We start from the raw sequence: 56,449 nt of genomic DNA on the forward strand, positions 1-56,449 counted from the left end.
GGAGGAGCCGACCGGGGACCGCCGCCCGCGCGCCCGCGGACCGCGCCAGTGGCGCTGCAGGGCGAGCACGCGGACGACGAAGATCGCGGCGGCGACCCCCGCGCCCAGCGCCGGGCCGTCGGCGTCGAACGTCGAGGCGACGCCGACGACGAGCGCCCCGACCACCGCCGGCACCGCGTAGAGCTCGGAGTCCGCCCGGAACAGCGCCGGGGTCTCACGGGCGAGGACGTCGCGGAGCACGCCGCCGCCCACGGCGGTCGTGACCCCGAGCAGGGCGGCCGCCACGGGCGCGAGGCCGTGGTCGAGCGCCTTCTCGGTCCCCGCGACGCAGAAGAGCCCCAGGCCCGCGGCGTCGAAGACGAGCAGCGGCCTGCTCAGCCGCGCGAGCCAGGGGTGGGCGACGGAGGTGACCGCAGCCGCCGCCAGGGCCACGACCAGGTACTGCCACCTGCTGAACGCCGGAGGCGGCGTGTCGCCGAGCACGAGGTCCCGGACGATCCCACCGCCCAGCGCGGTGACCACCGCCAGGATCGCGATGCCCACGACGTCGTAGTCGCGGCTGATCGCCATCAGGGCGCCGGAGACCGCGAAGGCGAAGACGCCGATCAGGTCGAGGATCTGCATGTCGTCACCGACCTCCTGGCGGGTCCCGGTTGGTCAGGCCCGGCGCAGCGAGCTGCGGGACCAGCAGTTCCTGCGGGCTCAGCTGCTCGCGGGCCTCCGGGGTGCGCGGCCTGCTCTGCTCGCCCGCGGCGCGCAGCTCTCGGCGGGCCCGGTCGCCCCAGGCAGCGGCCCCCAGGGCGTCGGCTGGTCCGCGGCGCTGCCGGTGCGCGCGGGACTTTCGGGCAGAGGTCGGATCCGGAAGCCCCCGGCTCGGATGCGGTGGGGGGCGCCGGCCGCACATCCGGTGGATCACTGCCCCTTCTCGTCCCGCCCGAGGGGGTGCCGCCGTCGGGCGGCCCGGATACTTGCGGCCGAGAGGAGGCGGTCGTCGCCGTCGCGATGCTGCCGTCGCTCCGCGGCCAGCTGGCGGACGGCGATGAGCGAGGCCGGCTCCCTGCTCTGCGATGTCGTGGTCGGGTCGTCCCGGTCCGAGGTCATGTCGGGAACGCTCGCCGCGCGCCGGGGCACGCACATCCGTCAGATGACCGGTCGTCGGCCTGCGTACCCGGCACGCGAGGGCCGCCCCAGCACAGCCTTCGCCGTGGCTGGTCCAGCTGCGCTCGTCACCGGCCACCACGTCGAGAGCCGGCGTCGGGATCGCCACGAGGCCACGCCGCAGCCGGCCCCAGCGGCCGACCGGGAACCGCACCGAGCCCGGTCACATGACGGATGCGGAGCCCGCCCGCCCGGGTCGAGCATCGTCTCCCTCACCTCGTCCGACGGACCTCTCCGGTCCGCGGACCCCGACGGATTCGAGGAGGCCCCGCCATGGGCACGATCCCCACGGGTGACCGGGACACGCAGGGGGGCGTTTCTCCTGGCCCGCGGCGGTCGGCGCATCGCGCACGACCGGCGGGGCCACGGCCGCTCGACCTGGTCCGGCGACGTCCGGCACAGCCTGCCGAGCGCCGAGGAGTGACCGCCGGACCCCGGTCGTCACGGGGCGATGACGAGTTCGGTGATGCGGTCGCCGTCCATCGTGAAACGGTAGCCGAGATCGACGACGCCACCCGGGAAGTCGCCCTCCAGGTGGTTGACGGCGATCCAGTGCGCGCTGTCGACGCGCTGCGCACCGACGAGCGCGGTGGTGTACGTGAACTCGGCTCCGGCCTTGGTCAGGAAGCCGCGGATCTCCTCGGTCCCGCGGTAGGTGATGCCTTCGTCGACCACCACGGCGGTGGGCGTGAAGGCGCGCAGCGCGGCATCCGCGTCGCGGGCGTCGTGCGCGGCGAGGTAGCCGCGGATCGGAGCCGGGAGCTGGTCGGGCTGGATGCTGGTCGGTGTGGTCATGTCCCGACGGTGCGGCTTCCCGGACCGGGAGGGTCAAGCGCTGGACTCTCCCCCGGGGAGAGGGTGCACAGTGCACGCGTGCTGGCGATCGGTGAGTTCTCCCGGCTGACCCACCTGAGCGTGCGCACCCTGCGCCGGTACCACGACGCAGGCCTGCTGGAGCCGGCGACGGTGGACCCCGCGAGCGGCTACCGGTACTACACCGCGGACCAGATCCCGACCGCACAGGTCATCCACCGCCTGCGCGAGCTCGACGTCCCCCTGACCGACGTCCAGCGGATCCTGCGCTCCCCCGATCCGCGCACCCGCGCCCGCTTGATCGCCGACCACCTGGAGCGACTCGAGTCCGAGCTCGACCGGACCCGGGCCGCGGTGGCGTCGCTGCGCCGGCTGCTGCGTCCGGCGCCGGCCCCGCTGCAGGTGGAGTTGCGCTCGGTCGCGGCCACGACGGTGGCCGCCGTGGAGGACGAGGTGGCGCACGACGAGGTCCTCGCCTGGTACGCCGGGGCCATGGCCGAGCTGGACGCAGCGGTCGAGGGGCCGACCGGTGCCCCGGGCACCCTGAGCGACAACTCCCTGTTCGAGAGCGGCCGCGGCCACGTGCTCGTGTACCTGCCGACCCCTCACCCCCCGCACCGGGGCCGGGTGCACCCGGTGACCCTGCCGGCCGTCGAGCTCGCCGTGACCACCCACGTCGGCCCGCACGACGACATCGACGTCACCTACGGCGAACTGGGCGCCTGGGTGGTGGCCAACGCTCTGGCGGTGGCCGGGCCGGTGCGGGAGAGCTACCTGGTCGGCCCGCGCGACACGGCCGACCCGTCCGCGTGGCAGACGGAGATCGGCTGGCCGGTCTTCCGCGTGGCGCCGCGCTGATAGTCGCTGCCCATCCCTGATCCACGTTCCACGAGAGGCCTGCCCCATGCCGGGCATCCGGACACCAGACCAGCGGCTCCGCGTCTTCGTGAGCTCGACCCTGGGCGAGCTGGCGGCCGAGCGCCGAGCCGTCTCCCGCGCCATCGCTGCGCTGCGGCTCACCTCCGTGATGTTCGAGGCGGGCGCGCACGTGCGCCCGCCCGGCGAGGTGTACCGGGCCTACCTGGCGCAGAGCGACGTCTTCCTCGGCATCTACTGGGAGCGGTACGGCGAGCTCGTCCCGGGCCTGGACGTCTCCGGTCTGGAGGAGGAGTTCGAGCTCTCCCGTGGGATGCCGCGGCTGCTGTACCTGAAGACACCCGCTCCCGACCGCGATCCGCGCCTGGCACAGCTGGTCCGCCGGATCCAGCAGGAGGCGACCTACCGTCCGTTCCGGACCCCCGCCGAACTGGGCCGGCTGGTCCGTGACGACCTCGCCCAGCTGCTGAGCGAGCGGTTCACCGCCGCGGCGACGTCACCGGCTGCTCCGGTGGCGCCGGCCACGCGGTCAGGAGGCGCCGTCCCCCGGTCCCTCCTGACCCCCGACCCCCTCCCGGTCAGCACGACGTCGCTCGTCGGCCGGCAGCAGGCCGTCGAGGAGGTCGCGGACCTGCTCTCCCGTCCCGGCCGACGGTGGGTCACCCTCACCGGCCCGGGCGGGATCGGCAAGACCCGCCTGGCGCTGGCCACCGCCGAGCAGCTGCGCGAACGGTTCGACGCCGGCACCGTCTTCGTCCCGCTCGCGGAGCTGACCGACCCCGCCGCCGTCGTGGGGCGCATCGGCTGGGCACTGGGCGCCGACCTCGCCGGTGCGACCTCGCCGGTACCCGCCCTGGCCGACCTCCTCGGAAGCGACCGGTGGCTGCTCGTCCTCGACAACCTGGAGCGCCTGGTCGCAGCCGGCCCGGAACTGGCCGAGCTGCTGACCCGATGCCCCCGCCTCGCGGTGCTCGCGACCAGCCGGACCGTCCTGGGGGTGCAGGCCGAGCAGGCGTACCCGGTTCCCCCGCTGCCGGTCCCGGAGGCGGCGGACCTGCCGCACCTGGCGGAGAACCCGGCGGTCCGGCTGTTCCTGGAGCGCGCCCGGGCGGTACGCCCGGACTTCGAGCTGACCGCGGAAGGCGCCCCGGCCGTCGTGGAGATCTGCCGCCGTCTGGAGGGCCTGCCCCTGGCCATCGAACTGGCCGCCGCCCGCATGCGGCTGCTCGACCCGGTCACCGTGCTGAGCCGGCTCTCCCGTTCCCTCGACACGCTGGGTACGGGCACGGCCGATCTCCCGAAGCGGCAGCGCACTCTCCGCGCGGCGGTGGAGTGGAGCATCGGCATGCTCGACGACGCCGAGCGGTCACTGCTCGAGGTGCTGGCGGTCTTCGCCGACGGCTGGACCCTCGCGGCCGCTGCCCACGTCGCCGGCCTCGACGAGGACCGGGCGCTGGACCTGACCGAGAGCCTGGCCCGCCACAGTCTCATCCACGTCGCCGCGAGGCCGACGGGGCCGAGACCCCGGATGCTGCACCCCGTGCGCGCCTTCGTCGCCGAACGGCTGGCGGCGCGTCCCGACGTCGACGAGGTGCGTCGCCGCCACGCCGAGCACTACCGCGAGCTCGCCGAGAGCGCCGATCGGCCGCTGCGCGGCTTCCGCCAGCGGGCGTGCGCCGAGATCCTCGTCCGGGAGAGCGACAACATCGCGACCGCGGTGCGCTGGCACCTCGCCCACGATCCGGCACCGCTCCCCCGCCTGTTCCGGGTTCTGTGGCCGTTCCGGGTCCTCTGGCCGTTCCTGGGCCTCGGGGACATGATCATCGGTGAGGCGCGCTCCTGGCTGGCCGAGCTGCTGCCGACCGAGGACGCCCTGCCGGCAGTGCCGCGCGCGGAGCTGTTGAGCACGGCCCTGCTCTCCGCCCTGGAGGTCGGAGACACGACGGCCGTCCGGGCGACCAGCGAGCGGCTGGCCGCGCTGCTCGGCGAGGTCGAGGACCCGTACCTGTCCGCCGTGTCGCCCCTGCTCCTCTCCTGGGCCGCGACGCTCGTCCGCGACCTGGACGGCGCCCGGCGGGGGTTGCGCACTGCCCTCGACCGGCTGCGCGCTCTCGACGAGCCGATGTGGACAGGGTTGGCGCTCGTGACCGCCGGATCCGTGGAGGCCGCCCTCGGCGATGCCGACGACGCCCAGGAGCTCGTCGCCGAGGCGCACGACCTGGCGGGTCGCTTCGACACCCCGTGGCTGGCTGCCGTCTCGCGGGTGGTCCTGGCCGGGCTCGCGACGGGCCGGGGCCACCTCGAGGAGGCCCGCGCCCTTCTGTCCGACGCGCTCGACCTCAGCGTGTCCGGGCAGAGCACGCACTGCCTCTGCCTGGCGCTGGCGGGTGCTTCCGCGTTGTCCCTCGCCGACGGGGACGCCGAGCGGGCCGGGCTGCTCGCCGGTGCGACCGACGGCCTGCGCCGTCGCGCAGGGCTGCGGGTGTACGCGTCGATGCGCGGGGACGGCGACCTGGCGGACGCCGTGCGCGCGGCAGCCGGATCTGCGCGGTTCGACGAGCTGTTCGCCGCGGGCGGCCGACTGGCCCTGGCGGAGGTGCTGGACCTCGCCCGCGACTACCTGCGTCCGGGCAGGTGACGCTCAGCCAACCGGTCGGAGCCGTGCGCGCATGTAGCGCGCGTCGCCCCTCGGACACAGGACCACTGGTTCACGCCAGCGCCGAACGTATCGGGCGCGCACGTCATGGGCGCCCTGCCTCGTCGTGTGCGGTGGTCACCGTTCGTCAGGATGTCCAGGCCGTCATCATCGCGCGGTACACGTGGCCTCACGTCCTCCGATCCGAGGTCCGCGGCGCCTCGACGGCTGAGCGGTGGGCCGCGCGTCCAACCGGAAGCCGACGACCAAGGTGTGCTCTGCGCCAACCGCGAGCGGCGCCAACGGCCTGGCCCGCGCTCGGCGGGAAGTCATCGCGAATCTGGACGCATCCGTGGGCGCACATGGCGTGTCGCCCTTCGGCATCCGGCCCACGTCACGGTGCCCCAGGACGGGCTGACCGATGACCGATCGTCGATGAACACCCGCGCGCGCACGAAGCGTGGCGGCCGGGTGCGGCGACCATGAGGGCGTCCTCATCGTGCCCGCACCCGTCAGCCGAGCAGGCGGAGGACGAGCTCCGGTCGCCGGTTGGCCTGCGCCAGCATCGCCGCCCCGGCCTGGGCGAGGATCTGGCTACGGCTGAGCGAGATCGTCTCCACGGCCATGTCCGCATCCCGGATGCGTGACTCCGCGGCCGCGGCGCTCTCACCCGCCACGCTCAGCGCTCGGACGGTGTGCTCGAGCCGGTTCTCGTAGGCCCCGAGCTCGGCGCGGATCTCGGAGACCCGCCCGATGGCGCCGTCGACGGCTCGGATGACGGCGGCCATCCCGCCGTACACGTAGTACCGGGGGCTGAGCTCCTCCGCGTCGCCGACGGTCGAGCCGGGGCCGGGCGTGGCACCGGTGCTCGTCAGCCCCGTCGGTGTGGCGGTGAAGGCCCCGAAGTCCGGTCCGAGGGCCGCCTGCGCCGCGGCGTTGAGGGCGTCGAGGTACTCCTGCGCCGTCTCCGCACCGGTGTAGTCGACCGAGGAGAGCGAGAACGCCTGCCCGTCGTACCTCACCACGCCGGTCAGCGCGCGGAAGCTGGCCTGGTACTCCCCGGTGGCGTACTCGCCACCGACCAGCGTGAGCCTGCCGGCCGCCGGCGTCCCCTCCTCGTCCGAGACGGCCGGGGTGCCGGTCGACTGGACGCCGACCCAACCGTTCCCCCACTCGCCGGTCTCCGGATGCTGGTAGCGGGTGACGTGGGCCGTCGACAGACCCAGGTCGGTGGCGTCCATCCCTTGGCCCGGGGCCCCGAAGGTGATCCGCAGGGTGTCGCCCGGGGATGCGCCGACCTGCAGAAGGTGGTCGTAGTCGCCGTCGAGCAGCACCGTGCCGTTGAACGCGGTGGTGCGCGCGATGCGGTCGATGCCGGCCTTCAGCTGTTCGAACTCCGCCCCGATCGCCCGCGTCGGGAGCTCGCCCATGACTGCCGTGCTGGCCCCCTGCACCGCCAGGTCGCGCATGCGCTGCAACATCGCCGAGACCTCGGTCAGGGCGCCTTCTGCCGTCCGCACCACGCTGATGCCGTCCTGCGCGTTGCGCACCGCGTGCGCCGTACCGCGGGACTGGGCGCGCAGCCCCTCTGAGATGCCCAAGCCGGCCGCGTCGTCCGCGGCGCTGGTGATGCGCAGTCCGGAGGACAGCCGGCGGAGGCTCGTCGTCACGCCGTCGTCGGCCTGCCGGAGCAACCGGGATGCGTTGAGCGCGGCCACGTTCGTGGAGATCCGCATGGCTGCCCACCCCCTCCCGACGCGTCCCTCCGCGACGACGACGGAGCGGACGCAGTGATCATCGGCGGGGCGCGCGGGGTGTTGATCCGAACCAACGTTCCATCGCGACCACCGACGGGCCCGTAGTGCTCTCGTGCCCGGGTCCGGCTACGCCGCCGCGCGGGCACGCTCGACCGCGGCCCGGCGTCGTCGGGCACGAGGTCAGCGTTGACGTCCCGCGCCCCGTGCCGTGCGCCGGTGCTGGGCAGACGGACGTCGCCGCGACCCCGACGTCCGCCTGCACGGCGACCAGGACGGGGTGCCGCGCCCCGCAGGCACACGGCGATCTGCCGAACGGCACTGTGGCCAGCGCATTCTCCCCTCGCGCACGACGCAGCAACTGGTTGACGGCCCCGGGGCACCCTGCCAAGTTCGGCGCCACTCGCCGGGTCGTACCGGCGGCCGAGCTCCTCGACTCGCTAGAGGAGAAGATGAAACGTCTCGCGTGTGCAGCGGTCACCGCCGGTCTGGCGACCACGACGCTGATGATCAGTCCCGCCGCTGCCGCTCCGCCGGGCACGGCGCCGGTTCCGGTGGCGCGGCACCTGGACAACCCCCGACAGCTGGACATGACGGAGAACGGGATCCTCGTCATCGCGGAGTCCGGAACCGGCGGCGACGACTGTGCCGTCGTGGACGGGGACGAGGTGTGCGTCGGCACCACCGGGGCGGTCAGCATCGTGCGGCACCCGGGCAAGGCCGTCGGGGTCACCGCGGAGCGTGTGGTGACCGGGCTGCTGTCCGAGGCCGGTCCGTCCGGGATCGCCGCGACCGGTAACGACGCAGCGAGCGCGCGCTCCCTCGGTCAGATCTACATCGCAAAGGACGTCGATGTCCCGGACGGCATCACCGGGCTGCCGGAGGAGCAGGAGGGCAAGCTGCTGCGCGCGACGGCGGGCCGGCCGGCCTCGGTCGTCGCCGACATCCGTGCCTTCGAGGCGGCGCACGACCCGGACGGCCAGGGGGTCGAGTCGAACCCGTACGCGGTGCTCGACATCGGCGACCGGGTGCTGGTGGCCGACGCCGCCGGCAACGACATCCTCGCCGTGGACAGGCGCGGCAGGATCAGCGTGTTCGCCGTCCTGCCCACCATCACCGGTGGCGCCTGTGACACCCGGCCCAACCAGGACGGCAGCTTCTCCTGCGACCCGGTTCCGACATCGCTCACCTTCAGCCGGGACGGGGACATCATCGTGGGGGGCCTCGGGTCGCTGGTTCCGGAGGCCGGCCGGGTCTGGGAGCTGGACCGGCGGACCGGGTCGATCCAGCAGACCTGGACCGGCTTCACGGGCGTCACCGGTGCCGCACAGGACCCGGCAGGCAACCTGTACGTCAGCGAGCTGCGCGGCGGCGATGCCGGGACCGGCCAGGTGGTCCTGGTGCCGAGGACCGGCGCACGGGCCACGCTGCCCGCGCCTTCGCCGGCGGGCGTGGTCGCCGACCGGCTCGGGAACGTGTTCGTGGCGGTGAACTCGCTCTCCCCCGGCACGGGAACCGGTGCCCCGGACAGCGACGGGCAGGTCTGGCGGCTGACCAAGCGGTCGTTCTAGCGAACCCGGCCGAAGACGTCGATCCAGGCGTGTGACGGCACGGATCGACTGATCCTGTTCGGCGAGGACCTCCGGACGTGGACCGGAGCCGGCGACGGCATCCACCCACGACCGGAGGTCCTCGTGTCCCACGCCACCGACCGAGACGCGGCTGGGCGCTCGTCGACGTCGTCGGCCCGGACCGGCACGGCCACCTGCTGGCGGCCCTCGAGTCTCGTCGATCGGCCCCCCTCGTCCGCAGGCCGGCACGCCAGCCCACGAGCGAGCCCGGCGGTTGCGCCGGCGACCGCCCTCTCCCCCCGGCCCGGTCCGGCTGCGATGCTGGTGCCGACGGCCCGGCCGGTGTACCTGTCGCCCCGACGGGTAAGCGCGCCGGACGAGGGTGGCGCATGAGGACGGCGGCCGCCCGCCGCACCTCACGAGTGGACCTGATGAACGGCAACGCCACACACCGATTCAGCAACACCGCGATCCTCACCGTGCAGACGGTGGACGCGACCCAGATCGTCACGTCGGCCGAGTTCGACGAACGGCTGGGTGACACCTACCAGCGCGTCGGGCTGCGCCCCGGGCTGCTGCAGCGGCTCGCGGGCATCGAGGAGCGCCGCTGGTGGGCCGACGGGGTGTCGTTCGTCGACGGCGCCGCCACCGCGGGCGCCAAGGCGATCAGCGAGAGCGGGGTCGACCCGGCGCACATCGGCTTGATGGTCAACACGTCGGTCAGCCGCAAGCACCTCGAACCGTCGACGGCCGTCGCCGTGCACGACGCCCTCGGTCTGCCGAGCTCCTGCCAGAACTTCGACGTCACCAACGCCTGCCTGGGCTTCATCAACGGCATGGAGCTGGCCGCGGCGATGATCGACGTCGGGATGGTCGAGTACGCGCTCGTCGTCAACGGCGAGGACGCACGACCCGTGCAGGAGCGCACCATCGATCTGCTCAACCGGCCGGACACCGTGGCCAAGGACGTGATGGGCCACTTCGCGACCCTCACCCTCGGCTCCGGCGCCGTGGCCATGGTGCTCGGCCGGGCCGACCGGCACCCCGAGGGCCACCGGCTCGTCGGCTCGGTGAGCCGGGCCGGGACCGAGCACCACCAGCTGTGCACCGGCGACAACGACGGCATGCAGACCGACCTCAAGGGCCTCCTCGCCGCCGGCCTCGAACTCTCCGGTGAACTGTGGGCGGACGCGGCGGACGAGTTCGACTGGGCCCGGGGCATGGACCGCTACGTCATCCACCAGGTCTCCAAGGTGCACACCGGGGCCCTGTGCGACCGGTTCGGCATCGACCGGGCACGCGTGCCCACGACCTTCCCCACCCGCGGCAACCTGGGCCCCGCGTCGGTGCCGTTCACGCTGGCGGGGCAGTCCGACACCCTGGCCGACGGCGACCGCGTGCTGCTGATGGGGATCGGCTCGGGCCTGAACGCCTGCTGCCTGGAGATCGCCTGGTGACAGCCGGTGCGACGGTCCAGCTGCCGGGCCTGGACCCGTCCTGGTCGCGGTGGGTCGCCGTTCCCGGTGCGGACGGCGAGAAGCACCTGTGGCACGTGCTCGACAACGGTGTGCCCGACCCGGTCGGCACCCTGCTCTGCGTGCACGGCAACCCCACCTGGTCCTACCTCTGGCGCCGGATGGTCGCCGCCGCTCCGCCGGGGTGGCGAGTCGTGGCCCCCGACCAGCTGGGCATGGGCTGGTCCGAGCGGCCGGCCGCGCCGCGGACCCTGACCCAGCGGGTGGCCGATCTCGGGGACCTCACCGCCGCGCTGGGCGTCACCGGCCCGGTCGTCACGGTGGCCCACGACTGGGGCGGCATCATCTCCCTCGGCTGGGCGCTCGAGCACCGGCAGGACGTGCGCGGCGTGGTCCTCACCAACACCGCCGTCGCCATGCCGGAGGGCGACCTGGGGCCCGCGCTGATCCGGCTGGCGCACGCGCCGGGCCTGCGCGCCGCCGTCACCGTCGGCAGCTCGGTGTTCGTCCGCGGGGCGACGGCGCTGTCGTGGCCGCCGCTGCCCCGGGAGATCCGCCGGGCCTACGCGCAGCCCTACCCGACGGCCGCGCGGCGCCGGGCCGTGGGCGAGTTCGTCGCCGACATCCCCTTCCGCACGGGACACCCCTCCCGTGCGGCGCAGGAGGCGATCGCCGAGGGCATCCGGACCCTCGACGTCCCCGCGCTCCTCCTGTGGGGTCCTCGTGACCCGGTCTTCGGCGAGAAGTACCTGGCCGACCTGCGCGAGCGCCTGCCCCGGGCGGCGGTGCACCGCTACGAGGGCGCCTCCCACCTCCTCCCCGAGGACGCGCCCCAGTACGCCCAGGCGGTGGCCACCTGGGTGACCGACACCTTCGCCGCACCGGACACCGCGGCCGTGGGCAGCCGCGGCACGGCGGTGGAGCCGGCCCGGCCCTGGGCGGCCCTGGCCGCCCGCGCCGAGGACGACTCCCCGGCCGTCGTGGAGACCGGCGGGGACTCAGTCACCTGGGCGGAGCTGGCCCGCCGGGTCGCCGACCTCGCCGCCGGCCTGGCGGCGGCCGGTGTCCGTCCAGGAGATCGGGTGGCGCTCCTGCTGGAACCGTCGGCGGACCTGACGGCAGCGGTCTACGCCACCTGGCGCGCGGGCGCCGTCATCGTGGTCGCCGACAAGGGACTCGGCTTCCGGGGCATGCGCCGCGCGCTCCGGGGAGCGGCGCCGGACCACGTCCTGGGCGGCCCCGCCGGCCTGGCGGCCGCCAGGGCGATGGGGCTGGCCGGGACGCGCATCGTCGCGGGGCGGACGACGGCCCGGCTGCGCCGGGCCCTCGGCGCCGAGCGCGACCTGGCCTCGCTGGAGGCCCTCGGCCGGTCGTCGGCCGCGCCCGAGGAGGTCCCGGCGGACTCGGACTGCGCAGTCGTCTTCACCTCCGGGGCCACCGGCCCCGCCAAGGGCGTGGTCTACACGCAGCGCCAGGTCGGCGCCCAGCTGGAGCTGGTCAGGACCGCCTACCGCCTCACGCCGGGCGACTCGCTGGTGGCCGCGTTCGCTCCCTTCTCGATCCTCGGACCGGGGCTCGGGATCGCGTCGTCCGTGCCCGACATCGACGTCACGGAGCCCGGCACGCTGACCGCCGCGAAGCTGGCCGACGCGGCGGCCGCCGTGGACGCCACGGTGGTCTTCGCCGCACCGGCCGCCCTGCGCCGCGTCGCCGCCACCACCGAACAGCTCACCGCGGAGCAGCGCTCGGCGCTGAGCCGGGTCCGACTGCTCATGTCGGCCGGCGCGCCCGTGCCCACCCCGCTCCTGCACTCCCTCCGGGAGACGTTCCCGCGGGCCGAGGCGCACACGCCGTACGGCATGACCGAGGCGCTCCCGGTCACCGACGTCTCCCTGGACGACGTCGAGGCCGCCGGGCCGGGGAACGGCGTCTGCGTCGGCCGCCCGGTGCCCGGTGTCGAGATCCGCGTCAGCCCGCTCTCCCCGCTGGGCGCGGCCGACGGCCCGCTCACCGAGGCGCCCCACGTTCCCGGCGAGGTCTGCGTGCGCGCCCCCCACGTGAAGGACCGCTACGACGCGCTGTGGGCCACCGAGCGATCCGCCGCCCGCGATCCGGGATGGCACCGCACCGGGGACGTCGGGCACCTGGACGGCGCGGGACGGCTCTGGATCGAGGGCCGGCTGGCCCACGTGATCAGCACCGCGGAGGGGCCGCTGACCCCGGTCGGCCCGGAGCAGCGGATCGAGCGGCTGGACGCCGTCTCCGCCGCGGCGGTCGTCGGCGTCGGACCGGCAGGCGCGCAGGTGGCCGTCGCCGTCGTCGTGCCCAGCGCCGGCCCCGGGCGACGGCGCTCCCGCCTCCGGGTGGGAGCCGGTGCCGGGCGGCTGACCGTGGCACCGGTCGAGCTCGCCGACCGGGTCCGGGACGCGGCCGGGACGGACCTCGCCGCCGTGCTCGAGACGAAGGCGCTGCCGGTCGACATCCGGCACCAGTCGAAGGTCGACCGGGCGGCACTGGCGCGCCGGGCGACCCGGGTCCTCTCCGGCTCGCCGGTGCGATGGGCGACCCGGAGCGGCGGGACCTCGTGAAGGTGCTGGTCACCGGCGCGAGCGGGATGCTCGGCCGGGTCACGGCCCAGCGCCTGATCGCGCGGGGCGACGAGGTGACGGTCTTCCAGCGCCGTCCCTCGGGCCTGCCCTGCGCCGAGGTGCTCGGGGACATCGCCGACCCCTCCGTGGTGGCACGGGCGGCCGCGGGGCAGGACGCCGTCGTCCACCTCGCCGCGAAGGTGGACGTGACCGGGACGTGGGAGGAGTACGCCCGGGCCAACGTCGAGGGCACGCGGAACGTCGTCGCCGCCTGCTCCGCCGCGGGCGTCCAGCGGCTGGTGCACGTCTCCTCCCCCTCGGTCTCGCACGCCGGGGCACCCCTGTTCGGGGCCGGGGCAGGGCCGGCCGACCCGGCCCGGGCGCGTGGCGCCTACTCGAGGTCCAAGGCGCTGGCCGAGCAGGTTGCGCTCGGCGCGGACTCGGCTGCCCTCGCGGTGCTGGTCCTCCGCCCGCACCTGGTGTGGGGCCCGGGCGACGAGCAGCTCGTGGCGCGGATCGTCGCCCGGGCCGGCAGCGGCCGCCTCCCGCTCATCGGTTCCGGCGCGGCCTTGATCGACACCACGTACGTCGACGACGCCGCTGCCGCCCTCGTGGCAGGGGTCGACGCGTGCGGGCCCGTCCACGGGGAGGCGCTGGTGGTCTCCAACGGTGAGCCCCGCACGGTGGCCGAGATCCTGCGACGGCTGTGCTCGGCGGCCGGCGTGCCCGGACCCCGGGGTCGGGTGCCGGCGCACGCCGCCTGGCTGGCCGGCGCCGTGGTGGAGAGGACCTGGTCAGCGCTCGGCCGCCGGTCGACCCCTCCCCTGACCCGGTTCCTCACCGAGCAGCTGACGACGGCGCACTGGTTCGACCAGCGGCGGACCCGGACCGCGCTCGGCTGGCGGCCGGAGGTCGGCCTCGACGAGGGCTTCGCCCGGCTGGCCGCCTGGTACGGCGATCGGCACACGGCTCCGGACGACGCGGTCCTCCCCGCCTGACGCCGGACGCTCCGGCCGTCAACCGTCCGGGGAACGCGCCTCCTCCTGGGCCGGTGTCCGCCGTCCGAACCACAGGATGCCCGTCCCCAGCGACAGGACCAGCAGGACCGACATGGCGATCAGCAGCGGCACCGGCCCGAACTGGGCGATCAGCGGGAGCGACGCCGCGGTGACCAGTCCGCCGCCGAAGAAGGGCTCGAAGGCCAGCTGCTTGTAACCGAAGGCCTCCATCGCCGGGGTGGCGGCGTTGGGGTCGGCGACCCGGATCAGGATCAGGCCGGTGGCCGTGACGCCGAGGGACTGCCCCAGGTCGCCGATACCGCGCTCGAACCAGAAGCGCGGGATCATCCGGCGCGCCAGGAAGACGAAGGCGCCCACGTTCCACGAGAGGCCGGCGACGGCGAGGAGGAGGAACGTCACCCAGTTGTCCGCGATCGCCTGGATGGACAGCGTGGCGAGGGCGCTGATGATCAGCAGGTCGAGGGCGATCCCCTGGATGCGCAGCATCATCCGCCGGTCGACGATGCCGGTCCGGTCGAACCGGTCGACGAACTTCTGCACCAGCACCCCGCCGATCATCGCCAGCGGGAACAGCGGCACGAACTCGAAGAGCTCGACGGTGTCGGCCCACAGCGCCGCCTCGAGGGCCTGGAGCGCCTCGAGCAGGCCGAGGCCGATGAGGATCGCCACGGCGACGATCGCGAAGTGGATGGCCAGCGGCTCGACCGAGGCGGTGCGCACCGTCATCAGCGCGGCGGGCGGCTGCTCCTCCCGCTCGTAGAGCCCGCGCTGCTCGGCCAGCGACGTCTTCGCGTCGTCCTCCAGCACCTGGGCGCGGCCGGTGTGCACCCCCCAGTTGATCAGTGCGATGCCGACGACGACGCCGGAGACGACGCCCACCGTGGCCAGGCCCAGCGCCAGGTCCTGCGCCTCCGGGAAGCCCAGGTCGGCGAAGGTGGTGCCCAGGCCTGCGGCCGTGCCGTGGCCGCCCTCGAACCCCACCTCGATGAGCGCGCCGACCATGGGGTCCTGGCCGAGGAACGGCACGAGCAGCAGGACGGCCAGCAGCAACCCGATCACGTACTGGCCCGACGCCATGGTGACGCCGAGGGCCAGCTGCGGCCCGGCGAGCTCGGCGGCCTCCTTCACCTTGGGGATCCGCTCGCCGAGGAACAGGGTCGCGAAGACGACCGAGATCAGCAGGCCCGGCAGCGACGCCCAGACCTCGAGGAACTCGGCCGGCCACAGTCCGCCGCTCAGCGGCGCGTCCTCCCCGCCGATCGCCTCGGCCACCGAGCCGACCACCTCGGGGCCGATGAGCAGGGCGAGGAACCCGCCGATGATCGAGCTGGGGAGGAAGAGCTTCTGGGCGATGCGTGACCGGATCCGGACGAGTTTGGCGACCAGGAGCAGGACGCCCAGCACCAGCAGGCTGAGTCCGATGACGTCAGGGGACACGCTGCCTCCGTCAGGTCAGGCCGTCCCGGGGACCGGTCGCGCCGGCCGGTCCCCGCCGGGTGCCGTCCACCATGGCGGCTCCGGGATCCGGCGACAACCGGTTCCGGCGCACCGGCTGCGGCCTGTGCCCGGGCATCGTCGAGGACCAGGTCGACGTCGATCGCCGCGGCGGCGGCCGTCCGCTGGGCCGCCGCGGCCACGACCGGCGCCGTGACGTGGGCAGTCGGTCACGAGGCGGTTCGGCCACCGCGCGACCCATGCCCTCAGGGTGGTGGGACGTCTCCCTGTTCGCGGGCCGCAGGCAGCTCCGCCACGACGCGGAGACCGCCGGCCGGGCGCGCGACGATGGTCAGCGTTCCGCCGTGCGCGCGCACGATGCCCTGGACGATCGCCAGGCCGAGACCCACGCCCGCGTGGTCGGAGCGAATGCGCTCGGTGCCGCGCCGGAACGGCTCGGAGAGCGTCGAGACCAGCTCCGGATCGATCTCCTCGCCGGTGTTCTCCACGGTGAGCACCGCCGTCCCGGAGCGGGCGCCGGTGGTGATCCGCACCGTGCCCCGCTCGGGGAGGTTGTGGACCACGGCGTTGTGCAGGAGGTTCGTCGCCATCTGCAGCAGGAGCGACGGTGATCCGACCGTGGGGGCGGCATCCGCGGAGGTCTCGATCGTGACGCCGTGCTTGTCCGCGAGCGGCAGGAGCGTCTCGGTGGCTTCCTCGGCCACGAGCGAGAGGTCGACGCGTTCCCGGGGGAAGGATCCCCCCTCGGTGCGGCTGAGCAGCAGGAGTGCGTCCGTGAGGTCGATCGCCCGGGCGTTGACGTCGTGGAGGCGGTCGACGAGCTCGGCCGGGTCGCGGTCCGGGTCCTTGCGGGCCACCTCCAGCAGGGTCTGCGTGATGGCCAGCGGGGTGCGCAGCTCGTGAGAGGCGTTGGCCGCGAACCTCTGCTGTTCGGCGACGTGCGCCTCGAGCCGCGCGAGCATCCCGTCGAAGGCGTCGGCGAGCTCCCGGAACTCGTCCTGACGGCCCGGCAGCCGGATGCGGTGGGAGAGCGACCCGGTCGCCGCCATGCGGGTGGCCTCCGTGATGCGGCGCAGCGGGGCGAGCATCCGGCCGGCGAGGAACCACCCTCCCGCGAGACCCAGCACGAGCAGGAACGCCAGCGCAGCGGCCGCGCGCGGGACGAAAGCGCGCACGAGGTCCGACCGGTTCGGGACGAAGAGCCCCGGTTGGCGTCCCGGCCGGCCGGAGGTGACGAGCACGCCGTCGGGCACGTAGCGCAGCAGGAACACCCACACGACCGCCAGGAGCAGCGCCCCCGCGAGCACGAGGAAGCCGGCATAGCTGAGAGTGAGCTTGAGGCGGGCACTCGGACCGGGGGCCCTAGCCATGGTCCCCTCCCCCGGGTGCCGTGCCCGGTGCTGTGTCGATCCGGTACCCGACGCCCGGAACGGTGGCGATGAGCCACGGTTCGCCGAGGCGCTTGCGCAACGCCGAGACGGTGATCCGGACAGCGTTGGTGAAGGGGTCCGCGTTCTCGTCCCACGCGCGCTCCAGCAGCTCCTCGGCGCTGACGACGCCCCCTTCGGCGGCGACGAGGACCTCGAGCACGGCGAACTGCTTCCTGGTCAGCGCGACGTACCGGCCGTCCCGGTAGACCTCGCGCCGGAACGGGTCCAGCCGCAGACCCGCGATCTCCCGCACGGGCGGCCGGTTGTGCGCTCGCCGGCGGTCGAGCGCTCGGAGCCGCAGGACCAGCTCCTTGAGCTGGAACGGCTTGGTGAGGTAGTCGTCGGCGCCGAGCTCGAACCCGGACGCCTTGTCGTCGAGCCGGTCGGCAGCGGTGAGCATCAGGATCGGCATGCCGCTGCCCGACGCGACGATGTGCGCGGCGATCTCGTCACCGGACGGCCCGGGGATGTCGCGGTCGAGGACCGCGATGTCGTAGGCGTTCACGCCCAGCAGTTCGAGCGCGGTCTCGCCGTCCCCGGCGACGTCGGACGCGATCGCTTCCAGACGCAGCCCATCGCGGATGGCTCCTGCCAGCAACGGTTCGTCCTCGACGATCAGCACGCGCACGCTGCCGAGGCTAGAGAACGAGCACGTATCGCCGGCATATCGAGAAACGCGTACGTGGTGGCAACGGAACCCTGCCTTGACTGCAGGCATGTCCCACAGCGACCACGCACGAACGAGAGCCGGCCGGGCCCGATCGACCATCGCAGTCGTCCTGGTACTGCCCATCGCCGCGATCGTCGGAGGGATCCTCGGGTACCAGGGGGTGGCAGCCCCGTCCTCGTCGGCAGCACCCGTCGTCCGGACGGACGGGGAGGAGCGAGCAGTCCCCGACGACGACGTCCGGAGCGGTTCGCCGTCCCCCGACCTGCGTCACAACCCGGATGCGCCCGACCGTCCCCGGCCGCTCGGCGTGGCGGTCGACGACGGCGTCGTGCCCGACGGTGTGACGGTCTTCGACGGCGAGTTCCCGGCCGTGGCCAACCTCGATGCCGATCTCCTCGGCGCCCTCCGCAGGGCAGCGGCGGCTGCCGCGGGTGACGGGGTCGGGTTCACCGTCACCAGCGGCTGGCGTTCCCCTGCGTACCAGGAGCAGCTGCTCCGCGAGGCCGTCACCGAGTACGGCTCGGAGGAGGAGGCTGCCCGATGGGTGGCCACGGCGGAGACCTCCGCCCACGTGTCCGGGGACGCGGTCGACGTCGGCCCCTCCGAGGCACGGGCGTGGCTGGCCGAGCACGGGGCGCGGTACGGGCTGTGCCAGACCTACCGCAACGAGCCCTGGCACTACGAGCTGCGCCCCCGGGCCGTCGACGACGGCTGCCCCAGGCCGTACGCCGACCCCACCCACGATCCGCGGATGCAGCAGTGACCGGGGCTCCGCCCGGCTCGGTGACGAGCGCCGACGTCGAGCCGCGGTCGCCGCGCCGGCGGGAAGTCGTCCCTGCCGCTGGTGCTGTCGGCAGCTGCGCCCAACTGCGTTGTTGCGGCCGCTCGCGCGCGAGAGGATGGCCGGGTGAACACGCGGTCCACCTCATCCCGAGCCCTTGCCGCCCTGGTCGGCGGGGCGGCAACCGCCCTGTACTACGCCACGCCGGACTTCATCCCCTCGCGCACGACCCGCGGCTGGGCGAAGGCCGGGCTCACGGCCGTCGCCTTCGCGGCGTCGGTCCCCGACCTGCGGGCGACGCGGCGCACCGCCCCCGCTGGGCAGGAGCCCGACGGCGCGGTCGCCCCGGCGCAGGCACTCCGTTCGCAGCCCGCCCGCAGCAAGGCCGTCATCGCCGGGTCCGTGGCGGCCGCACTCGCCGCGGGGGTCGGCGCGCAGCTGACCGCGGAGCGGTGGATCTTCCGCCGCGGCGAGGCACGGGCGGCGGCCGGGAAGCGACTGCCGCACACCGGCCCGGCCGTGGTGTACGGGGCGCTGTCGAGCGTGCTCTGGTTGTTCCCGTCGCCACCGGACACGCCCTGACGGACGAGCCGTCGTCGACGGGACGACCCCGCGAGCGACGCGCTGCCGGCCCGGGATCCACCCTCACGTGGAACGGACGTACGGCGCCACCGCTCCGGCCGGTCGCAGGGCCTGCGCGCGGTCGGCGAGCAGCTGACGGACCTCCTCGACGGTCCCCACCTCGAGGCACTCCTTCGCCAGCTCGTCGCACGCGCGCAGGGCCAGTGCCCGCACCGCCGCCTTCACGCGCGGCACGGCGGCGCCCGCGACGCTGAGTTCCGTCACACCCAGGCCGAGCAGCAGGGGGACGGCCAGCGGATCAGCTGCCATCTCGCCGCACACAGCGACGGGAGCCCGACCGGCCGCCCGGCTGCCCACCTCGCCGATGAGGCGCAGAACGGCCGGGTGGAGCGGATCGGCCAGCGGCGCCACGGCCGGGTTCCCGCGTTCGACGGCGAGCGCGTACTGCGTGAGGTCGTTCGTCCCGATGCTGACGAAGTCCAGGTACGGCAGGAACGCCTCGACGGTCAGCGCCGCCGCCGGCACCTCCACCATGATCCCGATCCGCAGGGAGCTCGGCAGCCCCTCCGGGCCGGCCGCCCGGTCGAGCAGCTGCCGTGCCGCTATCAGCTCGTCGACGGCCGTCACCATGGGGAACAGGACGTTGACCGGCGCATGGCGCGCGACCTCGCAGATCGCGGTCAACTGCTCGACGAGCAGCTCCGGCCGCGCGAGCGAGAGGCGCAGGCCCCGCAGGCCGAGATAGGGGTTCGCCTCGGAGGGCTGCCGGAGGTAGCGCAGCGGCTTGTCGCCGCCGACGTCGAGGGTCCGGATCGTGATGGGATGGCCGTCGAACGCCTCCGCCATCGCGCGGTACTCCCGCTCCTGCTCCGCCACGGACGGCGGGCGGTCCCGATCGACGAAGACCAGCTCGGTCCGGACCAGGCCGGCGCCGTCGGCTCCGGTCGCCGCCGCGGCACGGGCGTCGGCGACGGACGCGAGGTTGGCCGCCACCTCCACCCGGACCCCGTCCGCGGTGATCGCCGGACGGGTCGCCTCGGCCGCCGAACGCTCCGCCTGCTCGGCGAGATGGGCCGCCTCGCGCCGGTACTCCTCGAGGGCCTCGGGGGCCGGATCCACGACCACCCGCCCGGCCGCACCGTCGACGACGACCACCGTGCCCTCGGCCACGTCGAGGACCGCCCGCCCGGCGGCGACGACCGCGGGGATGCCCAACGAGCGCAGCAGGATGCTCGCGTGCGAGGTGGCGCTCCCACCGGCGAGGACGACGCCGCGCACGGTGCGCGGGTCGAGCGCCGCCGCCTGCGCCGGGGTCAGGTCCCGGTCGAGCAGGACGCCGTCCACCGCGACCGGCACCGCCGCGGTGGCACCGCCCAGCGTGCGCAGCACCTGCTCCCCCACCGCCCGGACGTCCGCTGCGCGACCACGCAGGTAGGGGTCGGGCAGCGCGAGCCAGCTCCGCTCCACCGTCTCGACCGCCGCCTCCCAGGCGGCCGGCGCGGAGGTGCCGGCGTCGATCCGCGACCGCGCCTCCCCCAGCAGCTCCGCGTCGTCGAGCAGCAGCAGGTGGGCCTCGAAGATCCCGGCCGCCGCCGCTCCGGCGCCCTGCAGCGCGCCGTCGCGGAGCCGCTCGACCTCCCGGCGGACGTCGGCCACGGCCTCGGTCAGCCGTCGCCACTCGGCGGCGGGGGGACCGGCTGGTCGGTCGGTGGGCGGCGGCGACCACGTGGGCAGCCGGCGGGCGGGGCCGATCCCGATCCCCGGGCCCGCGGGCAACGGTGTTCCCGGCGCGGGCGGCGCGTCACCGGACGGGGCGGCCTCGCCTGCGTCGTCCACCTCGTCGAAGCGGCGTGCGGCCAGCGCCAGCAGGCGGTCCACCGCGGCGCGCGCCTGCCGTCCGGTCGCCGCCACCTCGACGACGTGCCCCTGGAGCGCACCCAGCGTCGCCACGCGGCTGAGGCTGGCCGCCGGGACCACCGCTCCGCCCGCCGTGAGGTTGCGCAGCGTCACCGCGGCGTCCAGCCGGCGCACCTCCGCGACCAGCCGGGCCGCGGGCCGGGCGTGGAGCCCGTGAAGGTTCTCGACGGTGAAGGTGGCGGTGACACCGGTCCCGTCCTCCCCGCAGGCCGGGCCTCCGGGTTCGTCGTCGGCACCCAGGTGCCCGGTCTTCGCCAGGAGCGCCGCCCGGGCCTCGGCGGCGACCTCCTGCCGGGATGCGCCACCGGCAGCCGCGACCGCCGCGACCACGAGCCCCTCGACCAGCGGTGCCGGGCAGAGCGTCACGCGGTCCCGGACGACGTCGTCGTCCAGCAGCTCCAGCGCCATCTCCGCGCTGAGCACCGCGCTGCCGAGGTCCATGAGGACCACCACGCCGGCGTCGCCGTCGACGCGCTGGATGGCTGCGGCGATCTGGACGGCGTCCGTGCCGAAGGTCGTGTCGCCGAGCCCGGCCGCGACCGCGATGCGGGGCTCGGCGCCGTGCACCATCTCCGTCGCCAGCGCGACGGCGGCCGTGGCCAGGGCCCGGCTGTGCGAGACGACCACGATCCCGACGCCCTGCGCTCCCCCACCGCTGGACGCCGTCATCCGGAGGGCGTCCCGTCGGCCGGCCCGGCCGCCACCGGATTCTGGACGCCACCCAGGGCCGTCGCCGCCGCGGCGACGAGCAGCGCCGCACTGGTCGCGCCGGGGTCCTGGTGCCCGGCGCTCCGCTCGCCGAGATAGCTGGCCCGGCCCTTGCGGGCCGGCATCGGGATCGTCGCGTCCCGCCCCACGGCCGCAGCCGCCGACGCCCGCTGCAACGCGGTGCCCCACGGCTGGCCGTCGGCCAGCGCCGCCTCCAGTGCGTCGACCGCCGGGGCCAGGGCGTCGAACATGGTCTTGTCCTGCGCCTCCGCCTTGCCACGGGCCACCACCCCCTCGAGCCCCGCGCGCAGCCCGGCGGCGAAACCGTCGGGGTCCACCGGTTCGGCGTCGCCGACGGCTCCGCCGAACCGGAGGAAGAAGGTTCCGTAGAGCGGGCCGCTCGCCCCGCCGACGGTCGACACCAGCGTCATGCCGACCTTCATGAACAGGGCGCCCGGCGTGGTGGCCGCGCCCTCGTCGAGCGCAGTCACCACCGCGGTCATCCCGCGGTGCATGTTGGCGCCGTGGTCGGCGTCGCCGATCGCCGCGTCGAGCTCCGTGAGCAGGTCCTTGTTCTCGTCGACGAGCCGGGCGAAGGCCCGGACCCAGTCCGCCAGGTCGCCCGTCGTCATGCCGTCAGCCATCGGTCAGACCCCCCACCGCAGCGCCGGCGTCCGCACGGGCGCGTCCCACAGCGAGAGCAGGTCGTCGTCGACGCGCAGCAACGTGACCGACGTGCCGGCCATGTCGAGGGAGGTGATGAAGTTGCCGACCAGCGAGCGGGCGATCTGCACGCCGCGCCCGGAGAGGATCCGGTTCACCTCGTTGACCATGACGTAGAGCTCGATCAGCGGCGTCCCACCGAGGCCGTTGACGAAGCAGAGGACGCCGTCGCCGGAGCGGAACGGCAGGTCGTCGAGGACCGGCTCGACCAGCATGGCGGCGATCTCCCGTGCCGACGCCAGCGGGATGCGCTCGCGGCCCGGCTCGCCGTGGATGCCCACGCCGAGCTCCATCTCGTCGGGCCCCAGGTCGAACGACGGGTGCCCGACCGCCGGCAACGTGCAGCTGGTGAGCGCGAGGCCCATGCTGCGGCCGTTGGCGTTCACCGTCCGGGCCACGTCGGCGACCTCGTCCAGCGAGCGGCCCTGCTCGGCGGCGGCACCCGCGATCTTCTCCAGCAGGACGGTGACGCCGACCCCCCGCCGCCCCGCCGTCCACGTGCTGTCCTGGACGGCGACGTCGTCGTCGGTGACCACCGGGACCACCCGCGCCCCGGTCTCGGCCTCGGCCAGCTCCGCGGCCATCTCGAAGTTCATGACGTCGCCGGTGTAGTTCTTGACGACGTGCAGGACTCCTGCGCCGCCGTCGACCAGCTTCGTGGCCGCGAGCACCTGGTCGGGCACCGGAGACGTGAAGATCTCGCCGGCGCAGGCGGCGTCGAGCATGCCCAGCCCCACGAATCCGCCGTGCAGCGGCTCGTGGCCGGAGCCGCCGCCGGAGACGATGCCGACCTTGCCCGGCTTCGGCAGGTCGCCGCGGTGGATCACCTTGTTCGCGTGGTCGACCCGCAGGTCGGGGTGTGCGGCCTCGAAGCCCCGCAGGGCTTCCGAGACGACGTCCGCTGGGTCGTTGACGAGCTTCTTCATGACCTCGGTTCTCCTGGTGGCGTAGGGATCAGGAGGCCGTCGCGGGTGCGCGGGCCTCGTCGGGGGCGCCCACGTCGACGCCGGGCACGGCGGCGCGCCACGGCGGGCGTCCGCGCGATGACGGTGCAGGCGAGTGCGGGGCCCACCACGCCGTCGACCGTCGCCGCCGTGCGGTGGTCCACACGGACCACGGTGGCCTCGCCGGAGAACCCGACGACCGGACGCCGGGGCAGGGCCGTCTCGTCGAGCACGGGGCCTCCGCTTCACCGAAGACCATTCGACATCGTCGAATGTGTGACGTAGATTACTAGAGCGCGCCGGTGCTCGACAAGGCACGGCCGCGCACCGGGACGAGCGGGAGGGGCGGGCCGGTGATTCAGTCCGTCGACCGGGCGGTCCGGGTGCTGACGGCCCTGCAGGGCTCCCGCCGGATGGCCCTGTCCGAGCTGGCCGCCAGGCTCGAGCTGCCCCCGTCGACCGTGCACGGGCTGGTGCGCACCCTCGTCTCCCACGGGCTGGTGGTGCAGGAACGCGGGTCGGGCCGCTACCAGCTGGGCCCCGCCGTCCTGCGCCTGGGCAACGTCTACCTCGACACCATCGAGCTGCGCTCCCGCGCGATCCCGTGGGCCGAGGAGGTGGCCCGCCGGACCGGGTTCGCGGTGCGGACCGCCGTCCTGCTGCTCGACGACGTCGTGATCATTCACCACGAGCCGCGCCCCGACGGCAGCCGGCAGATGCCGGAGGTGGGGATCGTAATCCCCGCCCACGCCTGCGCCCTGGGCAAGGCGATCCTCGCCTTCTCCGGAGCGGCCGGACGGGGTGTGCTCCAGGAGCCGCTGAAGAGCATGACGGGCGAGACCCTCACCTCCGTGACGGAGCTCCGGGCCGAGCTGGAGGAGGCGCGCTCCACCGCTGTCGCCCTGGAGCAGGAGGAGGCTCTCCTCGGCGAGTGCGGGCTCGCCGCGCCGGTCTTCGATGCGCACGCCGATGTCGCCGGCGCCATCGGCGTCGTCGTCCCGTCGGCCGCCTGGCCGGTGGACGACTCCGTCCTAGGGGCGGTCCGGGAGGCGGCGCGGGCCGTCTCCCGGGAACTCGGCGCGCCGGGGTGGCCCGTGCACGGCGTCTAACTCCTCACCGGTCCACCGGGCGCCTCACGAACGTGAGGTCAGGCCCTGCCGCAGCTCGCCCAGCGCCTGCGCGAGGCTGACGCGGGGCTGCCAGCCCCACCCGCGCGCGCGGTCGGTGCGCAGCCGGCCGGTCCAGACCGGCTCGTCGGTCCACTCGGGCTCGACGCCCAGCGCATCGGTCACCGTGCCGAGGTAATCCCGCCAGGTCGCGGACTCGCCCGCGACGATGACCGGGGTCGTACCGCCGGCGACCGGGCCCCGTTCCGCGTCGTCGGCGGTCGCGACGGCGCCCGTGGCGACGTCCGCGATCAGGGCCGCCAGGTCCTCGACGTGCACCCAGGCCCAGGTCTGCGCCGGGTTCGCCCGGCGGCTCCCGTCGCGGATCGCCCGCGGCCGCAGCGTGTTCCACACCGACGTCTCGCCGGCCCCCAGGATGGCCGGCGGGCGGACCAGCACGGTGGTGAGCCCGCTGATCTGCGCAAGCGCGGCGTCGGCGGCGTTCTTGGTGTCGGGGTAGTCGCCGCTCCCCTCGGGCAGGAGGGCGCCGTCCTCGGCCACGTCCCCGACGCCGGCCGAGCGGTCGTAGACCCCGGCCGTGGACACGTGGACGAGCCGGGCGACGCCGGCATCGCGGGCGGCCCGGGCGAAGGCCGACGTGCCCTCGACGCCCACCCGGTGCTGCACCTCCCGGGGCGAACCCATCGGGTGGACGGTCGTGACGACCGCGTCGACGCCCCGGGTCACCGTGCCGGCGAAGCCCTCGTCGGCGAAGTCACCGACGTGCTCGACGACCCCGTCGAGCGCGGGCGCACTGCCGGCGCGCCGGACGACGGCGCGCACCTGCGCCGAGCGCTCGAGCAGCGCGCGGCACACCGCGGTGCCCACCAACCCGTTCGCACCGGTCACCACGACGGCGGGAGAGGTATCGGCCATGCCGTCCACCCTGCCAGCGACCCGACTTCGGCGCCTGCCGCGCGGGGCGGGGGGTGTCGGCAGCCGGCCGACGGGTAACGGGGGTCGATGCCCCCCTCCCCCTCGTCGCCCTCCGCTGCCGACGGGACCAGCGACCTGGCGGCGGTGCTCGCCGAGGTCGCGGACCGATCCCAGCATCGCGCCGAGGAGGGCGAGGTCAAGGAGCAGCCCGAGGAGCTGACCTCGGCCGAGCCCGCCCGCTTCGCCCTGGCGCTCGCCGAGCTCGACGGGACCGAGCACGTCACCGGGGACGCCGACGTCGGCTTCGCGGTCCAGAGCGTCGTGAAGGTCTTCGCGCTCACGGCTGCCCTGCAGCGGGTGGGTGAGGAGCTGTTCGAGCGGCTGGGCCGCGAGCCGTCCGGGGACCCGTTCAACTCGCTGATCCAGCTCGAGCACGAGAAGGGCGTGCCGCGGAACCCGTTCATCAACGCCGGGGCCCTCGTGGTGAGCGACGTGCTGATCGACGTGGCGGACGATCCCGTCGGCTCGGTGGCCGGCCTCCTGGGCGAGCTGGTCGGCGACGAGCTGGTGGTCGACGAGACCGCACTCGACGCCGAGCGGGAGGGCAGCCACCTCAACCGCGCCATCGCCCACCTCATGCGGTCGTTCGGGAACCTGCACCACGAGGTCGACGAGGTCATCGAGCTCTACGCCCGCCTGTGCTCCCTCACGGTCACCACGCGGACGCTGGCCCGAGCCGCTCGTTTCCTGGCCAACGAGACGGCGTCGAGCCACGCACGGGAGCCACGGTGCTCTCCGAGCCCCTCGCGCGCCGGGTCAACGCGCTGATGCTGACGTGCGGCACGTACGACGCGGCCGGCCAGTTCGCCTACGACCTGGGATTCCCGTGCAAGAGCGGCGTCGCCGGCGCGGTCATGGGCGACGTGCCGGGCCGGTTCGGTGTGTGCGCGTGGTCGCCGCCGCTGGACGAGAAGGGCAACTCACGAGCGGGACGGGCCGCCCTGCACCTGCTGTCGGAACGGCTCGACCTGTCCCTGTTGTGACCTGCCCCGGCCGCACCGGTACGGGGTGGGCGACCCTCCGCTCCGGCCAGGCGGACCCGGCCGTCCGGACGAGGTCCCGGCGCGATGGGCCGGCACCCGCATCCGGCCACGGCGCTCCGGCTCGGGGTCGCGGTGCCCGGAAGGGCTCCACCGACGGAGTGGCGGCGGCCCCGGGCCGCCGCGTGGCGGTCGGGTCCGAGGGAGCTGTCCCGGACCCGACCGCCGTGCGGGTCAGCGGCTGCCGCCCCCGATCATGGGGTCGTCGTCGGAATCCCTGGTTCCCCGCTCCACGCCCTCGGTGGAGGTGCCAGCGGTGAAGCCGGCGGGGTCGGACTCGTCCACGACGACCTCGTCGCGCACCGCCTCCCTCGGCGGCTGCGGAACGACCGCGACGTCCTCCTGCGGGGGCTGTGCCTTCTCCTGGCCGCCGCCCTGACTGCTCCCGGACGCGGCGGCGGCAGCACCCGCGGCCGCCACGCCGGCCACCGCGGCCGCCCCCGCGGCGACGGCCTTGCCGGACACCCCCGCCTTCCCGCTGTCGCCGCGGGAGGTGAAGGCCGCGTTCACCCCGGGGGTGCCGACGTCCTCTCCGGGGTTGATCGTGCCGCGCCATCCGCCGGTGGCGTAGCCCTCGCTCTCCACGAGGGACTTGAAGCGCTGGAGGTCGGACTCCACCTGCCGCTCCACGACGCCGAGCTTGTCGCCGACCTTCTCCACGAGCCCTTCGGGCTCGTACTCCAGCGACAGGTGGACGAGGGTGGACCCTGCGCCGACCGGCTCGAACCGCACGGCGCCGGCGTTCGTCGCGCCCTCCTGCGCGGCCCAGGCGATCTTCTGGTCCGGCACCTGCTCGATGATGACTGCTTCCCACTCGCGCCGGACGCCCGCGATCTCCGCCACCCAGTGCAGGCGCTTGTCGCCGTGCTGGTGCACCTCCTTGACCCCGCCCATGAAGTACGGGAAGTCCTCGAACTGGGTCCACTGGTTGTAGGCCGTGGACACCGGTACGTCGACCTGGATCGACTTCTCGGCCTTGGTGGTCATCGCTGACTCCTTGTCACTGGTCGTCCGCTGTCGCAACTGCGCCCCTCGGCTACCCCCGCCACGGACGGTCGATGCAGCGCCTCGCGGTCCGCGTCGACGTGCCATGGGTGCCTCGCGCCGGACCGGGCGGCCGAGCCGGCCCGGGAACCACCGGCCGGGTGGAGGACGTTGTCCCTGGCGCCCCCACCGCCTGAGACGAGGAGCTCGATGACCACCCCGCTGCCGACCGGCACCGCCGGCGCCCTGGACGTGCGGGCCGACGAGGAGCTGTCCTTCCTGCTCTCGCTGGACCCCGCGGTGGTCGCCGTCCTCGGTGGCGTGCTCCTCGTGCTCCTGCTGGTCGCCGCTCTCGCCGGATGGCTGGTGCTCAGGCGCTTCCGGCGCAGCCCGCTCGCGGCCCGTGGCCGGGAGCTCGCCGCCCGCGGCCGGGTGCTCGGTGTGCAGGGGGCCACCGCCGTCGCCGCGCGCCGTCTGCCGCCGGGCCAGCGGCGCTCGGCCGCGGAGCTCCAGCTCGACGTCGCCCGCGCCCGGGACGGGCTGCGCCGCCAGGTCGTCGCGGCCCAGGCCGCCGGTGCGCATCTCGGCGACGTCCCCGAGCTGCTGCCGTCGCTGGAGGCCGAGGGCAGCCGCCTCGAGCAGCGCCTGCGGCAACGGGCGCTGTTCCCGAACCCGACGGAGCAGGCCGACCCGGAGCCGGAGGCCCGGGCGTACCTCGAGATGGTCGCCGACGTCTGCGACGCGGTGCGGCAGGCGGAGGACGTCGCGTCGGCGGCCGGGAGGCCGGCCACCGACGTCGCCGACGCGGTCGCGGCGCTCCGCGCGCACACCACCGCCTACCAGGAGCTCACCGCCCAGCCGGTGGCGCCGCCGCTGCCCCGGGTCCCGTCCCCGTCGCCGGAACCCCCGGTCCGGGAGCCCACGCAGCGGTAAACGGATGGGCCCGGGGTACGTGCCCGGCGGCAGCGCGACCTGGACGGATCAGGGCACCGGGATGCCGCGACGCCACCGGGTGGACCATCGCCATGACGCGCGTCACACTCCTGTCGTCGAGGCGTCCACCGAACAGGAGCACCGGGCCATGCGCCGCTGCTTGATCGTCGCCAACCAGACCCTCTCCGCCGACGCGCTCCGGCGGGCCGTCCAGGACCGGATCACCGCCGAACCGCACGCGTTCCACCTCGTCGCGCCCGCCACCCCGGCAGAGGACGAGGTGGAAGGCCCCAGCGCCTACGCCGGCCTGGGGCCCTCCGTGACCGACCGCGCGTACGCGCTCGCCCGCCAGCGCCTCGACCGGGCGCTGGAGGACCTCCGTGCCCTGGGCGCCCAGGTCGACGGCGAGGTCGGCGACCCCGACGCGCTCCAGGCCGTGCGGGCCACCCTCGGCCACTTCCCGGCGGACGAGATCGTCGTCTCCACGCTGCCGCACACGCTCTCCCACTGGCTCCGCCGTGATCTACCGGCGCGGCTGCGCAAGAGCTGCGGCGTCCCGGTCACCCACCTCAGCGCCGACGCCGCCACGAGTACGAGCGCGTGAGGGCGCACGGCAGGCGGGTCGCAGTCGTCGCCTGAGCCGCCCGATCGAGGCGGAGGTGAAGGCGACACCCCCAAGGCCACCGGACGGCCGCTCCAGATCGAGGGGCTGACCGCGCAGCAGATCATCGACTCCGCCGCTCCGGAGGAGCGCCCGATCCTGGAGGCGTCCCTGGCGCACTGGGCCACGCTGGTCGGCGATCCCGAGAACTCCACCGACGACGTCCTCGCGGTCACCGGTCGCCCGGCCCTGAGTTTCGCGCAGTGGGCCGAGGAGCACGCCGCGCAGTTCGGCCTGGTCAGGGCGTAGCTCCGGCGTCACCCCTCGGGACCGCCCTCGCACGGGAGGAGGCGGCCCCGGACGTCCGGGACCGCCTCCTCGGGAGGGCGCGCTGCGCCCTCGGTCAGCGGGTCGAGCAGGTGAGGTAGGCGAAGCCCTCCCGCGCCGCCTCGAAGGGGTCGAACGTGGGGTCGCCGAAGCGCGGGTCGTGCTCGACGACGAAGTACCGGGTGCTGCCGCCGGCCACCCGGAAGATCGGCGCGAAGTCGATGTCCCCGCGTCCGACGATTTCGATCCGCCGGTCGAGCTCCTCGTTCAGGTCCTTGACGTGGAACAGCCGGACCCGGTTGCCGTACTCCTCGATGATCTCGATCGGATCGGCGCCGGCGAAGACCGCCCAGTACAGGTCGAGCTGCGACACGACGTGCCGCCGCTCGGTGTGCTCCATGAGGATGTCGAAGGCGCTGCGGTCGCCGAAGGTGGTCTCGAACTCCCAGTTGTGGTTGTGGACCATGAGCCACTGCCCGGCCTGGCGGGCCTGCGCACCGACCGCGTCCAGGTACTCGGCGTAGGCGATCCACTCGGCCTCGGTCGTGAGCTGCGGGGTGCCACCGGAGCCGAAGTAGCGGACGCCCAGGACCCGGTTCTCCTCGAGGATCTGCGCGATGTCCGCCGGCTCGGCGTGCGTGCCGACGCCGACGTGCCGCCCGGAGGCCTTGAGCCGGTACTCCCGGAGCAAGTCGGCGTACTGCTCCGCGGTCATCCCGCTCAGGGTGAACGGCTCGACGTTGCGGTAGCCCATCTCGCTGAGCCGGCGGAGGACCTCCTCGTGACGGGCCTGCGTGGCGGCGTCGGTGCCGAAGCCGATGTACTCGGCGAACGTCCACAGCTGGACGGAGACCTTGCTCGCCGGCACGGGCCGCTCGGCGCAGTCGGAGGTCCCGGACGCCCCGGGTGCGGGCGGTGCCGCACTCGCCGTGCCGACGAGTCCCAGGAACAGCAGTGCGGACAGCGCAGCGAACAGCGCGGCCCGCAGCGTGTGGCGCAGTCTCTTCATCACCTTCACGGATTCCCCTCGAGTGGCTGTGACGGCGCGCGTCACCGAGCGCAGGGAGCGCCCGTTCGGCGTGCCGTTCGTGACGAGATCTCAGGGGGGCCACGCCGGACGACGACCCCTGAGGCCCCGGGTGTGTGCTGCGTCACGAAGCTAGCAAGGCTTCTGCTCTGCCGGTAGCAGAAGTTCGTCAACGACGGGCGCATGTGCTCGCCCGGGCATCTACGGGGAGATGGCGTCGGGTCCGCCCGACGTTCCCCGCCCGCGCGAGCCGGGAACAGTGGCCCCGACCGGGACGACTGCGGCCCGGTGCAGCAGCGAGGGGAGACGCGTGTCAGTGGGCAAGCGCTTCGAGGAGCTCGCCTGGAGCCCCACGCCGATCGGCGAGCTCAGCCTCCGCCGGCGCCGGGACCCGGTGACCGGGGCCGACGTGTTCGAGGTCAAGCTGGGCGACGAATTCCTGATGTCCTCCCTGTTCACGGTCGCCGAGGTGGAGGTCGCCCGGCTGGCCCTGGCGCGATCGGACGGCGACAGGCTGGACGTGGCGGTCGGGGGCCTGGGGCTCGGCTACACCGCCCAGGCGGTGCTCGCCGACCCCCGGGTCGCCGAGCTCGTGGTGGTCGATCTGCTGGAGCCGGTCATCGAGTGGCACGAGCAGGGGCTGCTGCCGCTCGGGCGCGCCGTCGCCGCGGACCCGCGGTGCCGACTGGTGCACGGCGACTTCTTCGCGATGGTCGCGGGAGACGGGTTGGACCCGGCGGCCCCCGGCCGGGTCTTCGACGCCGTCGTCGTGGACATCGACCACTCCCCCGGGCACCTGCTGGACGAGGGCAACGCACCCTTCTACCGCCCCTCGGGCATGCCACGGCTGGCCGCCCTCCTCCGGCCCGGCGGCGTCTTCTCGCTGTGGTCGAACGAGCCACCCGACGAGGAGTACCTGGCCGCGCTGTCGGCGGTCTTCGTCGACGTCGACGCGCAGGTGGTGAACTTTCCCAACCCGCTGCAGGACCGCCCCGCCGCCAACACGGTCTACCTGGCCACCGCCCGGGGGTGAGCCCGGCCGCATCGTCCGCTCCCCCCGTCGCGGCATCGCCACGGCCGGTCGCTCGCAACCGGGCCGACCGGCGGACGTGCCGGCAGCTCTCGTCCTGCTGGTCCCACCGGCCTCGCCGGCGCGGTCACACCGCGGGTGAGGCCGCGCAGCGAGCCGGCGGGCGGGGCCGCTGCCTCGCCAGCAGGCGTAGCGGAAAGGCCGCCTCAGAGACGGACGACGGTCCAGCCGAACTCCGCGATCGCGGCGCGCGCCCGGACCGGACCCAGGTCCGTGGCGCTCAACCTCGTGCCGGTGTCCAACTGCGGATGGGTGGCGGTGATCACACGGTCCTCCTCGTCGAGCAGGGCGGTGGCCTCCGCCTCCACGAGCAGGCCCTCGGCGGCGTCGACGAACCGGCGGACGTCGAGGTCCGCGGCGACGACGCCGAGGACCTCCCCCGATGCGGTCAGCGGTGCGGCTGCGGTCATCGTGACGTCGTCGGTACCCCAGCTGTCGACGTAGGGGGACAGCAGCGTGGGCGCCCCACTGGCGCACGGCACGCGGAACCAGCGGGCCTGCGAGACGTCGTAGAAGGAGTCGGACCTCGGGTTGAGCACGTGCTGCTTGGCGCGGATCTCGCCGTCCCGTATGACCCACCACGCCATGGAGGGCACCTCCCCCGCCGAGGCGGTCGCCGGTGGCCGCAGCGCCATGCCGGCGCCCGTGACCAGCGACCGGCTGCGCAGCATCACGCTCACGTCGGGCTCGAGCACCTCCCAGGCCCGCGACTCGTCGAAGACCGGGTGCCGGCCGAGGTCCAGTCGCCGGGTGGCCGCCTCGCCGAGTCCGGCGAGGTCGGTGAACACCGGTGCGGTCAGCGCGACGACGCCGGTGGCCGCGTCCCGCAGTGCCTCCTCGGGCGCTCCCGGGGCCGCGCCGGTCATCGCTCCGCCCACCCTCGGGTGCGCAGCTGCGCCACGCGGGCTGCCACGTGGTCGACCGCCCGGACGACGCACTCGCGGGCGACCTCGGGCTCGGCGTCCCGGACGGCTCGGACGGTGGCCTCGAACAACTGCGACACGGTCGACCTCACCTCGGTATCCATGTACGCCAGGGTCAGCAGCGGCGCGTACTCCACCTGCAGGCTGATCATGCTCGTGCTCAGGCGGACCGACTGCGCCGCGGCGGCCAGCTCGATCAGGAAGCGGCTGTCCGCCCGCCGTGCCTCCACCTCCTCGCCGGCGGTCAGCAGACGTCGGCTGCCCCGCTCGAGCAGCGCGACGTTCTCGCCGGAGGCGCGGCGGGCGGCCAGGGTCGCCGACTCCGCCGCGATAGCGCGGCGCCAGTCGGCGAGGTCGCGCAGGTCCAGGCGGGACAGCTCGCGGGCCTGGTCCGCGGCTGCGCGGATCTGGTCCGGTCGCCCGGCGGTGACCACGGTTCCGCCCCCACGGCCGCGGCGGGTGGCCACCAGCCCCTGCTCGCGGAGCTGGGTGAGCGCTTCGCGCAGGGTCACCGGGGAGATGTTGAACTGCGCGGCCAGGTCCGCCTCGGCCGGCAGCTGCTCGCCCTCGCCGAGCACCCCGAGGGTGATGGCGGTGCGCAGCCGGACGGCGACGACGTCGGCCCGGCCCTGGTCGGCGAGGGGCGCGAAGAGCACGCGTCGCGTCAGGGTCGAGAGCAGGTCGGTGCGCACCTCACCCCCCATCCCGTGGCGCGTCGGTCGACGGCGCGTCGGCCACCCTAGTGAGCGCACGGGGGCGGCCGGGCCGGAACGGGCCCGGAAGGAGGGAACTAGACGGCCTGGAAGACACCGTCGCCCTCCCGGACCCGGCCGGACCTGAGCAGCCGGTCGAGGTGCAGTTCCGCCGTCCGGCGCTCGACTGCCGCCACGAAGGGCAGGCGGACGTGCGGCCGGTACACCAAGCGCCGGGCGACGACGTCCGCCACGGTCAGGGGCTCGGACAGCATCGCGAGCAGCGTCTCCTCCCGGCGGCGGATGACCGAGGCGAAGGCATCCAGCCGGGCCAGGAACGCCGCCCGACCCTCGAGGACCCCCTGCTGGTGCCCGGTGCCGTACCAGCGGGCCTCCACGTCCCGAAGCCGCGCCAGCGAGGCCTCGTACGCGTCGAGGTCGCTACCGAGGTCGCCGTAGTAGGGGCCGAACGACGTCAGGTCGATGTCCCCGGTGAAGAGGAAGCCGTCGGGCTCGACGAGGAAGCCGCAGTGTCCCGCGGTATGCCCCGGCAGGTGGACGACGGTGAGGGTCCGGCCACCCAGGTCGATGACGTCGCCGTCGGTGACCGGACGGACGTCCGCGTGCCCGGTGAAGGCGAACGTGCCGCTCAGGGTCGCCCGGAACTCCTCCGCCTGGGGGGCCGCCATGCCGAACCCGGCCAGGAGCACCTCGGGGTCGCGGACCGCGGGGGCATCGGCCGGATGCGCCAGCGCGGGTACGTCGGGGAAGACGTGCAGCCCGGAGACGTGGTCCTCGTGCCCGTGGCTGATCGCGACCAGGTCGACCGGACCAGTGGCCGTCCCCCGGCGCGACACCTCGAGAGACGGATCGACCAGGACGGTCACCTCGGATCCTGAGATCAGCAGGGAGTTGCCGCAGGGGTAGCGGCCGCCCTCCGGGGAGCCGAGCACCCTCACGGACCCGTACCTGCGGTCTTCCGCCTCGCGAACGCTCATGCCTGCAGCCAACCCTCTCCCGGCCCCGGCACCCGGCCGGAGACCGTCAGGACACGTTTCGGTAAATGCCGGGCCGACGGCCGTTGACTAAAACCGACAGCGCTATAGGTTTACCGCACCGCACCCCCTCGGCACGGCCGGCCGACGATCCGGCCCGCCGCCCCCCTCGCGTCACCGCGCCGTCCACAGACGACCGGTTGCCGTCGGAGAGCCCGTCGCCCAGCCCTGAGGAGCCCGTCGTGAGTGATGTCCGAGTCGCCGTGGTCGGCGCCGGGGTGTGCGGCCTGGCCGCGGCCACGGAGCTGCAGGACCACGGGGTCCACGACGTCGTCGTCCTCGACGCCAGCCACCCCGGGGACGGGTCCTCCGGGCTGTCCGTCGGCATGGTCGAGACCCAGTACGTGGACACGGCGGACATCGCGGTCCGGGCGCACGGCCGGCGCTTCTACGACCGGATGGAACGCGATCACGGCCTCACCTTCGTCCGCGGCGGTTACCTGCGCACCGCCCGCAGCGACGCCGACATGGCGGCCTACGGGCGGAGCGTGGCGCGGCAGCACGCGGCGGGCGTGCCCGACGCCGCGGTGCTGACGTCGGCCGAGATCGCCCGGCGGTGGCCGCACCTGGTGGTCGACGACCTCGCCGGCGGGCTCTTCGGCCCCTCCGACGGGCACATCGACGGTTACGAGTACTGCACGCTCGCCGCCCGGCTGGTGCGGGAGCGGGGCGGGCGGGTGCTGGTCAACAGCCCGGTGGTCGGCGCGGACCCGCGATCCACCGGCTGGCGGCTGCGCACCCCTCGCGAGACGGTCGAGGCCGACGTGGTGGTCAACGCCGCAGGCCCCTGGGCCGGAGTGGTCGGCGAGCTGCTCGGGGCCCCGGTGCCGCTGGTGCCGCAGCTGCACGGCGCGGTGACCATCGAGCTGGCCGAGCCGATCACCCCTCCGCTGCCGTTCGTCATGGACTACGTGCCCGGCTCCGGCCTGGCGGGCGTGTACTTCCGGTCCGAGCGCCCCGACCAGCTGATCGCCGGCCTGCACGTGGAGGAGGCGATCGCCGAGTCGGTGTCCCCCGACGTGCCGCTGGGCCGGGTGCCGGACTCCTTCGTCGAGGAGCTGATCGAGCGCCTGACCGAGCGCCTCGTCGACACCGACGGCGCGGCGATCGGCCGGAGCTGGACCGGCATCTACCCGATGACCCCGGACCACCGGCCCATCGTCGGGGTGCACCCGGCACGAGCCGACGTCGTCTGCGCCCTCGGTGGTGGAGGCAACGGCATCCAGCTGGCGCCGGCCATCGGCCGGGTGGCCGCCGAGGCGCTCGTGGGCGCGACCTCCCCCACCTTCGCCGAGACCGACCCCGGCTGGGATCCGGCCCGGCTCTCCACCGCGGGCTGCGGCCCTGCCGCACCTCTCGACGGCCCCTGACCTCCCCCTGACCGACGTCCACCGATTGGAGTCCCGGTGACCACCAAGCTCGACTACGCATCTACCGACCTGGGCGACGCCGCGCTCGACGCACGCTTCGACGCCGCTCTAGCCGAGGCCCGGAAGGGCGGCGCCGTCCTCGCGCACGTCATCGGCGGCGCCCCCGACGAGCGCGGGACGACGTTCACCCGCGAGGACCCCTGCGCCCCGGGGACGGTCATATCCACGGCCCGCACCGCCGACGCCGCCGTGGTCGCCAACGCGGTGGCCGCCGCACGCGCCGCGACCCGCGGCTGGCGGACCACCTCCTCGGCCGACCGCATCGCCGCGCTGCGGCAGGCGAAGGCCGGCTTCACCGAGCGCACCGCGGAGATCGCCGGGATCGTCTCGGCCGAGACGGGCAAGACGCGGCTGGAGGCCCTCGCCGAGGCGCAGGAGGCCGTCGACCTCGTCGAGCACTACTGCGCCGAGATGGAGCGCAACGGCGGCTTCGTCACCCCGCTGCGGTCGGCGCCGGGTGAGAACAACACCGACGTCCTGCGCCCCTTCGGTGTCTTCGCCGTCATCGCGCCGTTCAACTTCCCGGTGGCCCTCGCGGTCAACATGGCGGCGGCCGCCCTGGTCACCGGCAACACCGTGGTGGCCAAGCCGTCGGACAAGACGCCGCGCTCCACCGCCCTCGCCTGGGAGATCCTCGGCGCCGCGCTCCCCGCGGGGGTGCTCAACGTGGTCCACGGCGGCGCGGACACCGGCCGGGAGCTGGCCCGGGCCGCTGTCGACGGGATCGCCTTCACCGGGTCGGCGGCGGTCGGCTGGCAGCTGGTCCGCGAACTGGGCGAGGGCGCCTACGCCCGGCCGGTGCTGGCCGAGATGGGTGGCAGCAACCCCGCGATCGTGACCGCCACCGCCGACCTCGACGACGCCGCCGCCGGCATCGCCCGCTCCGCCTTCGGCCTGTCCGGCCAGAAGTGCAGCGCGTGCCGCCGCGTCGTCGTCGACCGCAGCGTCGCCGACGAACTGGTCGAGAAGCTGGCCGCCGCGGCCGAGGCGATCGTCGTCGGGGACCCCGCGGACCCGCGCACCGGCATGGGACCGGTCGCCGACGACGCGGTCGCCCGCCGGATCGACGACGCCCTGACCGCGGCCGCCCGGGACGGCCGGGTCGTCACCGGCGGCAAGGTCGAGGAGCTGGGCGGCAACTTCTACCGCCCGACGGTCGTCACGGACCTGCCACCGGGCCACCCGCTGACCCGCGAGGAGCTGTTCGCGCCGTTCGTCACGGTCACCGCCGTCGACGGGTTCGACGCCGCGATCGCCGAGGCCAACGCCGTCGACTACGGCCTCTCGGCCGGGGTCTTCACCGGCCGGGAGGATGAGAAGGAGCGCTTCCTCGACGAGATCGAGGCCGGCGTCGTCTACGTCAACCGGCGCGCGGGCGCCACCACCGGCGCCTGGCCCGGCATCCAGTCCTTCTGCGGCTGGAAGGCCAGCGGCTCCTCCGGCAAGGGCGGTCTGGGCCCTTGGTACCTGCCCGGCTTCATGCGCGAGCAGAGCCGCACCGTCGTCGGCTGACCCCCGTCCACCCACCACCAACCGAGGAGGCACCGTGACGGTCGCCGAGCTCCGGGACCGCGCCCTCCGCGTGATGCCGGGCGGCAACACCCGCAGCACGCTCTTCGTGCCGCCGCACCCGCCGTACGCGGTGTCCGGTCGCGGTTGCGTCGTCACCGACGCCACCGGCCACGAGGTCGTGGACTGCAACAACAACTACACGGCGCTCATCCACGGCCACGCCCACCCCGAGCTGGTGGCGGTGGCCACCGAGGCGGTCGCCGCCGGCTCCGCCTTCGGCCTGCCGACGGAGTCCGAGGTGGTCTGCGCCGAGCTGCTGAGCGCCCGCACCGGCCTGGCCAGCTGGCGGTTCTGCAACTCCGGCACCGAGGCCGTGATGATGGCCCTCCGCGGTGCTCGGGCGGCCACCGGCCGCGACCTGGTCGTCCGCTTCGACGGCAGCTACCACGGCACCTACGACGCCGTCGTCGACCCGAGCGCACCCGGGGTGCCGGGCAGCGTGGCCGGGTCGGTGGTGACCCTGCCGCAGGGCGACGGCGAGGCCCTGGCGGAGCTGATGCGGGCGCGGGGCACCGAGGTCGCCGCCGTCCTGATCGACCTCATGCCCAACCGGGCCGGTCTGCGCCCGGCGGATCCGGCCTTCGTCGAGCTGGTCGCCTCCCTGACCGGCCGGTCGGGTGCCCTGCTGGTCGTCGACGAGGTCATCACCCTGCGCCTCGAGGTAGGGGGGCTGCACAGCCGCTACGGCATCGAGCCCGACCTGGTCACCGTCGGGAAGGTCATAGGGGGCGGCTTCCCCGTCGGCGGGGTGGGCGGGCGCAAGGAGGTGCTCGACGCGTTCAGCCCGCTCTCCGACGGCACGGTCAGCTGGGGCGGCACCTTCAGCGCCAACCCCGTGACCATGCGCACCGGGACGGCGGCCCTGCGGTTGTTCGGCGCAGCTGAGGTGGCGGCTCTCAACGCCCGCGGCGACCGGCTGCGCGAGCAGCTGGCCGCCCGCGGTGTGCCGGTCAGCGGATCGGGCTCCCTGGTCCGGCTGCTGCTCCCCGACCCGGGCGCGACCTGGTGGCGGCTCTACGAGCGCGGGGTGCTGGCCGGCACCAACGGCCTGCTCGCCCTGTCGACCGCGATGACCGACGACGACGTGGACACCGTGCGCGACGTCGTGCTCGAGGCCGTGGAGGTTGCGGCGTGACCACCACCGAGCGAGCGGGCGGGTCGGGCTCCGCCGTCGTCCTCGACCGCATCCACAAGCAGTTCGGCGACCTCGTCGTCGTGAAGGACGTGTCCCTGGAGGTGGCCCGGGGCGAGGTGGTGGCCATCATCGGCCCGAGCGGCTCCGGCAAGAGCACGCTGCTGCGCTGCATCAACCTGCTCGAACGGGCCGACTCCGGCCGGGTCGAGGTCGTCGGGCGCGCGGTCGAGCCGGGCGCCGGGGTCTCCAACCGCGACCTCGCCGCCCTGCGACGCAGCGTGGGCATGGTCTTCCAGTCGTTCAACCTGTTCCCGCACATGACCGTGCTGCGCAACGTCTCGCTGCCGCAGGAGCGGGTGCTCGGCCGCAGCCGCGCCGAGGCCGACGAGCGCTCCCGGCAGCTCCTCGAGCGCGTCGGGCTCGGCGCCAAGGCCGACACCTACCCGTCCCGCTGCTCCGGCGGCCAGCAGCAGCGGGTCGCCATCGCCCGGGCCCTGGCCCTGGACCCGGAGGTGATGCTCTTCGACGAGCCCACGTCCGCGCTCGATCCCGAGCTCGGCCTGGAGGTCCTCGCGGTCATGCGGGAGCTGGCCGCCGAGGGCATGACCATGGTCGTCGTCACCCACGAGATCCACTTCGCGGCCGACGTCGCCGACCGGGTGGTCGTCATGGCCGATGGTGCGGTCATCGAGGAGGGCACCCCGGAGCAGGTGCTCCGGTCGCCGGCCACGGAGCGCGCCCGCCGTTTCCTCAGCGCGGTGGTCGACCGCTGATGGACGTCCTCCAGGCAGTGCTGCTGGGCGTGCCGGTCACCCTCCTGGTCACGGTCCTGGCCTTCGCGCTCGGCGCCGTGCTCGCGGTGCCCCTGGCCGCCGCCCGCCGCTCGCGGGTGGCCCCGGTGCGGTGGCTGGGCCGGGCGGTCATCGACGTCGTCCGCGGCATCCCCCCGGTCGTGTGGCTCTTCCTCATCTTCTTCGGCCTCGGCCGGGATCTGATCCGGCTGGAGCCGATCGAGGCGGGCATCATCGGCCTCGGGATCATCTCCGCCGGCTACCTGGCCGAGATCTACCGCGGCGGGCTCTCGGCGGTCCACCGCGGCCAGTGGGAAGCCGCCTCCGCGCTCGGCATGGGCCGGACCGACCTCATGGTCCGCGTCGTCACGCCGCAGGCGTTCCGCGTCTCGCTCCCCGCCGTCACCACCTACGCGATCAGCCTGCTCAAGGACTCCACGATCGTGTCGGCCATCGGGGTCACCGAGATCCTGTTCCGCGCGACGCAGACGGCGCGTTCGATGGGATCGGGGCTGACGCCCTTCTTCGTGGCCGCGGCGATCTACATCCTGCTCAGCGCGCCGCTGGCCTGGCTCTCCCGCGGCCTCGACGCCCGGCTCCGGGCGAGGGTCGCGCGATGACCGGCCTGTTCACCTCGTGGGGCGAGTGGCTGCCCCGGCTGCTCGAAGGCCTGGGCACCAGCGTCCAGCTCACCCTGGTCAGCCTGACCATCGGCGTGCCCCTCGGTCTGCTCCTCGCGCTGCTCAGCTCGGCCGCGTCGCGGCCGGTCCGGTGGACGGCGATCGGGCTGGTCGAGATCGGCCGCGGGACGCCCGCGCTGGTCATGCTGCAGTTCGTCTACTACGGGCTCCCCTCGGCCGGGTTGTCGCTGACCGCCTTCGTCTCGGCGGTGGCGGCGCTGTCCCTCACGACCGCCGGCTACACCAGCGAGATCCTCCGCGCCGGGCTGCAGGCGGTGCCGGCCGGGGAGATCGAGGCGGCCGGCGCCCTGAGCATGTCCCGCCGGGACACGCTGCGGTTCGTCGTCGTCCCGCAAGGGGTGCGGATCGCCCTCCCGTCCCTGATGGGCTTCGCGATCCTGATCTTCCAGGCCACCTCCCTCACGTTCACGATCTCGGTCGTCGAGCTGCTCAGCCAGGCGTACTCGATCGGCGCCGCCACGTTCCGCTATCTCGACGTCCTCCTGCTGGCCGGCCTCCTCTACCTGGCCGTGACCATCCCCGCCGGCTGGCTGACCAACCGCACCGAACGGCGGCTGTCCCGCCACCTCTGACCGCACCACCGGCTCCACCCGCACCGAGCTCCACCGCACCGCAGCGCGACGGCTCTCCTGCCGTCGGGCCCGATCGTCCTGAGGAGGACACCGTGAAGACGCACCGCCTGAGCGCCGCCGTCATCGCCCTGGGTTCCGCCGTGGCCCTCGTGGCCTGCGGCTCGGAGTCCACCACCAACGAGGTGGCGGCCGACTGCGAACCCGCGCACGAGTTCGAGACCGTCGAGGAGGGCGTGCTCACCGTCGCCCTCACCAACACCCCGCCGTACTCCTTCGAGGAGGACGGGGAGGCCCAGGGCATCGACAGCGACATCCTCCGGGAGGTCGCCGCCGACGAGTGCCTGACGATCGAGTACGCGCCCTACACCTACGCCACCGCGGTACCGGCCGTGGAGACCGGCCGCGTGGACGTCGCGGTGGGCGGCTTCTACCGGACGGCGGCGCGCGGCGAGGTCGTCACCCTCAGCGCCCCGGTCTACCTCGACGAGCTGACCGTCATGTCGACGGACGGCGTCTCCACCGTGGACGACCTCATGGGTAAGACCGTGGGCACCGTGGAGGGCTACCTCTGGGTCGACGCGCTGCGGGAGCTGCTCGGCTCCAGCTTCCGCACCTACCCCGACTCGCTGAGCCTCGCGCAGGACCTCACCGCCGGCCGGCTCGACATCGGGCTCGACGGCTACGGCGCGGCGGCGCAGTCGACCGAGGGCACTGACTTCCAGATCGCCGTGCTCGAGCAGGACCCGCGCGTTCCCGCCACCGAGGAGCCGTCGCAGACCAGCCTGCTCCTCGACCCGAGCAACGACGCCCTGGCCACCGCGATCGACGACCACATCGCGCAGATGCGCGAGGACGGCACGCTGGTGGAGATCTTGGAGGCCAACGGGCTGCCGGCGTCGGCCGCCGAGGTGGGTGACCCCCGGCTCATCTGAGCCGTTGCTCCGCAGGGGCCCGTGGTCGCGCATCGCCGTGACCGCGGGCCCCGCCGTGTCCCCGCCGTCGGGCTGGGCATCCGCCTCGCGAGCCAAGCGCTCGTCCCGCGTGGCCGACGAGAACGTCGACATGGTTCGCGGACGGGTGCGGCCGCAGGGCAGGGCCCGGTCCTGGCTCAGCGAGACGGGTCCACCATGGTCATGCCCGCCACCGTCGCACGGTCGAACCCGGGGAGCAGCGCAGCCGCCTCGTCCAGTCCGATCGTGCGTTCCACCAGCCGCTCGGGGTCGAGCGCACCCTGCTCGATGAGGGCCAGCATCCCCGGGTAGTCGGCCGCCGCCATCCCGTGGCTCCCGAGCAGATCGAGTTCCCAGCCGATCACCCGCTCCATCGGGACCCGGGGGTGCCCGCCGACGGGTGGCAGCAGCCCGACCTGGACGTGCCGGCCCCGACGGCGCAGGGCGAGGATGGCGTCGGCACAGGTCTGCTCGCTGCCCACGGCGTCGACTGCGACGTGGCTGCCGCCACCGGTCAGGTCGCCGACCACGGCGGGGACGTCGATGCCGTCCGCCCGCAGGGTGTGCTCCGCGCCCAGCGCGGCGGCGACGTCGAGCGCCTCGGGATTGCGGTCCACCGCGACGACCCGGCCGCCCAGCGCGCGGGCGATCATGACCGCGCTGAGGCCCAGACCGCCGGCGCCGAGCACGGTCACCCACTCCCCCTCTCGGACCCGCGCACGGCCCACCAGGGCGCGGTACGCCGTGGCGAACCGGCAGCCGAGCCCCGCCGCGGCCGCGAACCCGACGTGGTCGGGGATGCCCACGAGGTTGGTGTCCGCGGCGTGCAGGGCCACGTACTCGGCGAACGATCCCCAGTGGGTGAAGCCGGGCTGCTGCTGATCGGGGCAGACCTGGGCCTCCCCGGCCCGGCACCACGCGCACCGGCCGCAGCCGCAGACGAACGGCACGGTGACGCGGTCACCGATCCGCCAGCGACGGACACCGGCACCTCGCTCCACCACCACACCGGCGAGCTCGTGCCCCGGTACGTGCGGGAAGGCGATGTCGTCGTGGCCTGCCCAGGCGTGCCAGTCACTGCGGCACATCCCGGTGGCCATCACCCGCACGACCACCCCGTTCGCCGGCGCGGCGGGCACCGCCACCTCCCGCACGAGGGGCTGTGCCCGGACAGCGTCGACGACCATGGCGCGCACCCCGCCATGCTGCCAGCCCGCGGGAACCGGCCGGGAACGCCTCGCCCCAGAGCGACGGCGTGGCCGGCCGCTGCTGCACGGGTGCGAGGGTCAGGCGCCTCCGGTGGTGCGCCTCGTCGCCGCACCGGACCGCCCGCGGGGCGTCCGCTCCTGCGCCGCTTCCCGGCGGCGGGTCTCGTCGATCCACGCGTCGATGCCCTCCCACCAGTGGTAGAGCCAGTCGACCTGCTCGGTCGCCGCGCGGGGCACGTCGGCCGCCGGGACGAACCACCAGCGCAGGTGCAGCGTCTTGTCCATGGGCAGGCCCCGCCACAGGTCCCGCACCGTGTTGAGGTGCTCCAGCCCGGTGTGCGCGACGAAGACGACGTCCGCGTGCGGGGCCGCCTGGAGCGCCGCGGCGACACCGGCCGGCCGCGGTGGCAGCACGTGCTGCATCGCCTCGGCCCGGCGGACCGCGGCGAGCAGCCCCCGGGAGCGCAGCCGCTCGATGGCCCGGAAGCGACGCTGCGGGGTGAAGTTCGCCCCCTCGGGGAAGACCAGGAGGGCGTCCTCCTCGCCGAGCTCTCGGGCCAGGTCGGCGATCGCCCGTACGGAGGCCTCGGAAGCCCCCGGCCCGGCCGCGACGAAGTGGTTGGGCAGCCGGTTGAGGTAGAGGTCGATCAAGGGGTCGAGCTGGAGGAAGTCCTTGAGCACGATCCGCGGCCGGCGGAGGTGGTCGCGGTTCATCAGGGTGTGCACGAGCAGGAGCGAGTCCCCCGGCCCCGCATGGCGGGAGAGCACGATCATGGCGTTCGTCGAGCCGGGCTGGCCGTCGTCGAGCGGTGACCAGGACGCGCCGTCGGTCACCAGCCGCAGGGCGAAGATCCGCTGCGCCACCCGCATGAGCACGTCGAGGAGCACGCGCAGGACGGTGTAGTGCGCCCCACGGTAGGCCGACCGGGTCAGCAGGCCGGCCCGCCGCAGCGTCCACAGCACCGCGCCGGCCGCCTGGCCGGCGACCTGCAGCGCCACGTACACCAGCACGAAGAGCAGCAGGCGCAGCGCCCGCCAGCGGCCGGGGAGCCACACCGAGACGATCGCCGCCACGAGTACCAGCACCGGCAGCAGCACGATCCCGGCCACGAGGGCACCCAGCAGGAGGGGGCCGGCGAGGCGGCGCACGGGGCGCGGTGGGAGCACGTCAGACCGTCCGGCCGTCGGACGGGTGGGTCCGCGCCAGGTGCTCCAGGGCGGCGTCCCGGGCCCGGTCGATCCGGCTCCGCACACCGGAGAAGTCGCGGTAGCGCAGGTTCCGCAGGTCACCGGCCGAGGGCTCGGCCTGCTCCCCCGAGGGCAGGACGTGCAGCGTCACCCCCGAGGGCAGCGCCGCGAGGTCGGCGGCGAACCGGTGCCGCCGGGCGATCTCGAACGCCACCGTCGCGACCTCCCAGGGCCGGGTCGGTGGGCGCAGCGGCCGGTCGATCCGCCCGACGTGGAGCACGTAGATGGTGTCGGCGCCCAGCGCCACCGCCCGGCCCACCGGGATGCTGTGCACCAGCCCGCCGTCCAGGTAGTGCTCGCCGTCGAGCTCGACCGGCGGGAGCAGGCCGGGCACCGCGCAGGACGCGAGCACCGCGGGGACGAGCGGCCCGTCGGAGAACCAGTGCTCGGCGGCCCGCTCGATGCTGGCGGCGACGCACTGGAACGGGACCTGCAGCTCGCCGAAGGTCTCCACCGGCAGGTGCCGGGCGAGCAGGTCGCGCAGCGGCTCCCGCGGGTGCAGGTGGGTGCGCGTGCGCACCAGCGTCCCGACCCGCGCGAGCACGGAGCCGGCCAGGACCCCCTCGGATGCCAGCTCCTCCCAGACGGCGCGCATCCGGTCCACCGCGGCCGGCGTGGGGTCGGCCGCGACGAGCGCGCCGTTGATGGCGCCCACCGACGTGCCCACGATCAGGTCCGGGCGGATTCCGTGCTCGAAGAGGGCCTCGAGCATCCCGACCTCGGCCGCTCCGAGCACTCCCCCGCCGCCGAGGACGAAGGCCGTGCCTCCTCCACCGGCCGGCACCTGCGTCGAAGCCATGGCCGCATCCTGCCAACTCCCCGCCCGGCCGGCCGGACGTGCGGGACCCGGCACCGCTCCGGTACCGACGACGCGGCGGGGAACCCCGCCGTCCAGCGGATCGGGTCACGTGAGCGCGGCGAGCACCTTCGTGACGCGGCGGGCGCTCGTCTCCGGAGTGCGGGCACCGGCCACCGACTCCGCGTGCGCCCGCTGCTTGCTGTACGAGAGGACCGCCCAGGCGTCGGCCGCGGCGGGGTGGGCGGCGAAGGCCTCGGCGAGCGCGGGCGGGAGGTCCACCGTGCGCGGCGCGTCGTCGACCTCGAGCCGCACCTCGACCTCGTCCCCCGCCCCACGGCCGGTGGCCGCGCGGGTCGCGGCGTTGAAGGTCACGAGGAACCGGCCGCCCATCGAGGCGGTGGTCGTGCGGTAGGTGTGGCCGCCGTCGACGGTGACGACCACGGGCACCCGCGCACCGCGGCCGAAGCTCCGCAGCACGTCGTCGGGAACGACGATGCCGACGTTGTTCCCGCCGCTCGCCCAGAGGGTGGTGCGAAAGGTGGCCGAGGTGGTGGGGGTGCTGGTCATGAGGGCTCCTGCCGTTCCGCGTCGCTGACGAGCGGTAGACCCCCGCCGCCACCCGTTCTCATCGGTCCGGTCGGCCGACCGCGAGCGGGCGGGATCGACGCACGCCCCCTCGTGCGCGGCGCGGTGCGTCTCCGGTCGCCGACCTGCGACGGAGGGAGGAACGTAGGGCAGGTCGTCGCCGCATGGAGTTCCAGCCCGGACGGAGGTCGCGTGGCACGTGTCCACCTGCTCGCCACAGGCGGCACCATCGCCAGCCGGCAGGGGCCCGAGGGGCTCGCGGCCGTCACCCCCGCAGCCGAACTGCTCGAGGCGGCCGGCCCCCTGGCTGGCCTGAGCGTGACGACGAGCGACCTCGGCACCGTCGGCAGCTTCGCGCTCACGACGTCCGACCTGCGGGAGCTGGTGGCCGAGGCGCGACGCTGCCTGGCCGGCGGGGTGGACGGCGTCGTCGTCACCCAGGGCACCGACACCATGGAGGAGTCCGCGTACCTCGCCGACCTCGTCCACGACGACCCGCGCCCGATCGTCTTCACCGGGGCGCAACGCCCGTTCGACAGCCCGGCTCCCGACGGTCCCGCCAACCTCGCCGATGCGCTGCGGGTCGCCGCCTCCCCCGCCGCGCGGGACCTCGGCGCCCTGCTCTGCTTCGACGGCCTGGCCTTCGCCGCCCGCGGGGTGCGCAAGGTCGACACCCTGCGCAGCGGTGCGTTCGGCGCTCCCGGGCGTGGGCCGGTGATCCGGCTGGCCGGCGAGTCGGTGCTGCCGCTGGCCACGCCCGCGCGCCGCCCACCCCTCCCGCTCGACCTGCGGTCGGAGCTGCCCCGCGTCGACGTCGTGGCCTGCTACCTGGGCGCGGACGCGTCGCTGCTGCACGCGGCGGTGGCCGCCGGCGCCGCGGGCGTCGTCGTGCAGGCCTTCGGCGCCGGCAACGTCCCCCCGGCGATCGCCGAGGCCGCCGAGGAGCTCGTGGCCCTCGGGATCCCCGTCCTGGTGTGCTCCCGGGTGGCATCGGGCCCCGTGGCACCGCTCTACGCCGCCGGCGGAGCCCGCCTGGCGCGCGGCGGGGCCGTGTTCGCCGGTGATCTGAGCCCGTGGCAGGGGCGGCTGCTGCTGGCGGCGGCGCTGGCCCTCGCCCCCGACGATCCGCAGCGGGTCCTGGCCCAGCACCTCACCGGCTGAACCCCCGCCCCGGCCCGGGGCGGCCTACGCGAAGGAGCGCGACGACGATGAGCAAGGAGATCTTCGTGGCCTTCGGTGTCGACATCGACGCCGTGAGCGGCTGGCTTGGCTCGTACGGCGGGGAGGACTCCCCGGACGACATCTCGCGGGGTGTGTTCGCCGGCGAGGTCGGCGTCCCGCGCATCCTCGAGCTCTTCCGGCGCAACGAGCTCACCCAGACGTTCTTCTGGCCGGGGCACTCGATCGAGACGTTCCCGGAGCAGTTCGACGCCTGTGTCGCGGCCGGGCACGAGATCGGCGTCCACGGCTACAGCCACGAGAACCCGATCGCGATGAGCCGGGAACAGGAGCAGGCGGTGCTCGACCGCTGCATCGGGCTGATCGAGCAGAGGGCCGGGCGCCGCCCGACGGGGTACGTCGCGCCGTGGTGGGAGTTCAGCGGCGTCACGAACGAGCTGCTGCTCGAGCGCGGGATCACGTACGACCACTCGTTGATGCACCGCGACTTCGAGCCCTACTACGTCCGGGTCGGCGACTCGTGGACGAAGATCGACTACTCGGCGCCCGCGGAGAGCTGGATGGAGCCGCTCGTCCGCGGGGAGGAGACCGATCTGGTCGAGATCCCCGCCAACTGGTACCTCGACGACCTGCCGCCGATGATGTTCATCAAGTCCAGCCCCAACAGCCACGGCTTCGTCAACCCGCGGGACATCGAGCAGATGTGGCGCGACCAGTTCGACTGGGTGCACCGGGAGATGGACTACGCGGCCTTCACCATGACCATCCACCCGGACGTCGCCGGACGACCGCAGGTGCTGCTCATGCTGGAACGCCTGATCGAGCACATCAACGGGCACGACGGCGTCCGCTGGGCGACGTTCGACCAGATCGCCGACGACTTCCTGCGCCGCTCCCCGCGCACGGCTGGCCGGTCCTAGGTCCGGGCGCGGCCGGGCGTCCCCGCACCGCCGGCCAGGGCGGTGCGGGGACGCCGGGGAACCGGCCCCGATCAGGCGGCCGTGCCCACCATGCCGTGCGGATCGAGCACGTACTTGCGGGGCGCGCCCTGGTCGAACTCGGTGTAGCCGCGCGGTGCGTCCTCCAGCGGGATGACCGTGGCGTTGACCGCCTTCGCGATCTGCACCTTGTCGTGCAGGATCGCCATCATCAGCTGGCGGTTGTACCGCATGACCGGGCACTGGCCGGTGGTGAAGACGTGCGACTTCGCCCAGCCCAACCCCAGCCGGATGGAGAGCGACCCGGTCTTCGCCGCCTCGTCGGCCGCGCCCGGGTCCCCGGTGACGTAGAGCCCGGGGATGCCGAGGGCACCGCCGGCCCGGGTGATCTCCATCAGCGAGTTCAGCACGGTCGCGGGCGCCTCCTGCTGGGCCCCCTCGCCGTGCCCCCGGGCCTCGAAGCCCACGGCGTCCACGCCGCAGTCGACCTCGGGCTCGCCCAGGATCTGGGCGATCTGGTCCTTCGGGTCGCCCTTGGAGACGTCGATCGTCTCGCAGCCGAAGCTGCGGGCCTGGGCCAGCCGGTCCTCGATCAGGTCGCCCACGATCACGACCGCGGCCCCGAGCAGGTGCGCCGACACGGCCGCTGCCAGTCCCACGGGACCGGCGCCGGCGATGTACACCGTCGACCCGGTGGTCACCCCGGCCGTGTAGCAGCCGTGGTAGCCGGTCGGGAAGATGTCGGACAGCATCGTGAGGTCCTGGATCTTCTCCAGCGCCTGGTCGCGGTCGGGGAAGCGCAGGCAGTTGAAGTCCGCGTACGGAACCATGACGTACTCGGCCTGACCTCCGGTCCATCCGCCCATGTCGACGTACCCGTACGCCGAGCCCGGACGGTCCGGGTTCACCGTGAGGCAGAGGCCGGTTCGCCCCTCCTTGCAGTTGCGGCAGCGGCCGCAGGCGATGTTGAACGGCACGCTGACGATGTCGCCGACGTCCAGGAACTCGACGTCGGGCCCCTTCTCCACGACCTCCCCGGTGATCTCGTGCCCGAGGACCAACCCCTCGGGAGCGGTCGTGCGCCCGCGCACCATGTGCTGGTCGCTGCCGCAGATGTTGCTGGTGACCGTCTTGAGGATGACCCCGTGCGGCGTCTTGCGGCCGACGTTGGACGGGTGCACCCCCGGGCCGCTCGACAGCTCCAGCTTGGGGTAGTCCAGGTCCGCGACCTCAACCTTGCCCGGTCCCATGTACCGGACGGCCTTGTTCCCTGCCACCGCGCTCCTCCTCTGGTCCTGGACGGCCCGCGTCGTGCGCGTCCCCTCCGTGGTCCCCCGCGCCGATCGGCGCGGACGTCTCTGCCGTCCGGTCGGGCGGCGCCGCGTCACCCACCGCTCCGGTCGCGGGGCGCGGTCTGGCGTGGCGGGGCGAGCCGTGCTGAGGGTCGGCGGCGAGGGCGCCCCACCAGGCTGACCGGCATCGGGACCTCCGCAGCGGTGCGACCAACGCGTGATCCAGCTCACATGCCGGTCCCTCCCGTCCGCAATCGGGCACGGCACCGGTCCGCGCGGCGGCTACCCGATCCGCGGCTACCTACGACGCGGTGTGAGGGCGTCGACCCCGAGACGTCACCTCGCTCGTCGGGTGCAGGAGCGGCGCCCCCGACCCCGCACCGCGGTCAGGTGCGACCGACGCTGAGCACGGTCAGGTAGGCGGCCAGCCCCAGGGCGAGGCAGCCGGCGATCACCGGGGCGTAGGACCCGGAGGCATCGACGGTCGCACCGGCGAGCGGCGCTCCCACGGCCGAGCCGAGGCCGGCGCTGGTGTACAGCACCCCCAGCAGGCCGCCCAGGCGGGTGGTGCCGAAGCGCTCGGCGACGACCGCGGGACCGATCGCGACGAACCCTCCGTAGCCCACCCCGAGCACCACGGCGAAGGCGGCCAGCACGCCGTACCCGCCACCGACCCCCCACAGCGCGAAGCTCACGGCCATCGTCAGGAAGCACCCCTGGAAGGCGCGCAACGTCCCGGTCCGCGCGGCAACCAGTCCGAGCAGCAGCCGGCCGGCGGTGCTCGCCGCGCCGATCACCCCGACCAGCGCGGCCGCCGCGACCCGGTCGATCCCGGCCTGCTCGGCGTACCCGGGCAGGTGCACGAAGGGCACGAACAGCGCGACGGCCATGAGGCCCGACGCCAGGTACAGCCGCCGGTAGTCCCGGTTCCGGACGGCCTCACGCAGCGTCAGCGCCGCCGGGCCGGTCTGCACCGGCGGGCGCTGCACGACCGCGGCGCACACCAGCAGGACGACCGCGCCGGCCAGTCCGAGCACGAGGTGCGTGTTCCGCCAGCCCAGCTCGCCGATCAGGGCAGCCGCCAGGGGCGCGACGGTGAGCGTGCCCAGGCCGATCCCCGTCACCGCCACCCCGACGGCGATGGTCCGCCGTCCCTCGAACCACCCGCTGACGACGGCGACCATCGGGACGTACGCGCAGGCCACCCCGATGCCCACCCCCAGGCCGTAGGTGAGCAGCCCGATCCACAGCTCGCCGGCCTGCGAGGTCGCGGTCAGCCCGGCCCCGAGCGCGACGCCGCCGACCAGCAGCACCCGCCGGGGGCCGTAGCGGTCCACCGCGACGCCGCTGAGCGCGCCGAGGCCGAAGTAGGTGAGCGAGGTCAGCGCGAAGAAGGCCGACGTGGCACCCCGGCCGGAGCCGAACTCCGCCGCCATGGGCTCGAGGAACGCGCCGAAGGAGTAGGCGATCCCGAACGAGACGAACATGCCCGCGAACGCCGCGGCGACCATGACCCAGCCACGGCCCGTGTCGACGGCTGCCGAGGGGCGCATGGCGGAGGACGATACGAGATCGCCGCGGGTGCGCCCGGGAGGCCGGGCGTCCGGGGTCAGGGCTGCCAGCGTCCGCGGACGTCCTCGGCGAAGGCCGCGTACTCCCGGATCGGGAGCACCTCCTCCAGGGTCAGGTGGTGACTCATCGGTAGGGCGCCCATCACGACCTGGTCGAGCTGGTCGTGCGACTCGACGTCGACGACCCCGATGACCCGGCGTTGCCCGGCGACCTTGTACAGGTTCTTGACGAGCCCCGCCTCCATCGCGCCGAGCGCCGCCTCCGTCTCCCGCTCCCACTCGTCCCAGAAGGCGTCCCGGTCCAGCCGGGTGTGGTCGACGCGGAGGCTGACGTAGAACAGCATCGGGGCGCTCCTGGGATCCGCACGGCGTCCGGCCGGCGCCGGTTCTGTCGGGACGGCCGCAGTGTGTCCGCCCCCGCCCCCTCGGGACAAGAGGCCGGGCCCCGCGCCCGGGCACGGAGGGTCCGACGGCGCTCCGGGCGGGGGTGGCCAGGGTGGGACGTCGACGCGCGAGCGCCCGGGCGTCTCAGGCGCCTCGGGCCCGCTCCCCGCGCCTCAGCCGCGGTCGACCGGGCGGCGGAACAGCTCCCCGACCCGCGAGGGCGGTTGCTCCGCGGGCGGCCGGGGGCGCTGCCGCGCGCCCACGGCGTGCGCGCCGGCCGGCCGGGGCCGGGCGGCCTCGGTGAGCCGCTCGTGGGCGAGGTAGTGCTGCACGACGTCCGGGGCCGCTCGGTGACCGCGGGCGGCGACGTCGTGCCGCGCCTCCCACTCGCAGACCCGCTTCTCGAACTCCGTCATCTGCAGCGGATCCGGCGCCCGGCGCCCGCGCCCGGCCCCCGGTCCCCCCTGTGCGTTCTCCCTGGTGGTCATCCCGCCTCCTCGAGGCCGCTGGTGAGGACCACGGTGCTCCTCCCGGCGCCGCGGGGGCAGGGCGGAAGGTCCCTGCCCGCTCCGCGCGGCCGTCTCACGCACGCGTGCCGGAACGGGCCACTCCGCCGAGCGCACCGTGGCGCGTGTCACCATCGCCCAGGCAGCAGGACCGCTCGCAGTACCGGCCCCGACGCTCCGAGCAGGCGGGCCCGGGCTCCGGACGCGCAGGACACCCAGTGGAGGGCGTGTGATGACGCAGGACCAGGGCCGCACGATCTACGTCGACGGGCAGTGGTGCCCGGCCGACGGAGGTGCCTCCTTCGACGTCACGGACCCGGCCACGGGGCAGGTCATCGGGCAGGCCGCGGACGGTGGCCGGGCGGAGACCGAAGCGGCGATCGCCGCCGCGGAGCGCGCGCTGCCGGCGTGGTCCGGGGCGACGGCCTACCAGCGCGCGGCCGTGCTGGCGAAGGCCGACGGCCTGATGCGCGAGCGCCGCAGGGAGCTGGCCGCACTGATGACCCGGGAGCAGGGCAAGCCGCTCAAGGCCGCCATGAACGAGGTGGCGTACGCCGCGGACTTCCTGGCCTGGTTCGCCGAGGAGGCCAAGCGCATCGGCGGCGTGACGATCCCCTCGGCGCGGGCCGACCAGCGGTTCCTGACCATGCGCCAGGCGGTCGGTGTGGTCGCGGCCATCACCCCGTGGAACTACCCGATCTCGATGCTCACCCGCAAGCTCGCGCCGGCCATCGCGGCCGGGTGCACCTCGGTGCTCAAGCCGGCGGACCAGACGCCGCTCTGCGCGGTCGCGACGGTGCAGCTGCTCGCCGACGCCGGCGTTCCCGCCGGCGTGGTCAACATGGTCACGACCACCCGGGCGGCGGAGGTCGGCGACACGCTGCTGGCGTCACCGGTGGTCCGGAAGCTCACCTTCACCGGCTCCACTGCGGTGGGGAAGATGCTCGCCGCGAAGGCCGCGGCCACGCTGAAGCGGGTGTCGGTGGAGCTGGGCGGGCACGCACCGTTCCTCGTGTTCCCCGACGCCGACCCCGTCCGCGCGGCCAAGGGCGCGGCGCTGGTGAAGTTCCTCAACACCGGGCAGGCGTGCATCAGCCCGAACCGCATCTACGTGCACCGCTCCCTCTACGACACCTTCCTCACGACGCTCGAGCAGCGGATCGCGGCGCTCCGCATCGGCCAGGGCGACCAGGACGGGGTCACCATCGGCCCGCTCGTGGACGAGCGCGCCGTGGCGAAGATGGAGGCCCAGGTGCTCGACGCGCGCACCCGGGGCGCCCGGGTCGTCGTCGGTGGCGAGCGGGTCCAGGTCGACGGGCTCGACGGGACGACCTTTTTCGCCCCCACGCTGCTGGCCGACGTGACGCCGGACATGCTCGTCTCCCGCGAGGAGACCTTCGGCCCGATCGCCGCGGTCACCCCGTTCGACGACGAGGACGAGGTCATCGCCCGGGCGAACGACACCGAGTACGGCCTCGCCGCGTACGTCTACACCAACGACCTGTCGACGGCGATCCGGGTGACCGAGCAGCTGCGTTTTGGGATGGTCGGGATCAACGACATCAATCCCACGTCCGCCGCGGCGCCCTTCGGCGGGGTGAAGGCGAGCGGCCTCGGCCGCGAGGGCGGGTACGAGGGCATCGACGAGTACCTCGACACCAAGCTCGTCGGCATCTCCGTCTGACGCCCCGCCGCCCGGGTGGCGGGGCGCGGCGGGGCCTGCGGCACCCGCTCCGCCGGGAGCGGGTGCCGGGCGGCGGTCACCTGAGGTGGTGCACCTCCTGGAGGCGGTGGACGGGGGTCGGGATCCGCTCGTAGCGCGCCTTCAGCTGCAGCGCGAGGTACAGCGAGTAGTGCCGCGACTGGTGCAGGTTCCCGCCGTGGAACCACAGCGCCTCCTGCTGGGTGGGCTTCCACATGTTGCGCTGCTCGCCCTCCCAGGGCCCGGGGTCCTTGGTGGTGTCCGAGCCGAGGCCCCACACCTTGCCGACCCTGTCGGCCACCTCCTGGCTGATCAGGTCGGCCGCCCAGCCGTTCATCGACCCGTACCCGGTGGCGTAGACGACGAGGTCGGCCGGCAGCTCGGTGCCGTCCTCCAGGACGACGGCGTCCTCGGTGAGGTGGTCGACGATCCCGTGGGCCAGCTTCACCTCGCCGTTCGCGACCAGCTCGGCCGCCCCCACGTCGATGTAGTAGCCGGAGCCGCGGCGCAGGTACTTCATGAACAGGCCGGAGCCGTCCTCGCCGAAGTCGAGCCAGAACCCGGCCTTCTCGAGCCGGTCGTAGAAGTCGGCGTCGCGCTCCTTCATCTGGTCGTACAGCGGGATCTGGAACTCGTGCATGATCCGGTACGGCAGCGAGGCGAAGATCAGGTCCGCCTTCTCCGTCGTGACGCCGGCGGCCAGTGCCTGCTCGGAGTAGAGCGCGCCGAGCCCGATCTCCATGAGGGTGTCGCTCTTGACGATGTGCGTCGAGGAACGCTGCACCATGGTGACGTCGGCGTCGTTCTCCCAGAGGGCCCCGCAGATGTCGAAGGCGGAGTTGTTGCTGCCGATGACGACCGCCTTCTTCCCGGCGTAGGCGTCGGGGCCCGGGTGCGCCGACGAGTGGTGCTGGTCGCCGCGGAAGACGTCCTGGCCGGGGATGACCGGGACGTTCGGCTTGCCGGACATCCCGGTGGCCAGCACGACGTGCGCCGGGCGCAGGGTGAGCGGCTTGCCGTGCCGCTCGACCTGGACGGTCCACTCCCCCTTCTCGGGCGAGTAGGCGGCCGTCGTGGCCACCGTGCTGCCCCAGTACGGGACCTCCATGACCGTGACGTAGGACTCGAGCCAGTCGCCGATCTTGTCCTTGGGTGAGAACACCGGCCAGTTGTCCGGGAACTTCAGGTACGGCAGGTGGTCGTACCAGACCGGGTCGTGCAGGCACAGCGACTTGTACCGGCCGCGCCACTGGTCCCCCGGCCGGTCGTGCTTGTCGACGACGAGAGCCGGCACGCCGAGCTGCCGCAGCCGGGCGCCCAGGGCGATGCCGCCCTGGCCGCCGCCGACGACGAGCACGTAGGGCTGGACGCTCACCCCCAGCTCGGCCTCCTCCTTCTCCCGCCGCTCCAGCCAGGTGAGGCGGTGCTTGTTCGCCCCGTGCTCGGCGCCCATCGGCCGCGCGGCGCCACGTGGCTCCTCGTGGCCCTTGAGCTCGTGCATCGTGGTGAGGAACGTCCACGCCTTCGGCGCACCGTCCTCCTCGACCAGGCGCACCAGCCCGGTGCCGCGGCCCACGGCTGTCTCGAAGGTGAACCACGCGGTGGTGACGCCGTCGGCCTCCTCGGGCGGCTCCGCCACGGTGAACGACGACGGGTCGGTGCGCTCCAGCGTCTGGGTCAGCAGGTCGCTCACGCCGGCCGGGTTCTCGACGGTGGTGATGTTCCAGCTGAAGGCGATCAGGTCGCGCCAGAAGCTGGTGGCGGCGAACATGCCGGCCGCACGCGCGACGTCGCGGGCGCGCAGCGCGTCGGCGAAGTCGGCGAGCCAGCGCTCGGCCCGCTGCGCCGGGGCCTGCGTGGTCGTGTCGAGGGTCTGCGTCATGGCTACCTCCCGCGGGCACGGGTCGACGTGGTGTGATGTGCAGCACAGCGCCCGGGGGTCGGCGGCGGAAGCGTTGCAGCGTGTTGCACGCGGCCGGGGCGAGGTGGAGGTGCGGCGTGACCGGCTACTCGGCGATCGCTCCCGGTACCGACCTGTCGCAGCACGCCCGCGTGCTGGTGCGGGTGCACGACGCGGTGATCGGGGGCAGCCGCCCGCCCGTCCGCCCCCGCGGGGTCGTCGCGCGCTCGTGGTCACGGGTCCTGGGCCTCGGGCTCGACCCGTCGCGCACCAACGCCCGCGAACCGCTGTGCCCCGCCGAGGTCGAGCGCCGACGCCGGTGCTCGCCCCTGCTGCCGGTGATCGGTGAGCTGCGGCAGGTCCTCGGCAGCGTGGCGGACGCGTCGGCCTTCCTCATGGTCGTCACCGACGCCGACGGCGTCCTCCTCTGGCGGGAGGGATCGGCCCGGGTGCGGCTGCGCGCCGACGCCCTGGGCTTCACCGAGGGCGCCCGGTGGACCGAGCAGACCGTCGGCACCAACGCCATCGGGACGGCGCTGGCCGAGGCGGCGCCGGTGCAGCTGTTCTCCGCCGAGCACTTCGAGCAGGCCCAGCACCCCTGGTACTGCACGGCCGCGCCGATCCACCACCCCGTCAGCGGTGAGCTGCTCGGCGTCGTCGACGTCAGCGGGCCCGCGCTGACCCTGCACCCGGTCATCGCGGCGCTCGTCGAGACCGCCGTCCGGCTGGCAGAAGCCCAGCTGTGGCGGCACCACGAGCAGCGCCTGGAGCGGTTGCGCCGCTCGGCCCGCGGCGTGCTGGCCACCGTCTCCGGCCCGCTGCTGCTGGTCGACGAGCACGGCTGGGTCGCGCACCGGTCGGGTATCGCCGCGCGCGACCGGGTCGCGGTGCCGCGCGATGGCACGGTGCTCGCCGTCCCGGGCCTCGGGCTGTGCACGCCCGAACGCGTCGGTGAGGGCTGGCTGGTCCGGCCGCACGACCCCGGGGACGCCGTCGCCGCCGAACTGGACCTCACCGGCCCACCCGTGCTCCGCCTCCGGTCCCGCCGTGACCCGTGGGTCACCCCGCTGACCCGCCGGCACGCCGACCTCCTGCTCCTGCTGCACCAGGCCGGCCGGGCGGGGCTGGGCGCCGACCGGTTGAGCACCGCGCTCTTCGGCGACGCGGCGCACTGCGTCACCGTCCGGGCGGAGATGTCCCGGCTGCGGAAGGTGGTCGGCGGCCTGGTGACCACCAACCCCTACCGCCTGGCCGCCGGGGTCACGCTGACGGTGCTCCGCCCCGAGGAGGGCTGACGCGCACCGGCGACGGCGAGGCGGGCGGTCGGCCCCGTCGCCGTTGCGACCACCCGCCTCCGGGGGTGGGATGAGTCATGGCTGTGGCCCGGAACGGGCGTCCCCCGACCGGCACCGAGGACCGGGAGGACGGGACCGAGCGGTACGACGCGGACTCGCCGCACCGCATCTCCGCCGCGGGTTGGCGGGCTCTGCTGGCGCGAGCCGTCCGGCAGCTGCTCACCGATCGGCTGATGGTCCAGAGCGCCGGGGTGGCGTTCTTCGCCGTCCTGTCGGTCGCCCCGGTGCTGGTGACCGCCGTGTCGATCTACGGCGTCGTGAACACCCCGGGAACGGCGCTCGAGCAGCTGTCCGAGGTGGCGGACGTGCTGCCCGACGACCTCGAGTCGATCGTCGCCGACCAGCTCACGACGATCACCGCCGCGTCGGCCCAGGTGCTCACCTTCCGGGGGCTCACCGGCCTCCTCGTGGCCCTCTGGACGGCGACGACCGCGATGACGTACCTCATCGACGGCGTCTGCATCGCCTACCACCAGACGGAGACGCGCGGTCTGCTGCGCCGCAGTGGCCTGGCCCTGCTCTTCGTGCTCGCCGGCGCCGTGGGGCTCGCCGGCCTGATCGCCGCGGCGGGGGTCGTCGGCGCCCGGCTCGCTGGCGCCCCCGGTCCGGTCCGCGCCGCCGCGTCGGTGCTGTCCTGGATTGCGCTGGCCGTGCTCATGGTGGCGGCCCTCACGGTCCTCTACCGGTTGGCCCCGGACCGCCGGGACGCGCGGTGGCGGTGGCTCACGGCAGGATCGGTGCTGACGACGCTGGTCTGG

Annotated in this window: 51 protein-coding genes (2 of these 51 only partly in view); 26 read left to right on the forward strand and 25 right to left on the reverse strand. The window is 74.3% G+C overall.

Features of this window, described 5'->3' with window-relative positions; translation table 11 throughout:
- The 3 genes from ACI8AP_RS03385 to ACI8AP_RS03395 all read right to left on the reverse strand — a co-directional run.
- Positions 1 to 624, reverse strand: partial view of a trimeric intracellular cation channel family protein gene (locus tag ACI8AP_RS03385; protein WP_456587919.1) — the 5' portion only. 27 nt of this gene lie to the left of the window's left edge; only the first 624 of its 651 coding nucleotides appear in the window; the start codon lies at positions 622 to 624; its stop codon lies off the left edge, out of view.
- 288 nt (positions 625 to 912) lie between these two features.
- Entirely contained in the window at positions 913 to 1,101 is a 189-nt protein-coding gene (locus tag ACI8AP_RS03390) for a hypothetical protein (RefSeq protein ID WP_456587920.1), read from the reverse strand.
- A gap of 498 nt (positions 1,102 to 1,599) precedes the next feature.
- Positions 1,600 to 1,953 (reverse strand): nuclear transport factor 2 family protein, encoded by a 354-nt coding sequence (locus ACI8AP_RS03395; protein WP_456587921.1) that lies wholly within the window; start codon positions 1,951 to 1,953, stop codon positions 1,600 to 1,602.
- Positions 1,954 to 2,031: 78 nt separating this feature from the next.
- On the opposite strand from ACI8AP_RS03395, the gene ACI8AP_RS03400 reads away from it, so the two are divergent.
- A complete protein-coding gene (locus tag ACI8AP_RS03400; RefSeq protein ID WP_456587922.1) occupies positions 2,032 to 2,829 on the forward strand; it encodes a MerR family transcriptional regulator in 798 nt (265 codons plus the stop codon).
- A gap of 88 nt (positions 2,830 to 2,917) precedes the next feature.
- Positions 2,918 to 5,485, forward strand: a complete 2,568-nt coding sequence (locus ACI8AP_RS03405; RefSeq protein WP_456587923.1) for an ATP-binding protein — start codon at positions 2,918 to 2,920, stop codon at positions 5,483 to 5,485.
- A 509-nt stretch (positions 5,486 to 5,994) separates the two neighbouring features.
- Here the strand turns inward: ACI8AP_RS03405 and ACI8AP_RS03410 are convergent.
- Entirely contained in the window at positions 5,995 to 7,218 is a 1,224-nt protein-coding gene (locus tag ACI8AP_RS03410; RefSeq protein ID WP_456587924.1) for a flagellin N-terminal helical domain-containing protein, read from the reverse strand.
- A gap of 470 nt (positions 7,219 to 7,688) precedes the next feature.
- Between ACI8AP_RS03410 and ACI8AP_RS03415 the strand changes: the two genes are divergently transcribed.
- From ACI8AP_RS03415 to ACI8AP_RS03430, 4 genes are all read left to right on the forward strand, one after another.
- The gene (locus ACI8AP_RS03415; RefSeq protein ID WP_456587925.1) at positions 7,689 to 8,807 is read left to right on the forward strand and encodes a ScyD/ScyE family protein; all 1,119 of its coding nucleotides are present in this window, start codon (positions 7,689 to 7,691) and stop codon (positions 8,805 to 8,807) included.
- Between the two features lie 389 nt (positions 8,808 to 9,196).
- Positions 9,197 to 10,264, forward strand: coding sequence for a 3-oxoacyl-ACP synthase III (locus tag ACI8AP_RS03420; RefSeq protein ID WP_456587926.1), 1,068 nt, complete (start codon positions 9,197 to 9,199; stop codon positions 10,262 to 10,264).
- Positions 10,261 to 12,870, forward strand: a complete 2,610-nt coding sequence (locus ACI8AP_RS03425; RefSeq protein WP_456587927.1) for an alpha/beta fold hydrolase — start codon at positions 10,261 to 10,263, stop codon at positions 12,868 to 12,870. Before ACI8AP_RS03420 ends, ACI8AP_RS03425 begins: the two co-directional genes overlap by 4 nt.
- On the forward strand, positions 12,840 to 13,868 hold the full coding sequence (locus tag ACI8AP_RS03430) for an NAD-dependent epimerase/dehydratase family protein (RefSeq protein ID WP_456587928.1): 1,029 nt from the start codon (positions 12,840 to 12,842) through the stop codon (positions 13,866 to 13,868). Before ACI8AP_RS03425 ends, ACI8AP_RS03430 begins: the two co-directional genes overlap by 31 nt.
- A gap of 18 nt (positions 13,869 to 13,886) precedes the next feature.
- On the opposite strand, the gene ACI8AP_RS03435 is transcribed toward ACI8AP_RS03430, so the two are convergent.
- From ACI8AP_RS03435 to ACI8AP_RS03445, 3 genes are all read right to left on the reverse strand, one after another.
- On the reverse strand, positions 13,887 to 15,326 hold the full coding sequence (locus ACI8AP_RS03435; protein ID WP_456587929.1) for a sodium/glutamate symporter: 1,440 nt from the start codon (positions 15,324 to 15,326) through the stop codon (positions 13,887 to 13,889).
- Positions 15,327 to 15,589: 263 nt separating this feature from the next.
- Positions 15,590 to 16,714, reverse strand: a complete 1,125-nt coding sequence (locus ACI8AP_RS03440) for a sensor histidine kinase (protein ID WP_456587930.1) — start codon at positions 16,712 to 16,714, stop codon at positions 15,590 to 15,592.
- Complete coding sequence (locus ACI8AP_RS03445; RefSeq protein WP_456587931.1) at positions 16,707 to 17,402, reverse strand: response regulator transcription factor; 696 nt, start codon at positions 17,400 to 17,402, stop codon at positions 16,707 to 16,709. Before ACI8AP_RS03445 ends, ACI8AP_RS03440 begins: the two co-directional genes overlap by 8 nt.
- Before the next feature lie 88 nt (positions 17,403 to 17,490).
- Between ACI8AP_RS03445 and ACI8AP_RS03450 the strand changes: the two genes are divergently transcribed.
- Both ACI8AP_RS03450 and ACI8AP_RS03455 read left to right on the forward strand, forming a co-directional pair.
- A complete protein-coding gene (locus ACI8AP_RS03450) occupies positions 17,491 to 18,207 on the forward strand; it encodes a M15 family metallopeptidase (RefSeq protein ID WP_456587932.1) in 717 nt (238 codons plus the stop codon).
- A 144-nt stretch (positions 18,208 to 18,351) separates the two neighbouring features.
- Complete coding sequence (locus ACI8AP_RS03455; RefSeq protein WP_456587933.1) at positions 18,352 to 18,807, forward strand: hypothetical protein; 456 nt, start codon at positions 18,352 to 18,354, stop codon at positions 18,805 to 18,807.
- Positions 18,808 to 18,870: 63 nt separating this feature from the next.
- On the opposite strand, the gene ptsP is transcribed toward ACI8AP_RS03455, so the two are convergent.
- From ptsP to dhaK, 3 genes are read right to left on the reverse strand one after another with little or no spacing between them, the layout of a single operon-like run.
- Positions 18,871 to 21,393 (reverse strand): phosphoenolpyruvate--protein phosphotransferase, encoded by a 2,523-nt coding sequence (gene ptsP, locus ACI8AP_RS03460; protein WP_456587934.1) that lies wholly within the window; start codon positions 21,391 to 21,393, stop codon positions 18,871 to 18,873.
- Positions 21,390 to 22,076 carry a dihydroxyacetone kinase subunit DhaL gene (gene dhaL / locus ACI8AP_RS03465; protein ID WP_456587935.1) on the reverse strand — a complete coding sequence of 229 codons (687 nt, stop codon included), beginning with the start codon at positions 22,074 to 22,076 and terminating at the stop codon, positions 21,390 to 21,392. Before dhaL ends, ptsP begins: the two co-directional genes overlap by 4 nt.
- 3 nt (positions 22,077 to 22,079) lie before the next feature.
- Positions 22,080 to 23,081 carry a dihydroxyacetone kinase subunit DhaK gene (gene dhaK, locus ACI8AP_RS03470; RefSeq protein WP_456587936.1) on the reverse strand — a complete coding sequence of 334 codons (1,002 nt, stop codon included), beginning with the start codon at positions 23,079 to 23,081 and terminating at the stop codon, positions 22,080 to 22,082.
- 371 nt (positions 23,082 to 23,452) lie between these two features.
- Between dhaK and ACI8AP_RS03475 the strand changes: the two genes are divergently transcribed.
- The gene (locus ACI8AP_RS03475; protein WP_456587937.1) at positions 23,453 to 24,208 is read left to right on the forward strand and encodes an IclR family transcriptional regulator; all 756 of its coding nucleotides are present in this window, start codon (positions 23,453 to 23,455) and stop codon (positions 24,206 to 24,208) included.
- Between the two features lie 24 nt (positions 24,209 to 24,232).
- Here the strand turns inward: ACI8AP_RS03475 and ACI8AP_RS03480 are convergent, their stop codons facing one another.
- Positions 24,233 to 25,141 (reverse strand): NAD-dependent epimerase/dehydratase family protein, encoded by a 909-nt coding sequence (locus ACI8AP_RS03480; RefSeq protein WP_456587938.1) that lies wholly within the window; start codon positions 25,139 to 25,141, stop codon positions 24,233 to 24,235.
- An 87-nt stretch (positions 25,142 to 25,228) separates the two neighbouring features.
- Here ACI8AP_RS03480 and ACI8AP_RS03485 point away from each other — a divergent pair, with 87 nt between their 5' ends.
- Positions 25,229 to 25,969 (forward strand): glutaminase, encoded by a 741-nt coding sequence (locus tag ACI8AP_RS03485; protein WP_456587939.1) that lies wholly within the window; start codon positions 25,229 to 25,231, stop codon positions 25,967 to 25,969.
- Entirely contained in the window at positions 25,930 to 26,184 is a 255-nt protein-coding gene (locus ACI8AP_RS03490) for a glutaminase (RefSeq protein ID WP_456587940.1), read from the forward strand. The genes ACI8AP_RS03485 and ACI8AP_RS03490 overlap by 40 nt, the downstream gene beginning before the upstream one ends.
- Before the next feature lie 231 nt (positions 26,185 to 26,415).
- Here the strand turns inward: ACI8AP_RS03490 and ACI8AP_RS03495 are convergent, their stop codons facing one another.
- Complete coding sequence (locus ACI8AP_RS03495) at positions 26,416 to 27,228, reverse strand: SRPBCC family protein (protein WP_456587941.1); 813 nt, start codon at positions 27,226 to 27,228, stop codon at positions 26,416 to 26,418.
- 207 nt (positions 27,229 to 27,435) lie between these two features.
- On the opposite strand from ACI8AP_RS03495, the gene ACI8AP_RS03500 reads away from it, so the two are divergent.
- Both ACI8AP_RS03500 and ACI8AP_RS03505 read left to right on the forward strand, forming a co-directional pair.
- Positions 27,436 to 28,158 carry a hypothetical protein gene (locus tag ACI8AP_RS03500; protein ID WP_456587942.1) on the forward strand — a complete coding sequence of 241 codons (723 nt, stop codon included), beginning with the start codon at positions 27,436 to 27,438 and terminating at the stop codon, positions 28,156 to 28,158.
- A 148-nt stretch (positions 28,159 to 28,306) separates the two neighbouring features.
- Positions 28,307 to 28,762, forward strand: coding sequence for a hypothetical protein (locus ACI8AP_RS03505; RefSeq protein ID WP_456587943.1), 456 nt, complete (start codon positions 28,307 to 28,309; stop codon positions 28,760 to 28,762).
- Between the two features lie 400 nt (positions 28,763 to 29,162).
- Here ACI8AP_RS03505 and ACI8AP_RS03510 read toward each other — a convergent pair whose 3' ends face one another.
- Positions 29,163 to 30,095 carry a sugar phosphate isomerase/epimerase family protein gene (locus ACI8AP_RS03510; protein WP_456587944.1) on the reverse strand — a complete coding sequence of 311 codons (933 nt, stop codon included), beginning with the start codon at positions 30,093 to 30,095 and terminating at the stop codon, positions 29,163 to 29,165.
- A gap of 328 nt (positions 30,096 to 30,423) precedes the next feature.
- Between ACI8AP_RS03510 and ACI8AP_RS03515 the strand changes: the two genes are divergently transcribed.
- Positions 30,424 to 31,146, forward strand: coding sequence for a spermidine synthase (locus ACI8AP_RS03515; RefSeq protein ID WP_456587945.1), 723 nt, complete (start codon positions 30,424 to 30,426; stop codon positions 31,144 to 31,146).
- A gap of 203 nt (positions 31,147 to 31,349) precedes the next feature.
- Here ACI8AP_RS03515 and ACI8AP_RS03520 read toward each other — a convergent pair whose 3' ends face one another.
- The 3 genes from ACI8AP_RS03520 to ACI8AP_RS03530 all read right to left on the reverse strand — a co-directional run bounded on the left by ACI8AP_RS03520 (position 31,350) and on the right by ACI8AP_RS03530 (position 33,777).
- Positions 31,350 to 32,069: a cache domain-containing protein gene (locus tag ACI8AP_RS03520; protein WP_456587946.1), complete on the reverse strand. Its 720-nt coding sequence runs from the start codon at positions 32,067 to 32,069 to the stop codon at positions 31,350 to 31,352.
- Entirely contained in the window at positions 32,066 to 32,782 is a 717-nt protein-coding gene (locus ACI8AP_RS03525; RefSeq protein ID WP_456587947.1) for a FadR/GntR family transcriptional regulator, read from the reverse strand. Before ACI8AP_RS03525 ends, ACI8AP_RS03520 begins: the two co-directional genes overlap by 4 nt.
- Positions 32,783 to 32,916: 134 nt before the next feature.
- Complete coding sequence (locus ACI8AP_RS03530) at positions 32,917 to 33,777, reverse strand: MBL fold metallo-hydrolase (RefSeq protein ID WP_456587948.1); 861 nt, start codon at positions 33,775 to 33,777, stop codon at positions 32,917 to 32,919.
- A gap of 278 nt (positions 33,778 to 34,055) precedes the next feature.
- Between ACI8AP_RS03530 and ACI8AP_RS03535 the strand changes: the two genes are divergently transcribed.
- The 7 genes from ACI8AP_RS03535 (at position 34,056) to ACI8AP_RS03565 (ending at position 41,006) form a co-directional block, all read left to right on the forward strand.
- Positions 34,056 to 35,243: an NAD(P)/FAD-dependent oxidoreductase gene (locus ACI8AP_RS03535; protein WP_456587949.1), complete on the forward strand. Its 1,188-nt coding sequence runs from the start codon at positions 34,056 to 34,058 to the stop codon at positions 35,241 to 35,243.
- Between the two features lie 36 nt (positions 35,244 to 35,279).
- The gene (locus ACI8AP_RS03540) at positions 35,280 to 36,815 is read left to right on the forward strand and encodes an aldehyde dehydrogenase family protein (RefSeq protein WP_456587950.1); all 1,536 of its coding nucleotides are present in this window, start codon (positions 35,280 to 35,282) and stop codon (positions 36,813 to 36,815) included.
- Positions 36,816 to 36,849: 34 nt separating this feature from the next.
- On the forward strand, positions 36,850 to 38,010 hold the full coding sequence (locus ACI8AP_RS03545; RefSeq protein ID WP_456587951.1) for an aminotransferase class III-fold pyridoxal phosphate-dependent enzyme: 1,161 nt from the start codon (positions 36,850 to 36,852) through the stop codon (positions 38,008 to 38,010).
- Positions 38,007 to 38,783: an amino acid ABC transporter ATP-binding protein gene (locus tag ACI8AP_RS03550; protein ID WP_456587952.1), complete on the forward strand. Its 777-nt coding sequence runs from the start codon at positions 38,007 to 38,009 to the stop codon at positions 38,781 to 38,783. Before ACI8AP_RS03545 ends, ACI8AP_RS03550 begins: the two co-directional genes overlap by 4 nt.
- Positions 38,783 to 39,421, forward strand: a complete 639-nt coding sequence (locus tag ACI8AP_RS03555; protein ID WP_456587953.1) for an amino acid ABC transporter permease — start codon at positions 38,783 to 38,785, stop codon at positions 39,419 to 39,421. Before ACI8AP_RS03550 ends, ACI8AP_RS03555 begins: the two co-directional genes overlap by 1 nt.
- Entirely contained in the window at positions 39,418 to 40,074 is a 657-nt protein-coding gene (locus ACI8AP_RS03560; protein ID WP_456587954.1) for an amino acid ABC transporter permease, read from the forward strand. Before ACI8AP_RS03555 ends, ACI8AP_RS03560 begins: the two co-directional genes overlap by 4 nt.
- Before the next feature lie 92 nt (positions 40,075 to 40,166).
- A complete protein-coding gene (locus tag ACI8AP_RS03565; RefSeq protein ID WP_456587955.1) occupies positions 40,167 to 41,006 on the forward strand; it encodes a substrate-binding periplasmic protein in 840 nt (279 codons plus the stop codon).
- 176 nt (positions 41,007 to 41,182) lie between these two features.
- On the opposite strand, the gene ACI8AP_RS03570 is transcribed toward ACI8AP_RS03565, so the two are convergent.
- From ACI8AP_RS03570 to ACI8AP_RS03585, 4 genes are all read right to left on the reverse strand, one after another.
- Positions 41,183 to 42,211 (reverse strand): zinc-dependent alcohol dehydrogenase family protein, encoded by a 1,029-nt coding sequence (locus ACI8AP_RS03570; RefSeq protein ID WP_456588022.1) that lies wholly within the window; start codon positions 42,209 to 42,211, stop codon positions 41,183 to 41,185.
- A gap of 99 nt (positions 42,212 to 42,310) precedes the next feature.
- On the reverse strand, positions 42,311 to 43,399 hold the full coding sequence (locus ACI8AP_RS03575) for a 1-acyl-sn-glycerol-3-phosphate acyltransferase (RefSeq protein WP_456587956.1): 1,089 nt from the start codon (positions 43,397 to 43,399) through the stop codon (positions 42,311 to 42,313).
- Position 43,400: 1 nt separating this feature from the next.
- Entirely contained in the window at positions 43,401 to 44,279 is an 879-nt protein-coding gene (locus ACI8AP_RS03580) for a patatin-like phospholipase family protein (RefSeq protein ID WP_456587957.1), read from the reverse strand.
- Positions 44,280 to 44,384: 105 nt separating this feature from the next.
- Complete coding sequence (locus ACI8AP_RS03585; RefSeq protein WP_456587958.1) at positions 44,385 to 44,846, reverse strand: DUF1905 domain-containing protein; 462 nt, start codon at positions 44,844 to 44,846, stop codon at positions 44,385 to 44,387.
- 210 nt (positions 44,847 to 45,056) lie between these two features.
- Between ACI8AP_RS03585 and ACI8AP_RS03590 the strand changes: the two genes are divergently transcribed.
- Both ACI8AP_RS03590 and ACI8AP_RS03595 read left to right on the forward strand, forming a co-directional pair.
- Positions 45,057 to 46,025: an asparaginase gene (locus tag ACI8AP_RS03590; protein WP_456587959.1), complete on the forward strand. Its 969-nt coding sequence runs from the start codon at positions 45,057 to 45,059 to the stop codon at positions 46,023 to 46,025.
- 47 nt (positions 46,026 to 46,072) lie between these two features.
- On the forward strand, positions 46,073 to 46,963 hold the full coding sequence (locus ACI8AP_RS03595; RefSeq protein ID WP_456587960.1) for a polysaccharide deacetylase family protein: 891 nt from the start codon (positions 46,073 to 46,075) through the stop codon (positions 46,961 to 46,963).
- A gap of 71 nt (positions 46,964 to 47,034) precedes the next feature.
- Here the strand turns inward: ACI8AP_RS03595 and fdhA are convergent, their stop codons facing one another.
- The 4 genes from fdhA to ACI8AP_RS03615 form a co-directional block, all read right to left on the reverse strand.
- Entirely contained in the window at positions 47,035 to 48,258 is a 1,224-nt protein-coding gene (fdhA, locus tag ACI8AP_RS03600) for a formaldehyde dehydrogenase, glutathione-independent (protein WP_456587961.1), read from the reverse strand.
- 401 nt (positions 48,259 to 48,659) lie between these two features.
- Positions 48,660 to 49,826, reverse strand: coding sequence for an MFS transporter (locus ACI8AP_RS03605; RefSeq protein WP_456587962.1), 1,167 nt, complete (start codon positions 49,824 to 49,826; stop codon positions 48,660 to 48,662).
- A gap of 56 nt (positions 49,827 to 49,882) precedes the next feature.
- Positions 49,883 to 50,188 carry a muconolactone Delta-isomerase family protein gene (locus tag ACI8AP_RS03610; RefSeq protein ID WP_456587963.1) on the reverse strand — a complete coding sequence of 102 codons (306 nt, stop codon included), beginning with the start codon at positions 50,186 to 50,188 and terminating at the stop codon, positions 49,883 to 49,885.
- Positions 50,189 to 50,401: 213 nt separating this feature from the next.
- Complete coding sequence (locus ACI8AP_RS03615) at positions 50,402 to 50,716, reverse strand: hypothetical protein (protein WP_456587964.1); 315 nt, start codon at positions 50,714 to 50,716, stop codon at positions 50,402 to 50,404.
- A 250-nt stretch (positions 50,717 to 50,966) separates the two neighbouring features.
- On the opposite strand from ACI8AP_RS03615, the gene ACI8AP_RS03620 reads away from it, so the two are divergent.
- Positions 50,967 to 52,418 (forward strand): NAD-dependent succinate-semialdehyde dehydrogenase, encoded by a 1,452-nt coding sequence (locus ACI8AP_RS03620; RefSeq protein WP_456587965.1) that lies wholly within the window; start codon positions 50,967 to 50,969, stop codon positions 52,416 to 52,418.
- A gap of 76 nt (positions 52,419 to 52,494) precedes the next feature.
- On the opposite strand, the gene ACI8AP_RS03625 is transcribed toward ACI8AP_RS03620, so the two are convergent.
- Positions 52,495 to 54,318 carry an NAD(P)-binding domain-containing protein gene (locus ACI8AP_RS03625; RefSeq protein ID WP_456587966.1) on the reverse strand — a complete coding sequence of 608 codons (1,824 nt, stop codon included), beginning with the start codon at positions 54,316 to 54,318 and terminating at the stop codon, positions 52,495 to 52,497.
- Between the two features lie 116 nt (positions 54,319 to 54,434).
- Here ACI8AP_RS03625 and ACI8AP_RS03630 point away from each other — a divergent pair, with 116 nt between their 5' ends.
- Together ACI8AP_RS03630 and ACI8AP_RS03635 are read left to right on the forward strand one after the other, a co-directional pair.
- Positions 54,435 to 55,631 carry a GAF domain-containing protein gene (locus ACI8AP_RS03630; protein ID WP_456587967.1) on the forward strand — a complete coding sequence of 399 codons (1,197 nt, stop codon included), beginning with the start codon at positions 54,435 to 54,437 and terminating at the stop codon, positions 55,629 to 55,631.
- A gap of 77 nt (positions 55,632 to 55,708) precedes the next feature.
- Positions 55,709 to 56,449, forward strand: the 5' portion of a protein-coding gene (locus ACI8AP_RS03635) for a YihY/virulence factor BrkB family protein (RefSeq protein ID WP_456587968.1). It continues 258 nt past the right edge of the window; only the first 741 of its 999 coding nucleotides appear in the window; its start codon is at positions 55,709 to 55,711; its stop codon lies beyond the right edge, outside the window.

This window comes from Blastococcus sp. SYSU DS1021 (genome assembly GCF_054050995.1).

Coding starts and splice junctions, on each gene's coding strand:
- ACI8AP_RS03480 (WP_456587938.1), bottom strand. CDS start 25,141: ATGGCCGATACCTCTCCCGCCGTCGTGGTGACCGGTGCGAACGGGTTG.
- dhaL (WP_456587935.1), bottom strand. CDS start 22,076: ATGGCTGACGGCATGACGACGGGCGACCTGGCGGACTGGGTCCGGGCC.
- ACI8AP_RS03585 (WP_456587958.1), bottom strand. CDS start 44,846: ATGACCAGCACCCCCACCACCTCGGCCACCTTTCGCACCACCCTCTGG.
- ACI8AP_RS03410 (WP_456587924.1), bottom strand. CDS start 7,218: ATGCGGATCTCCACGAACGTGGCCGCGCTCAACGCATCCCGGTTGCTC.
- ACI8AP_RS03560 (WP_456587954.1), top strand. CDS start 39,418: ATGACCGGCCTGTTCACCTCGTGGGGCGAGTGGCTGCCCCGGCTGCTC.
- ACI8AP_RS03390 (WP_456587920.1), bottom strand. CDS start 1,101: ATGACCTCGGACCGGGACGACCCGACCACGACATCGCAGAGCAGGGAG.
- dhaK (WP_456587936.1), bottom strand. CDS start 23,081: ATGAAGAAGCTCGTCAACGACCCAGCGGACGTCGTCTCGGAAGCCCTG.
- ACI8AP_RS03595 (WP_456587960.1), top strand. CDS start 46,073: ATGAGCAAGGAGATCTTCGTGGCCTTCGGTGTCGACATCGACGCCGTG.
- ACI8AP_RS03485 (WP_456587939.1), top strand. CDS start 25,229: ATGCCCCCCTCCCCCTCGTCGCCCTCCGCTGCCGACGGGACCAGCGAC.
- ACI8AP_RS03570 (WP_456588022.1), bottom strand. CDS start 42,211: ATGGTCGTCGACGCTGTCCGGGCACAGCCCCTCGTGCGGGAGGTGGCG.
- ACI8AP_RS03610 (WP_456587963.1), bottom strand. CDS start 50,188: ATGCTGTTCTACGTCAGCCTCCGCGTCGACCACACCCGGCTGGACCGG.
- ACI8AP_RS03620 (WP_456587965.1), top strand. CDS start 50,967: ATGACGCAGGACCAGGGCCGCACGATCTACGTCGACGGGCAGTGGTGC.
- ACI8AP_RS03615 (WP_456587964.1), bottom strand. CDS start 50,716: ATGACCACCAGGGAGAACGCACAGGGGGGACCGGGGGCCGGGCGCGGG.
- ACI8AP_RS03625 (WP_456587966.1), bottom strand. CDS start 54,318: ATGACGCAGACCCTCGACACGACCACGCAGGCCCCGGCGCAGCGGGCC.
- ACI8AP_RS03520 (WP_456587946.1), bottom strand. CDS start 32,069: ATGACCGGCGCGGCCCCGGGAGCGCCCGAGGAGGCACTGCGGGACGCG.
- ACI8AP_RS03430 (WP_456587928.1), top strand. CDS start 12,840: ATGGGCGACCCGGAGCGGCGGGACCTCGTGAAGGTGCTGGTCACCGGC.
- ACI8AP_RS03605 (WP_456587962.1), bottom strand. CDS start 49,826: ATGCGCCCCTCGGCAGCCGTCGACACGGGCCGTGGCTGGGTCATGGTC.
- ptsP (WP_456587934.1), bottom strand. CDS start 21,393: ATGACGGCGTCCAGCGGTGGGGGAGCGCAGGGCGTCGGGATCGTGGTC.
- ACI8AP_RS03495 (WP_456587941.1), bottom strand. CDS start 27,228: ATGACCACCAAGGCCGAGAAGTCGATCCAGGTCGACGTACCGGTGTCC.
- ACI8AP_RS03500 (WP_456587942.1), top strand. CDS start 27,436: ATGACCACCCCGCTGCCGACCGGCACCGCCGGCGCCCTGGACGTGCGG.
- ACI8AP_RS03395 (WP_456587921.1), bottom strand. CDS start 1,953: ATGACCACACCGACCAGCATCCAGCCCGACCAGCTCCCGGCTCCGATC.
- ACI8AP_RS03440 (WP_456587930.1), bottom strand. CDS start 16,714: ATGGCTAGGGCCCCCGGTCCGAGTGCCCGCCTCAAGCTCACTCTCAGC.
- ACI8AP_RS03555 (WP_456587953.1), top strand. CDS start 38,783: ATGGACGTCCTCCAGGCAGTGCTGCTGGGCGTGCCGGTCACCCTCCTG.
- ACI8AP_RS03450 (WP_456587932.1), top strand. CDS start 17,491: ATGTCCCACAGCGACCACGCACGAACGAGAGCCGGCCGGGCCCGATCG.
- ACI8AP_RS03505 (WP_456587943.1), top strand. CDS start 28,307: ATGCGCCGCTGCTTGATCGTCGCCAACCAGACCCTCTCCGCCGACGCG.
- ACI8AP_RS03510 (WP_456587944.1), bottom strand. CDS start 30,095: ATGAAGAGACTGCGCCACACGCTGCGGGCCGCGCTGTTCGCTGCGCTG.
- ACI8AP_RS03415 (WP_456587925.1), top strand. CDS start 7,689: ATGAAACGTCTCGCGTGTGCAGCGGTCACCGCCGGTCTGGCGACCACG.
- ACI8AP_RS03580 (WP_456587957.1), bottom strand. CDS start 44,279: ATGGCTTCGACGCAGGTGCCGGCCGGTGGAGGAGGCACGGCCTTCGTC.
- ACI8AP_RS03420 (WP_456587926.1), top strand. CDS start 9,197: ATGAGGACGGCGGCCGCCCGCCGCACCTCACGAGTGGACCTGATGAAC.